Raw genomic sequence first — 57,671 nt, 5'->3', positions numbered from 1 at the left:
AGCCATAACAATCCACTGCTTAGCGCTAGAGCGGTGATGATATGGTGTGAGAATGGTGATGATGTCGCAAAAAATTCGTTGGTGGCGATGATGGTCAAACCACCCACGACTCCGCCTAAAGGGTTGATGATACCCTCCATGATTCCGCGAATGCGGCCGCGGTCTGGTGCTGGTATACCGTTAAACACCAATTGGTAACTTGTGCCTTGCACTGTCATGGCAATAATGTCCCACGAGAAGCGCATAAAAAACACCGCAATGAATACCGGGAACAACCACGTAATGGAAACACCGAGTATAATGGTGGCGGGAAGAAGGCTTAGTCCCAGTCCGACACCTAAGAAGCGCACCACTTTTCCGGTAAGTAAGAATTGCGTGAGTAAAACAACGCTGTTGAGGATAATCGTGTAGTAACCGTAGTAGGTACTCAGTTGTTCTTCGTTGGCAAATGTTGCGTTGAGAATTTTGCCGTATTGGAACTCTTTTAGCGAAGCGACGGTCCAAAACAGAATGCAAATACCTGCAATGGAAAACACCAATAGAGAATGGAGTTTTGAGGAAGCTACACGTCTTTTTTTGGCAAACGGAAACGTAAATTTTTTATCATTGCTACTTGGTAAAACGTCACCGTAAAGACGACCAAAAAGCAAAACCAGGGGTAAAAGAAGTAATAGGGAAAATCCCCAAAAAAACAAGAGCATTTCCGTATCAAATTGTGATAGCAAAACAGGTATGGTCAATCCACCGCATATGCCACCAATCAGTGGCGCTGTGGAAATGATTGGATATAGACGTACACCTTCTTTGGGGCTAAAGGTGTCATTTATAATGGTCCATATTTGTGTACCTGTTGTCGAATAGCCAAGTCCATATCCGCCCATGATAAGGATCACCGGCAACACAAAGCCACCTTTTGTCGAAAACAAAAGCGCACCAACGGTAAGCGCGATTCCGGAAAAAAGGCAATAACAATACAGTAAACGGTCACGGTCCACAACATCGACAAAGTACAAGTAAAAAAACGAACCAACGATTCCAATAATGGCAAAAATAACAAAAGAGTACGGCAGAGTTTCCAGTCCCAATCGCTTCAAAAGAATGGTTTGTACCGCTGCCCAACCAATGACTTTTCCGAAAGACCTGATCAACAACATGGCGGAGAGTATCGCAACTTTGCCGCGCTCGCTTTTCTTAATGGCTAGCATGAGTCGAATGGTAAAATGATCGCATAACTTTAGTTTCCCTGCCGAAAATAAAGTTCCGGCGACTATTTGTGAAAGAGTTTATTCGTTTTCAACCATTATACCAAATGAGCATGCGTTTTATAAATTTATATTTTTTAAGCTTTAGTAGTGATTGGCATCTTTTGCATCGTTATTCTTTGATAAATTTTACCAGCAAACCAATAAGATCTTCGCGATGTTTGGTTTTGAAGCAATATCCAACTTGAAATATTAATAAACCTCAAAGTATACTTAGTTAGCAACACTTTTACTTTAAATTTTTAAGGAGGTCTTATGAAAACACGTATGATATTATCTTTTATGGCATGTTTTTTACTGAACTTAGGGGCCACAACTTGGCGTCCTATTGAAGCTCAGTGTCCTGTTTGCGAAGAAAAAAATGAATTCGCTAGCATTGGTAGTTATGGCAACTACATTTATCAGTGGCCATCAAAATTTCAATACATCTATTGGCCACTCACAGACGCCCATGTTCTTTATAGTTGTCAAAAATGCTACCTGACTTGCTACATGTGGGACTTCCGCAGAATCCCTAAGGAGAAAATTGCAAAACTTAAAGAAGTTTTATCTTCGGAAAAAATCAATCGTGAAGACACTTCTTTCTATCGCGATATTCCGATGACAACACGTTTGGATGTTGCCGAAAAAGTATATAAGGCCTTGGAGAAAACACCGGATTTTTGGTGTACTTTTTATAGAACATATGCGTATCACCATGATAGTGCTGGAGAATATGAAAAGGCAAAACAAGCGAGAAAAAAAGCACTGGAACTTGCGCAAAAATTGATAGCGGAAAATAAAAATCCTGGTACAGACAAAGAGTTGCTTCTGATTAGTGGAGCGATGCACTACTTTTTAGAAAATGAAGATTTGGCGAAAAAGGAATTTGAAAAAGCATTGCGACTAACTTACAGCGAGCCTCAGAGAGAAGAGAGCTACAACAAAGGCTTTGATGCATATCTAACAGAACTCCTCACCGAATACATCAACAATGATGAAAAAGCCAGTCCTTTACGCGAAAAAGGAAAAAGGCTAGTTCGCGAACAATTAAAAAAATTAGAGTCGCAAACTGTGGAAGAACGCATTGCTACTTTGCAAAAAGAAACGACTTTTTTAACGGTAAAAATATATATACTGCGCGAATTGTCTTTTTTTGAAGCGCAAGACGAAAAATTACTTCCCGCATTTGTTTATGCACTCAAACATAAAAATGAAGAGATACAAATAGAGGGGCTCAAGGGGTTGGAAAAATTAGGAGAAAAATCTGCACCTGCGATTTCTTCGTTGATAGAAAGTTTCGCGGAAGCCTCTCCTGAGGTAAGTAAATATGTACAAGAAGCGTTGCTAAAAATTGGAAGCAAGGCAATTCCGCTATTGGAAGAAGCCCTAAAAAATGACAACGACAATATCAAAAAGAACGCTGCGCAAATTTTACAAAAGCTACAAAAATAGACATCCGTTTTTCATTTTACATTGACCGCTAGGAGTAACAACTGTGACGATCCAACTTGTGTGGTTGAAAAAAGATTTGCGTATTTTCGATCATGAACCATTATACGCAGCCCAAAAACACGGCAAGTGTTTATTACTTTATGTCTACGAACCTTCTATTATGAATGCGCGAGATTTTAGTGATTTTCATTTGCAATTTATCAATGACAGTCTGCGCGCGTTGCGCAAAAATTTGAAAGACCGAGGGGCGAACGTCTTCATTGCACACGGTGAAGTGGTGGACGTTCTCGGACAACTTCTCAAGGAATACGATATTTCCCATATTTGGTGCCACCAGGAGACGGGAAACGCGCTCACTTTTGAACGTGATAAACGCGTTCGTAAATGGGCAAAAAAACACAAAATCCCCGTGCATGAATTTCGCCAATTTGGGGTTTTTCGCGGTTTACAAAATCGCGATGGCTGGGCGGCCTTGTGGCATAGGGAAATGTCGCGACCTGTTTTTCCTGCTCCGACAAAAGTTGCCAGTGTTACGCGTCGGCAGTGGGGAAGAATTTGCAGTGCAAAAACACTCGGAATTATACCGAGCAATCACAAGATAGAGCAGCAAGGCGGCGAAAATGTTGCGCATCAAATATTGCGTAGTTTTTTAACACAACGCGGGGAGAACTATCAAAAAGCCATGTCTAGCCCGGTAACGGCGTGGGAAGAATGCAGTCGTTTGAGTCCGTATTTTACCTACGGGAATATTTCCATGCGTTATGTGTTCCGCAAATGTGAAGAAAAACGACAGGAATTGCGCTATGTTCGCGAAGCGAAAAAGTGGCGTATCTCTTTGTCGTCTTTTGCGAAAAGACTGCGCTGGCACTGTCATTTCATCCAAAAATTAGAGAGTGAACCGCGTATTGAGTTCCAAGCGATGAACACTTGTTTTGACAACTTGCGTCCGCGTGAAGTGAACGAGGATTTTTTTACGGCTTGGTGCTGTGGAAAAACCGGATACCCGATGATCGATGCGTGTATGCGTGCTCTCAATCAAACCGGTTGGCTGAATTTTCGCATGCGTGCTATGATCGTTTGTTTTGCTACGTATCATTTGTGGTTGGATTGGCGTCCCGTGGCGCATTATCTCGCCGGAAAATTTGTCGACTACGAACCAGGTATTCACTACAGCCAAATTCAGATGCAATCGGGGGTTACTGGAATCAATGCGATGCGTGTTTACAATCCGACAAAACAAGCGCAAGACCACGACCCACGTGGCACATTTATTCGCCAATGGGTTCCCGAGTTACGTCAGGTACCCGACGAATATATTTTCGAACCACACAACAGCCCTGCGGAGGCAATATTTAACATTGGTGACTACCCTTTGCCGATTGTGGAGCAAAAACTAGCCGCGAAAAAAGCAAAAGACCTCATTTGGGCGGTACGCAAGACCGAAGACGCACGAATACAATCGAGAATTGTCTATCAAAAACATGGGAGCCGCAAACGTAGAAAGCCGAAGAAGCTCGCTTCAAAGTAGTTTCATAGAAAAGTATCTAAATATTTTGCGACAGTTAGGGCCGTTATGAAAATAGACAATTGCCATGCACTATAAACAATTATGTTCAAGTCGTTTGTTACTGCGTAAATTTCGAGCAAACGATCTCGACTTTCTCTTTAAACATTTTTCCGATGCCAATGTCACAAAATTTCTTTATGACCAAGAACCACTAAGTAGTAAAAAAGAAGCGCAGGAACTCCTTTCGTGGGTCATGGACATAGACTCGGGCGATCACATAAGGTGGTGCATCACCCTGAAGGATCAACCTATCGGTACGTGTGGTTTTCATTTGTATGATGCCACGGCCCAAAGTGCGGAAATCGGTTACGATTTGGCTTATGAGCATTGGAACAAGGGATATATGAGCGAAGTTTTAGATGTGGTTCTTAACTATGCCAAACGTGACTTACATCTGCGAACGATCAAAGCTTGTGTGGCAATAGACAACATACCTTCGCAGAAACTTCTGCTCAAACAAGGTTTTGTTTTGGTAGAAACCGATCCTAAAAAACATCTTTTTCGTGGTAAATACTACGCGCACCATATATACTCATTGGCGCTATCAGGTAATTGTAAATTTGAATAGGTAACTCCCTAGAAAGAGCATATTATGTTTACAAGTATTGTTATCGTTGTCAGTAGTGTAGTTTTTTTGATCAGCACTCTCTTTACAGTTGTTGGTGTGTCAAATATACTCAGAAATGAAAATTCTCCCGAAGGGCATATCATGATAACGGTGTACGCAGGCATCGTTAGTTTGGTGTCTCTTCTTTTGATCATAGTTGCCGCCAGAAAACGTTCGCAACAACAGGAAGCCAACGCAACATTGTACGGTCATACAAATGCACAAACCGATCAAGACCAAGCACCTATTGACTTCAAAAAACTAAGTGATGTATTTACCATGAGTATACGCAAGACGTCTATAAAAGGCTTTGTCATTATCAACGTTATTTTTATTGCAATTCTCGTGTTTACATTTTCGGAGTGGAGTAAAGATACTGTCACAACTGTGATTATGGTAATTGGTTATCCGGTCTTTATGTATATGCTATTAAGAGAAAATAGATTTGTGGGCTCTTTTGAAGGGCAAGTGATCAACGTGAACTCTGCGGGAATTTGCGACACAAAAAAAGATATTCATATTGATTGGGATGATCTACAAGTTCAAAATCACGATGCGTTAAAATGCGTACGTCTATCCTCAAAAAGTAATCCTCACTCACGTTTTTCTATTTCGCAGTACATTGATAATTTTGAAAAATTAGAGAACATCATTCTGCAAAAAGCCACGGTTCTTACCGAAAATGATTCGTCCTCTTTGGATTACCAAACCTTTGAAGCAAAAAACAGTATGATGTATGGTGCTATGATCGTAGTCCTTGGAGCTATTTTTATGCTCTTTGTTTTTTACTCATCGTTTCCCTACGCGTTTTTAGTTACTTCCATTGTGTGGTTGCCAGTACTTTATAAAATAGTACAATGGGCGATCAGTGTTCCCATACGTTGTACGATGATGGACGATTACATTGTCTTGCATCATTTTCTAAAACCAAGAACAATAATCGACAAAGACAACATCGAAAAAGTAGAAATTTCTAGAGAAAACAACGAGGGCGAAATTTCACAGCATGTCATGATCAACCTCAAGGATAACAAAAATACGATGTTGTTTACTGATTTCAAAGACCCTTTAGGGCTATATGGCCAGATTGCACAAATGATAAAGCAACACGATTCGCAAGCATCACAACAGGAATGATCTTGACAATTAGCGCTGTTTTGCTTTAAATAAAATAGAGTTCTCTAGTATGGTCTAGAGTTTATTTTATGCTTTAGGAGAAATACATTGAAATATTTCATTATTTTGCTAGGACTGATTGTTGTAAATCTTTCCTTTGCAGCTGAATATGACTACGATTTCAAAGATTCAACCAATGCCGAAGGAATTTACGATTCCGAAGGTGATTTTGACGGATACAATGTAAAGATTCGCAAAATTACAGTTGATAAAGATGTAAAGCATCTTCTCATCACCAACGGTAAAGGTGTTAAGTTTTTTGATAGTGAAGTAAAAGCGGGCGTTACCAAAACCACAATCAACACCAACACCAAGACAAAATACATGACCTTTCGTCTTCAAGGCGAAAATAACATGGCATTTAATTGCAAAATCGTTGTGGAATGGAAGTGGGGCTGGATACAAAAGCCAATTACCATGAGCCTGAAAGTAAACACTTCTGGTTCTAAAAACAAAAAAACTGCCAAAACACTTCGCCCTGTTGCGAAAAGTTTGAATCCTTTGGCTGAAGCATTCGTTGGCAATGATGGCAACACTCACATTGTAAACTTTGAATGCGATACAGACAAAGATGGTTGTGTGAGTGCAAAAGCGCAAAACATTAGCCTGAAAGGTACACATTCGCAAATCGCTCTTCTACTAGCAGATCGCGAATTCAGAAATGTTACTTTATCGATAAACAACCAGGTATTTCGCCCTGAGTTGTCCGTTGCGTTCAATGGATACTACGTCTACAAAATTAACTTACCTGTACGCAACAAAGATGTAAAACTAAGTATCACAGCTATAGGCGGCAAATCAAATTGCGACGCTAGTTTTGTTCTACTTTACAAAGATGTCAACTAAATTTACATCTGTACAAGAGCCGGACAATATGTCCGGTTTTTTTTTGGCCACTTGCAAATACATTGTTAAGGAATGTCAGATATGAAAGAATTTGCGAACTATGATGCGCTTGGACTTGCGGATTTAGTAAAACGCAAAGAGGTAACGCCTTTAGAACTCGTCGAAGAATCTATTCGCCGTATTGAAGAGACGAATCCCAAATTAAATGCGGTGATCATTCGCATGTTCGACCATGCAAGAGAAATGGCGCAAAAACCTGTGTCTGATGGCGTATTTGCCGGTGTACCTTTTCTAATAAAAGACTTGGTATCGACATACAAAGGATTTCCTTTTACCCGAGGGTGCAAGGGCCTAAAGAATTATATCGCCCCCGAAGATAGTGAGTTGATGAAACGCTACAAAGCAACAGGAGTTATTGTTGTCGGAAAAACAAATACTCCGGAGTTTGGACTCATGGGAGTTACGGAGCCAGAGGCTTATGGGCCAACGGTGACTCCGTGGAATGTACAACATACATCCGGAGGATCGAGTGGTGGTTCGGCATCTTCAATTGCCGCGGGCTTCGTGCCTATGGCATCCGGAGGAGATGGGGGAGGTTCACTGCGCATTCCTGCGTCTTGTTGTGGCCTTTTTGGTTTAAAACCCTCACGAGGAAGAACGCCAACAGGCCCCAAGGGTGAACATTGGCAAGGCGCGGCCGTAGAGCATATAATTACGCGAAGTGTCCGCGACAGTGCCGCAATGTTGGATGCGACAAATGGAGGAGACATCGGTTCTCCCTATATCATACAACCGCCCACGCGCAAGTATATGGAGGAAATCACCACAGATCCCGGTAAATTGCGCATCGCTTTTTCGACACAGTCACCGGTAGGAGGTGATGTTCATCCAGAGTGCATACAAGCCGTAAACAATGCGGCAAAACTTTTGTCGGAACTCGGCCATGATGTTGAAGAGAAAACCCCGGATTATGATGGATTGGAATTGGCCACTTCTTATTTGACAATGGTATTTGGCGAGACCGCCGTAGAGATCGATCATCTAAAATCCATGTTGGGAAGAAAAGCCACGCGTAAAGATGTCGAAGCGGTGACATGGACACTTGCCTTGCTAGGGCGTTCTTTTAGTGCGTATGAGTTTGCCAAGGCCAAAAGAAACTGGAACACATTTTCGCGCGCTATGCAGTGTTTTCATCAAACATACGATGTATACCTAACTCCTACGATTGCCACACCACCGCCCAAAGTGGGAGAAACGGCTCCGCGTTTGTTGGAAATCCTTGGCATAAAAGTAGTCAACTTACTCGGATTGGGAAAAACACTCAAGGCATCGGGCATTGTCGACAAGATGGCCAAGCAAATGCTGGAGAAGTTTCCCTTTACACAGTTGGCGAATCTCACCGGTCAACCAGCAATGTCTGTTCCTCTACACTGGACAGCGGAAGGTTTGCCTTGCGGAGTGCAATTTGTCGCTCCTCTTGGTGATGAGGCAACTCTGTTTCGCCTCGCCGCGCAGTTAGAGAAAGCACAACCGTGGTTTGAGAAAACTCCGGTAATCTAAGAATTGTCCTCAATTCTCTTTTTTGCCCATTGTGCCATTCTTTTGACCGCAGTATTATTGTGTTCTAATAATCTATCGATTTCGCCAAGGGCCTTCGTTGCTTTACTTCCCATTTTACCGAGTACTTTTAAAAGAGACACTTTAAGGGGATCATCTACGCGACGAAGGTTTTGTGCTAAAGAACTTGTTGCGGCGTGACCAAAGCCCACGAGAAGTCGTTCGGCAACTTTGCTAACATGTTCATTTTTATGTGTTAGTAGCGAAACGAGTTCGCGTATCGGTGCCATTTTAAAAACAAGCCGTTTTAATTTCTTGCGCGTCGCTGCGGGAATATTTTTGTTGAGAATGGCGCGTATCAATTCCAATAAAATGTCGCGTCCCATTTTCAAAAGAATTTTTTCGGCGTGTGTTTCGGTGGCTTCATCTTGCAATTCCGCTATGAGATAAGGAACAGCTCTTTTTTCCCACTGCATAATGGTGTTGGTCCATTGTTTTGTTCCGGCGATATGCTTCATCTGAGGAATCACCGTGGGACCCATTTGTAAAATGGCTGCCGCAGCCGCTTTTCGCAAGTTAGTGTCTTGGCTATCGAGTAGATCCGCAAGTGGTTTGACTCCTTCGGTTCCCAAACGACTGAGAATATTTAGTACTAGCGCACAAATCATTGGATTACTGTTGGTCAACTGTTCCGAAAGCGCGGGAATCACATCGGGAAGCATCTCTTTGCAAACCGCAACCATACTGGGAATTGCCACATCAAAACGCACCGCAGTATCCAACATAACCGGCAAGGCATCTGGACCTATCTTCAGCAGCATATTTACCGCAACTTCTTTGTTTATGCTATCGTTTCCCGCCAATGTTTTGGTTAAATCAGCGACCCATGCGCTGTTGTCCTCGGCAGATTTGAAGTTTGCGAAATTTTTCTGAAGTGTCTTTTTGTCTGTGGGAGATGTCACCGGAGTGGTTTCGCCAGTGACTTCGTCATCTTCATCGCTATCGGGATAGTATATTTCGTTGTCATCGGTGTACGTTACGGTCATTTCACCTATTTTGTTTTTATAAATGTCATTGATATCGCTTTTGAGTACATACCTCTCACCGTTTATGCCCGAAATAGGCGTTAAATTATACTTTCCAAAGATATCTTCCTCTTTGAGAAAAATCATCGCATCTTTTTCCAGCATCAATTCCCCCTGTGAATCGTGATGGTCGTCATCGTGGTGTCGATGACCGGCAATATAGTAAAACGTATAGCTGGCGATTTGGATACGGTCGTTTTCTCCGAGAAAAGCACTTTCGTTGTACAATAAATCTTTTTTGCCAATTTTTACGGGTGTCATTTTGCTGAGATTGGTGATATGCACTTTGGGAACACCGTCGTCATTTTCCAAGGTGATCACCGCTTGTTTTCGCGAGATCGTGGGATCTTGGACGACAATCTCATTGCCATAAGCACGACCTATGTAATTGACGCGCTTTACCAAGGGAAACAAAATCTTGCCGCGATTTTGGATTAGACATAGGATAGGAGATTCACTGACGTCATCGCTATTTTCGCTATTGCTGTAGTCGAGTAAATCCATCAATAACTCGGAAGCGTTTTGGTAGCGATTCTTCGGATCAATGGCCACGCATTTTAGACAAATTTCCCGTAAACGCGCATCAATAGAGTTGTGCTTTTCATCAAAAGAGATTCCGCGCATAATTGCCTCGTAAATCAACTCCATATTGTCTTCGGAAATAGCGATTTCTCCGGTTAAAATTTCGTAAAACATCGCGCCAAAAGAATAGATGTCGCTCGTAGGTTGCGGGGTAAATCCATCACCGAACTTTTCCGGTGGTGAATAACGAATCGTTCCCGCAAAACGCTCTTGAATCTTGTTGCCCTTTTCGGCGATACCAAAATCCACAAGTTTAATACGCGGACTTTCCGTTTCGGTGGTCACCAAAACGTTTGCTGGCTTGATGTCCTGGTGAAAGATATCTCTTTTGTGAATATATGCCAAAGCTTCGACAAGCTGACACATATAATTCACAACCGCCACCGTTCCAGGCTTATGATCTTTCACGTAAAGACCAATATCTTCTCCTTGCACAAATTCCATGACGATAAAAGGTAAATTTTTGCTGTTTACTCCACAGTCATAAACTTGCACAATACTCGGGTGATTCAAACTCGCCAACGTTTGTGCCTCTTTTTCAAAGCTATGCAAATCATGACTATCCATTTGCCGATAAATGTGTTTGATGGCGACGTTTCGTTGTAGAAGAGTGTCAAAACCCTGGAAAACGATACCAAAAGCCCCACGATTGATGTCACGAAGAATGTTGTAGCGTTGCATGCGTAGAGTATGCAACTCTTTCGCGGGCCGGTCTTCTACGTAAGTCTCCGCAGGAGAATTATTGCCCAATACTTGGGTGACGTCTGCTTTTTCAAAAAACGTGTTGTTGGAAGACACTTGTGTCGACGGAGGAGAGTTTTTGTAAGTAGAATCTTCGACGACGAAAGGTTCTTTTGGTAGCGGATGGTTTTTCAAAGTAGACTCTTCGACAAAAGGCTCCTTTGCTTGCGGACTGCCTTTCAAGGTAGAATCTTCGACAACAAAAGGCTCCTTTGGTAGCGGACTGTCTGTCTCAATGAACTTCGCCACAGGCTCTTTTTTGTTTACTAAGGATTTAATTTCATCAGAAGAGACCGAGTCTTCCAGACTAAATGGTTGTTTTTGTTTTGCCGAAGGGTCGTCTATTAGATTGAATACTGGCTCGTGGGTGTGGAAAACTTTGTTCCAATCGGTTTTTTTATCGAAGTTGCGCATCACCGCAACCGTTTCTTGGCGAACAAGACTTAATAAATCATTTTTATCGAAAGTTGGAGTGGTATTGCGATGAGAACATTTTTGCAAAATATGCAGATAAATTTTCTCAATTTGCTGATTGGCAATACGACCTTCCAGTTTTTTCTTTAACCAGGACGCGATAGGACAATCATCAAATTTTCCGGTAATCCAACCTCTCACCATCGAAATTGTATAGACATCATGCATTTCTTTTCCTGACCACTTTTTAAAGCACCAGTTTATGTTACACAAGTAAAGCGTTATGCCGCGACGATAATTTATCATAGCATATTTTAAATAAAAAATGAACTTTAACGCGAAACTTTCGTCTACTTGAATAATCGCGAATATCTAGTAGATGGGCCCACTACTCCTAAAAATAAACTCGGACGAAAATTGAACTAGGAGTACCTCATGAAGAAAATAATTATATTTTTTGTGGTATATGGTTGTTTATACGCAGGGATCGTAAGACCGGAGCGCTATATTACGCAACAAAAACACGATGTTCATGTCGCAATACGCAACCAACTTGCCATCACAACCATCAGTCAAGTATTTCAAAATAGTAACAACAATAGTGTCGAAGTTATTTATCAATTTTCGATTCCCGCCACCGCGAAAATACATCACCTTGCGATGTGGATCAATGACCGAGAAATGTCAGGAGCCGTTGTCGAAAAAAATAAAGCGCGTCGTATTTACACAAAAATCATGCAAAAATCGGTAGATCCGGCTCTTTTAGAAGATCAGGGAAATGGAAAGTACCAGATTCGCATTTTTCCGGTGCTACCAAATACACCGCAAAAAATTAAAATAATCTATTGGGAAATGCTGCCCTATGAGGCAGGAAACGTGAGCTACAGATATCTTTCGCCCTCACAAAAGAATTTCAACTTAACGGCGAATATCTTTTCCGATATGCCCATCGTTGACTTTTCTTGTTCCCAATCTACATGTAAGATGAAGCAAACCCCTTCGCAAATACGCTTTAATATACAAGACAATGACAAAAGCGAAATTGAATTTTCTTATAAAACCAAATGTGATCAGTGGCGCATGGATTTTGCTTTTTTTCGTCCGCACGCCAAAGAAAGCGGCTACTTCACAGCAATGATCACTCCTCCGCAAAAAAAACAACAACCCATTGCTAAAGCAATTACTTTTGTCGTCGACATCTCTGGTAGTATGCAAGGGGAAAAAATAAAAAAAGCGCGTCGTGCTCTGTTGTACGCCATTGAAAATTTGCGTGAAAATGACGCGTTTAACGTCATTGCTTTTAGCTACCATACAAAATCTCTTGCAACAAAATTGCTCGCTGCCACTCAAAAAAACAAAGAACGCGGCTATGACTTCATTCACAAACTAAAAGTTTATGGTGGAACAAACATACATGGAGCCGTTAGCGAAGCCCTAAAAATGGAGTCATCACTACCACACACGGTGGTTTTGATCACCGATGGTAAGGACGGTAATATCTATACTCCAAGAGATACACTTCCGAAGAATACGCGTTTGTTTACCTTTGGCATCGGAGGCGATACCGACGTGCGATTTTTGCAGAATTTAGCGCGTGACAATGGTGGTACACATACTTCGATTGCACAGCGTGATATTCATGCACATCTTTCACATTTTTTCGACAAAATCTCACGCCCCATTTTAAGTAGCGTGAAGGTATATTTTTCCGGAGCACAAACTCATGATATTTTTCCAAAAATAGCCCGCGAATTATTCGAAGGTTCACAAATAGTATTTAGTGGTAGATATCGACAACACGGCAAAATACCCGTTACCGTTGTGGGAAAAACCGCAAATCAAAAAATCAAAATACGCAAACACGTAATTTTTCCAAAACAAACGCTGGAAAATTTAGCGGTAAAAGGTATGTGGATGAACCAACAAATCGAATTTCTACTTGGCGAAGAGTACAAAAAAAAGATACAACCGAAGTTTTCTTTTGGCACAGAAATGAAAGACAAAATTATCGCGTTGTCAAAACAAGCGGGTATTGTAACATCGTACACCTCCTATTTGGTTCTGGAAAAAGACGCCGACTACAAAGAATGGCGTATTGCGAAACACCGCTACCAAGACCCTACGTCGGGAAATGTTCAATTCTCAGGAAGATTTGGTGGCAAAAATATAGTGCAAGGCGGTGGCGCTCCGGTATGGTTAAAAACAGAAAGTCTGTTACGCAATTTACAATGGCTAGCGCGACAGCAAAAAGCAGATGGGAGTTGGGGAAATTTGCAAGTAACCATATTATCGTTGTTGTGTTTTTTGAAAGTAAAAGGCGAAGATTTTGCTCCGTCGTACCATCACATTATCAGAAAAGCGCAGCGTTTTATCGGAAAATCTCGCCAAAAGAACGGTTTGATTTCTCGTCGGGAAAATATATGTGATCACGCGATGGCAACTTTTGCTCTGGCAAAACTGTATTCCACGGGAACCTACTCGCCGCTTATTCGCCAGGCGTTACTCAAAAGCTTTGCTCTTTGCGCACAACGAATGCAAAACAATACTTTTCGCGATATAGAAGCCAATGTGTGGCTGTTGATGGCGATCAGAGAAGCGCAACGTCATCATGTCAAAATCGATGATGTTGGTTTGTTGGAAACATATATTCTCGAAAAGGTAGCGTTGTCGTACCACCTCGCAGATAGAAAAAATATTTTGAAAACGGCAATGGTAGGGGTTGCGTTGCAACAACTCGACTATGAACAAAACCATCCCAGCCTTGTGGAGAAAATCACGACTGTGTCAAACGCCACACCACGAAAAAATATAAGTAAAGCTTGGTATTTTGCGATACTTATGTTACGTAAATCTCCCCAAGGAAATTGGCAACGCGCTATGGAAAAAATCTTTGCACAAAACGGTAAAGACAAGACGATTCTGAGTAGAAAAAAAGGTGAAAAGGCTGTTTTTGAGATGGCAATCGCGACCCTAACTTTGGGGGAGATTCGCAGTGTGGAATGAGAACGCAGTAGTGTCTGTCACATGACAGACACTACTGTTGTTTTATAGAGGAGTTTCATTCAACGCGCGAAGTGCTTGTTGCAATTCCGCTGTTGTGGTATTTTTTTCGGTAACGGTAACCTGATCAAAGACATGCTCTACTACCTTGTCTTCGAATACAGTTGCGCGCAGTTGCTGTTGCATTTGTGGATTTTTTTGCACGTACTCCAAGAACTCTTGTTGCTTTCCCGGATACTGACGCGCTTGCTGCATGATCACTTGCTGCAATTCGGCGTCACTCACTTTTACCTTAATCTTGTCGCCAATATCGGCCAGAAACAAGCCTAGGCACACGCGGCGCTCTGCCAACAGTTTGTGTGCGTCCGTGGTGTCAATCTCTCCGTGATTGTGATCGGTAACCTCTGGATTTTCGGCGTGCCACAATTGATGCGCAATTTGCTGCGCTTCACTCTCAACGAGAGTTGGCGGCAATTCGAAAGAAACTAATTTTTCCAATTCGCTAAATAAGTCGCGCTTCATCACCGCACGCGCAACATCGGCATATTCCAACTCTAAACTTTTGCTAACTTGTGTACGCAAATCGTTCAAGTCCTTCGCCCCAAACTTTTTTGCCAACGCATCGTTGATTTCCAAAGGAATTGGTTGGCGGATCGTTTTGATGGTACACTCAAATATCGCCGGTTTACCTGCTAAATGGCTGGCATCGTAATTTTCAGGAAACGTCACTTTGACATTGCGAACTTCTTGGGCTTTTATACCCAAAAGTTGATCTTCAAAACCCGGAATAAAACTTCCCGATCCCAAAACAAGTGGGTAATCTTGCGCTGTTCCACCTTCAAATGCTTTCCCGTCAACTTTACCGACAAAATCCATCACCACTTGGTCACCATTTTGCGCCGCGGTGTCCTCTTCGTAGTCTTTGAAATCCGGTTGAGCTTTCGATAAATTTCCCAGAGCTTCATCGATAGAAGCTTCGTCAATGGTCGCGACCATTTTTTCCAAACGAATATGACTCAGGTCCACTTCGGGAATCGCCGGTAGCACTTCATACGACATTTCAATATGAATATCATCGGCCTTTTGCCAATTCTCATCCTTTATCACAACTTGTGGCTGCGTAGCCGCAGAATGATCAATTTCGTCGAAATGTTTTTTGATGGATTCATCGACAATTTCCTGCATCACTTTGCCAAGAACCTTACCACCAAATTTTTCCTTGAGTACTTGCTCAGGAACCTGTCCTTTTTCATAGCCTTCGACAACGGCATCGGGCTGTATTTTTGCAAAATCTTCATCTAATTTCTTGTTCAAATAATCAGCGCTCACCACAATAGAGTATTGGCGCTTCAGGCCAGAGTTAAGTGTCTCGGTGATCTTTATATTTGCCACGTTTTTGCCTTTCGCTGTAGAATAAAAGATGTGTTTGATAGCTTTTTGCGTCTATTGTAAAGAGTCGCCACTCATAATCAATAACAAAGTTATGATAAATGTAATTTGCTATCAATTAGAATTATCGTGACCTTCACCTTCAATGCCATTGACTTAAGAATAAGTGTTATTCAATAAAAAAATTACAAATCCATGTCATTCCCGCGTAAGCGGGAAACCAGCAACATAAAATTGACTTGTAAACGCTGGATCCTCATTTTCATGGGGATGACATGTACTTGTAAGCTTTACATTATAAGGTATTGCATTTGGCTAAACCTTCTAAACCCTTTTAATTCGCGGATTAAAACCTTAACTTAATGGCATTGATTCCTGCGTTCGCAGGAATGACAAGGGAGCAGTCTTTTTTGATATATTATTTACGCTTAAGTCAATGGGCTTGACAACCACGGTAACGACCACGATTACGATACAAAATTTTTTAGCTGCTGTATTTCTTGCATCCTGAGTTATTTTATCTCATTGACTTAATTGATGATACGCCCTAATATAAAAACGCGATTATTTTACATTACATTGTGTTTTAAAACTCACAATTCATCGCAGCAGGAACAATGCACAACGGTATTTTTCCGCAATAAAATTTGTCAAAGGAAAAAAATGAGAGTTGTTTGTAAATGTGGAGAAAAACTATCGGTTTCCAGTAGTAAAATCCAAAAAATTCAATGTCCCAATTGCCACAGGTCGATGACAATTGACCCACAAAAAATTAAAGAGAAAACCCGTCATTCGCGTAAAACCAAAGACGGGAAAATAACCCCGCGAAAAATAAAAAACTACAAGGTGGTGCGCCAAATAGGGCATGGGGGAATGGGAACTGTCTATGAAGTGATTGACATTTATTCACAAAAACACTATGCCTTAAAATTATTGCCACAGAGCAGTCCTACAAAAAATTTTGAGCGATTTCGTCGCGAAGCTCAGGCTCTTTCGTCCTTACACCACCCAGGTATTGTTCATTTTATTGATGATGACATTGAAGGACAACACCCGTTTATCGTGACAGCACTCGTCGACGGCCAGTCTCTCAAAGAAATCACAAAACCGATGCCTAGCGCACAGGCGCTGGAAATTGTGTATAAAATAGCCGATGCACTTCGCCATGCACATGAAAGCAATATTATTCACCGTGACATCAAACCTTCCAATATTATGCTGACAAAAAGCAATGAGCCTTGTGTTCTCGATTTCGGTATTGCGAAACTGATGGACAGTGAAACATCTTTGACAAAGAGCAACGCCAGACTGGGAACGCCGCGATATATGTCTCCGGAGCAAATTCGTGCACAAAAACGCGAAATTGACCATCGTACCGACATTTACTCTCTAGGATGCGTCCTTTACGAATTGCTAACGGGGAAACCTGTGGTTGCCCACAGAAACATGCAGACAATCATGCGCGCTATTGTGGAAGAAACGCCGATTTTACCCAGTAATATAATGCTAGATCTCCCAACGCATATGGATAAAATCTGTATGAAAGCACTCGAAAAAAATAGCGACAAACGCTACCAAACAATGACCGCATTTCAAGAGGCCCTGCGAATGGCGATGGAAACAAAGCAGCCACGATCGATAACACAACACGACACTGCCGCGACCGAAAATATAGCGCTGAAACAAAACACCAATGTCGATACGGAAACACGACAACCTGAAAACGCGATGCCGCATGAATTTGGTCCCTACCGACTCATAAAGGAACTCGGACGCGGAGGTATGGGAGTGGTTTATGAAGCCGTGGATATGCGTACGAACAAAAAGGTTGCTCTCAAACGACTACTGTTTGCGACAGAGCGAGATAGTAACTCCTTTGTGCGTTTCCGTCGCGAAGCGCAGAGCATTTCGCAGCTACAACACAAGCACATCGTCGCGTTCCACGAAGTGGGAAACGAACCACAACCGTATATTGCCATGGAGTTTATCCATGGCAAAACGCTCGCACAAGTTATTCGCGAACAGCAAATGAGTACCTCGCAGATGATGGACATTTTAATTCGCGTTGGTGAAGCCTTACATGATGTTCACAGCAATGGAATGATTCATCGCGATATCAAGCCAGAAAATATTATGATAGACAAAGATGGCCATCCAAAGTTAATGGATTTTGGGCTGGCCAGAGTAAATGACGAAACGCAAGGTGTCACCCGTACCGGAGACATTATTGGAACACCTGCTTATATGTCACCTCAGCAAATTAACGGCGAAAAAATAGACCATCGCGCGGATATCTATTCCCTAGGAGCCACTCTATACGAAGTGCTAACAAAGCGCCGGCCTTTTGCCGGAAATGAGTGGCAAATCATGAGTACTATTTTCACCGAAGACCCCATAGCGCCGTGCAAATTGAACAAAAATATTTCGGAACGTTTGAGCAGTATTTGTATGAGATGTCTACACAAGGAACCCGCAAAGCGTTACCAAAGTGTAAAAATGTTCGTCTACGATCTCCATGGTTTAAAAAATCTATTCCGCGAAGAACAACATTATCAAAAAAAATACTTTTTGCCCTTAAAGGCGGTGCTATATGTGTCCTTAATTGCATTTATCTCCGCCATCGCTTGTCACTTGGGTTTGCTTTCGCAACATAAAATGACCGCTTTTTTGTGGACAAATAGATTGTCTTATCTCAGCTTGTTGTGTTTTGTGATGGCCACCATGCTCTACCTACAACCACGTTTTGTACGCGACAAAATTATTGAAGAATGGAGTAGTGATCGATTACTGTGGTACTTTTCCCTATCATTATTTTTGTCTATCGTTGCCGCAACGCCTTTCGTTGTATCGAAAACACCTCCTGTAACCGTGAAAGTCTTTTTTTACGCCAGTGGTGTGACGACGATTATTCTTGCAATGTTTGCCGCCCATCGCTGTCAAAAACATCAAATAGACGCATACACTTTTTTGCGCGTACATAGCTTGAAGTTGTCCGCGGCATTACTGGCCATCATTTTTGTATACATTGGTCAATATACCTACTACAAGATATTTTATCCCCACACTCCGACGCCCTTCGCAAATTTAATCAAAATTTTCGGACTTATGACACTGTTTTCGCTGGTGTTGGCGACGCATAAACGTGCACAACTACTTCAGCTACGCAGTAGTTACAACGAACACGCCGCAAAGTTATTCTCTTCTGCAAAAAAGATCTTCGTCATTTTTGTCTGTTGTCTATCACTAATCGTTTACGTTTTACTGCTTTTTTCAAAGCAATATGATGCAACGATCGCATTGTTTTTGCTGTCTTCTTGGCTACCATGTTGGGCGCTATTCCAGGTACCGTATATGAAAGAAATGGTAAAGAGATGTAATAAGATGATCTTTTGGGGGCTTTGCGGCACGTTTTTCGTTCTTTGTTTTTTGGCGTTTCCGACAATTCTCTCGTTGCCCAAATTTGGAGAAGCAAGCAGAGTGGTTATTCTTTCCGATATTACTTTACTCTGTGTATCGGTGTTTCCCTTTGCTGTTCTGTGCATCATTGAGCGTAGATCAACACTACACCAGTTATTGATCAAAAGTCTATCAAGTTTATGGTGGATGACCACGGTGGTAATGGCGGTTGTGATGATCTACTATGTGCAAAGTTTCGCAAGTTTTTTGATTTGTCTCATGTGGATGAGCATTGCCGTTATTGTTCTCTTAGAACAAAGCTTTTTCAACAATGGTTTTTCGACAAAAACAAAGATGAACTATGCCTTTACGGTAGCGTTTATTATCTTTGTGATACTGTTCTCCCAATTGCAAAAAAGTGTTGATCAACAAATAGACAAAGCATTTGTGGAATTACAATCAACAAACGAAGTACCAAAAATTACACAGTTATACAATACCATCCCCACAGCGCAAAACGCGGCCTATGTTTTCGAAAACGCGTTCGAGAAAATCGACAAAAACGCTCTCGAAAATGTAGACTGGGATGCCATCTTCAGCGACAAACAACTAAACTCTGAAAACACCCAAGACATCCGCGCAGCGTTGTTGGCGAATAAAGAAGCGCTAACGATTTTACAAAAAGCCGTGGCAATTCCTAGGTGTTGTTATGCAAAAGAACTGGACTTCGCTAGTTGCCATTGGCATGAGATTTACTATTCTCTGAAAGAAGAGATCGGTCAAGCCAGTCGTTTATTTGTTCTCCGGGCAATCGTTGAAGCAAAAGACAACAAAAAGGCACTGCGAAGTTTGCAACAAGCAATGCAATGTGCCAACTCCGTAGAAAATGACCCGACGCTTTTAAGTGTATTGAGTCAAGTTCTCCAACAAAAAGTCGTATTGCAAAGCTGTGCGTGGTTACTGAACAATCGAAAATTTGACGATTACGACTTACAACAGTTGTTGTCACTATCATCTTACGACATCCAACAGCGACTAGAAAAAGCGATGGCAATGGAGTTTCACTTTGCGGTAAAGGCAGCGATAGCTCTGCGAAATAATTTAGAGGAAAGGGAAATGCTCGGGGAAGAAAAACCGAGTCCTGTGGTGAAGGTGTACATGCACTTTTATTTTAACTTTTACCTGATGCAAGGTTTTGATGACTACGTTGTATACCAAAAAGCGATATTGCAGCAAATGCAAAAACCGCTACAGCAACGCATGCTAACCATAAATGACAATTACATAAAAGAACAACAAATTTTTCCGTTTTCCATCATCGCCGTTAGATATGATGACTTAGAAAAGTTTGTGATACGTCATCGACTATACCGCGAAGTGCTGCAAACTGTTCTTTTGATAGAACGCTATCGTTTGAAATACAACAGACTTCCACGAACATTACAAGAGGTAGCAGAGGAATATTCCTATAGTGTATTCCGCGATATCGATGGTAAACCGTTGCGCTACAAGATTAGTACCACCAACTATAGAGTATTCAGTACAGCGAAAGATGAACTAGATACGAATTTCCGTAAACAACAACGAATCGCCATTGCCATTTCGCTGAGGGATTAAAGGAGAGATAGAAAGCTAACGAAAATCGTAATCGTGAGCGCAGTCGTGCGTAGTCGTAATCGTCGCCGTGACCGAAAAAATCGTTTACGACTACGGTCACGGTCCAATGCCATTGACTTAATAAGTAAGTGTTACTCAATAAAAGACTTACAAATCCATGTCATTCCCGCGAAAGCGGGAAACCAGCAATGCAAATTTGACTTAAAAGCGTCTGGTTCCCTGATCAAGTCAGGGATGACCGTTCCCTGAAGTAAACTTCAGTTTTATTGAGAAGGAACTACCACAAGGTGTCATCCCTGACTTGATCAGGAATCCACAATATGAAGTAAACTTCAAAACGCCTGGATCCCTGATCAAGTCAGGGATGACACTCCGATCGTAGTTTTGTATTTCCAGAGAACACATGGTGTAAGTCTTTATTATATGTCGTTTACGCTTAAGTCAGGGGCAGGGGCACGGTTACGAAAGTCGACACAATACTTTAACGTAAGCCCCTATCTAAAATAAATTACAAAAGCCTGCCCTAGTGCTCCAGGCCTATTCACCAGTAGAAATATCTGCAGATCCGGTCCCTTCGCGTATCCAAATACTCATCGATCCACGTCGGCTTCCTCGGTACCAGTCACCTTCGAAACGATTGTTGTGAATCTTATGCAACTCGAAATTTGCCATTCCGTCTTCTCCCCAGTCGGAGCAGAAACGCCAAATATTGCCGTCGAAACTTATGTTGAATAGCCGGCGTGGATGTAGAAGTTCCAATTCCGTCGATTTGGCAACGACCTTCATGCTGTATTCCCCGTTGTTTTTCGCCACTTCAAAAGTCGCATAGTATTCATGACGCCAAGAATATTGCTCCCAACGTCCTGCAATACCGTCAGGCGTGTCGTGTTTATCTTCGGCATCGGGTTTCATGTTTTTGACGGCTTCTTTTAGCGCGAGAAATGCTTGTTTTTTTTCTTCGCTATCGTCTTTTTTATTGTATATTTCTTGCACGATTGTTTTTAGATCGTCGTTGAGATGGAGTTTTCGGTTCATTTGTTGCTTTCCCCGCGTAAAAACTCCGCAATATATTTCGATATTTCGGGAGTGCGTAAATAACCGTAGGATTTATGGTAATTGTGCTTTCCATTGATATGGTAGTCGTTTAAGACCATTTCATCGATAATCCCTCCGCCATAATCGTCCGCCAAGTGTGGGTCGAGGGCTATGGCGTCTTTCTTATCGGCAAAATTTACCCAGTTACCAGTAACGGACATTGGTTTCGCTAGCGGTGAGCCACTTTCTGCGGCCTTGACTTTTACCTGAGGGATTCCCAGTGGTGAGCCCATGGTGATAAACTGTGATACCTTGGTACTTTTAGGTAGTTTGTGTAGTGTGTCAAAAGCAATGATCGTTCCCATAGAGTGGGCGATTAGCATAAGATCCTTGCCTTTGTGTTGGGTGATTTCGTTTTTTAGTTGTTGAGTTAAAATTTGTTGAATAGGCCTTTTTTTGCCGTTGCGGTCGCGTAGCTTTTTGCCACTGTAGTAGAAGTGTAGGTCTTTAAAAAATGCCGATAGCAAGTAGTTTGTTGCTGCCTCTATATCGAATTTGCTTTTTAGCGTTTGTAGTATTTCGCTGTCGGGGTTTGTCAACTCCGCACGCATGCGCGACAACCAACCCTCTTTGTAGCTCGTCAACGCTTTGTTGTCCGACTTCACATATGGTTCTTTGTTATACAAACTGTCAAATTCGTAGTCTTTGTCTTGGTGTAACGGATACTTGTAATATAGATCTGCCCAGTACACCAGTGAAAATTCAAAATCTTGTTTACAGCGAACGTTTTTTTGCAAGCCCTCTTGAATCGCTTGCTTCCACCATTTTTCGAGTGTATCTTTGGGCGATTTGTTGGATAACCCGTGAATTCCAATGATCATTTTCGACATGCAAATCTCTCTTATGTTATGGGGATTCTCCGACAGCGACTACGTAGTACTGTTGTGCCAAATCTGCTATGTAAAAATCGTGCTTTTCGCGTCTGATATTTTCGTCATCCACTTGGTATTCATATTCCACTGTTGTGACGAAAAGATCAAAATCAATTCTCTTTATCTGAATGCGCTCGACTTGATTTAACTGTGTCCCAGGAATGATTTTTTGTGTTTGCAAGAATTCTTTTATATTGTTTTGCAGTACTGTATCCACGCTGGATTCTTTGTCGTAGTCTAAAAAAGCGCGTTGTGGGCTCAATGACTTTATATTGCTATCATCTTTTTTGAAGAAAAGCGTACAATTGTGCATTTGCCCTTGATACTGATACTGCGCTTCGGCCATTTCCAGCAAGTAGTTTACTTTTACAAGAGGTGCTTTATTTATGATTAGACACGACGGGCGCAACATTTTTTCTTCGACAAACCTAACAATATTGTTGTTGAGGCTTTGTTGTTTTTTGCTATTTTTTGCACTGCGAATATTTTTAAACATTAAATCGTATTTATCTGCTACCTCGTACCATAGAACGCTGAATGGTTCTATCTTCGCTAGATAACTATACACCGCGTCTAAAGCCTTTGTTGTCTTGCACTGCACTAGGGCAATGAGTAGTTCATTTACCAGAAAAATGCTTTGCGACAACTCTAGTTTTTGGATGAGCAAATCGATATCGGCGTCTGATGTTGTGCTACCTGCCATAAAACGAATTGTTAGGGTTTGTTGTGTAACGTTTTTACTGTCCAAATAAGTGATGAGCGTATCGTGAATGTACTGTCGTGGCATGGAGAGCATTTCTTGGCAATACAAATCTATATAGGCATTGTCAATGGTTTGCGGGGTGTTTGCCATTATGTGTTTAATGCGTTTGATGAACTTCGTCTTTATGGCATTTTGTTCTTCGAAAATCTGTTGCTGGAAAGTAAAAAATTGTTTCTCTTCCATGAGAGCTTTACATGCTCTCAGATGTAGAGCACTAAGAAAATCATTGCCGTAGAGTTGCGATTGCAAGATAATCTCTCGTTTAATGGTAAGTAGTAAATCTTTACCGTGCTTTATTCCTTGTTCTAAGTGGACATTCTTTTGTAGTAAATCGTATAGTGCGATGTATTCTAACAAGTTTTTACGCAGGTCTTCGCGGTCTTCGATATGGAAAATAAAAGGCTTATCGGCACTACATACAAAAGACGTATGCGTTTTTAAATTTTTAAGCTGCTTTTGCGTGTAGGAGATTACCTTATTAGCGCGGTCGGTGTTATCATAGCCTGTTTGCATAAAACAGCTCATGATGACGACCACGGTAAAAATACACGCCGCAATAATTCGTTTTTTGTAAAATTTGACCTGTAAAAATTTATCTCGGACACTCAGTTGTGATTTCTGTGCGGCGATGCTTTTTCCTTCGACAAAATTCGATAGGTCGGTTAGGAAACTTTGCGCATCTTGGTAGCGATTCTCCGGTTTTTTTTCTAAGGTTTTTAAACAAATGTGCTCTAACTCACTTGGTACCATCTTCTTTATTTGTGTTAATGGTGTGGGAAGTTTATACAATATTTGATCGACCACTTGCGCAAAAGAATTGCCAATAAATGTGGCTCTACCCGTGATCATCTCATAAAGAATTGCCCCAAGTGAATAAACATCACTCGCTTTGCTTACTAAATGCACCTTCCCTTCAGCTTGTTCGGGTGACATGTACTGCACCGTACCAATGATCATACCACTTTTCGAAAGTTGGTCGTGTTCGTCGAGAATTTTTGCCAGACCAAAGTCCATTACTTTGGGAATTCCGTCTTTTCCAATCATGATGTTGGCTGGTTTCAAATCGCGGTGTACGATTCCATTTTCGTGTGCGTAAGCAATTCCTTCGCAAACTTTACTCATTAGATTGAGTGAATTTTTGATGGTGAGTTTGCGACGTTTCATTAATTGTTCGAGTGTTTCGCCTTCGATATAGTCCATCGCGTAAAAATATTTACGATCAAAGCAACCGATATCGTATACCTCGACGATGTTGGGGTGTTTCAGTTTCGCAGTGGCTTTGGCTTCACGCATAAATCGTTCGATGTCATCATGACCTTTGCCTTGTAAAATCTTAATCGCAATGACACGCTTTAGTTGTGGGTCAAATGCTTTGTAAACGATTCCCATCGAGCCACGACCAATCTCCAGGATAATTTGATAGCGACCAAAGTTTTTTAATATTTTGTGCTCTGGGCCTTTGGTGTCGATTTCTTTGTGTATAATATCTGCCTGCTGCTGAGTTAAATATCCAAAACGCAACAAACACTGCTCAAGGCTTAAATGCTCCCCTTCAAAAAACCACTGTTTTTGCAAATTAATGCAATCTTGCAGGTGTTTTGCCGATATTAATTGTAAAGACATCGCAATTTCTTTAAATTGCAGATCTTCTTGCTCATTCAGCACGTTGTTTTTCCTTTATTTGCCGATATAAATTTCGTAACTTATTCATAAATTTTTTGCTGCGTATACGCGACTTAGCAGATTGTATATCGTTGAGAGCTTCTTTGTATTTGTGTAGGTTTTTATATGCGGTGGCACGCAAAAAATACCCGTGGGCATTTTCACTATTTACCTCAAGAACCTTATTGAGGTGCTGAACTGCCAACTGTGCCATTTTGTGTATGGTTGCCGTATCGTTTTTTGCCAATGCCAAATAACTTTCCGCCATTAACAGGTGCGCCTTTTCACTGTGGCGGTTTTGTGAGATATATTGCGTGAGTAAGAAAATACACTTTGACCAATTGCGTTTTACCGCGTACACTTCCGCAAAGCCGAACAATATTTCATTATTTTGCGGCGCATAAAGCTGCGCTTTTTGTAAATACCACAGTGCACTGTCTGTGTCTTGTTTTTCAAGAATTGTTTTGGCGATTTCTATGTATACCGTCACGTTTTTTGAAGCTAAATCTCTTGCGCGAAATAACGCCTTCAAAGATTTGTCCACTTCATTTCTTTTGCGATAAAAAATACCCTCTGCAACCAAAAAATCGGATGTTTCATGCATACGTGAAAGAATCGGAAAGTCTGTTATCAAAGGATTCGCTTCTTGCAGCGCATAGGCGATCCCTGTATAGTACGACTGTTGCGCGCGATTTTTAAACAACGTTGGTTCGGGATTTATGATGCTCGTCGTTTTGTCTTCCGCCAGTAGAATTTCCGCTTTAAAGTTGTATAAATCTTCGTCCTGTTCGAACTCGTCGACAATGGTTTTCGCTTTTGCCAACTCCCCCATCGTTATATAAGCTTTGGCAAGTGATTTTTTCGCAGTAGAATTTTTTTCGAGTATGGGCACCGCGCGTTTCATTTCACCCAAAGCGACATACGCTTTTCCTAACGCGGCATCCTTTTCTGTCGAAGAATGCACACGTCCCCAATTTAGCATGCGCAAGATTTGCTGCTGCTCACTTTTATGAAAGATTTCTAACAGTTTGCTCTGCGGAATATTTATGTCTTGGTTTAAAAGAACAAGAGTACGCACCACCTCCTTTGCGCGCATTTTGTCACCTTTTTTTACAAAAGATCGTAAATCTCTTTGTAATTTGGAGACAACTTGTTTCTCCCGTGTATTTATCGTCGCGAGGCCGCGGATCGCTAACTTTGCGGTAAATAAATTGCGATTGCGAATGTTGGCAATTAAGGTGGGGATTACACTAGGGGCCGGTAAGTGGCGCATGTGGTTTGCATAGGTAGTGATTGCCTCTTGTGTGACTTTGTGTTGTTGAAAGTCATCGAAGATCTTACGTATAGCACTTCGCGTACTCTTTTCTTTTTGACGAATGGCTGGTAATATATTTTCTTTGTATAGTTTTGATTCTTCTTCACGGTAAAAGTATTTGATGAAGGCCTCGCTCATGAGTTGATTTTTGGTGAGAAGAGAGAGTTGCACTAACTGCTTTTGTAACATCTTTTTTGTTTTTTGCAACTCATCGTTGTAGTGGTCCACGGCCACGGCTTGCGATACAAGAGTATAATACTCTACGGTATTTAACAGTGCCAATTCCAATTCTCGTGTCGCTTGCGGCGCAAGTTTTTCTGCGAAGTCGTATTTTTTTTGTAGGGCTTCCACCGTAACAAAATTACCTTTGGCTTCGGTAATTTTTTGTAGGGTATTTTGCAAATAATCTTGCGAATTGTCACTAAAAAGTACAAACCACACCACCATTAATAAAACCAATCCTCCCGCAAAAGATATCGCCAGGTTGCGATGGCGGCGTAATTGATGGACAAGAAGTTTTTGTAGATGTATTGCACTTGCCTGGATCGAGTCACCTTGTTGAAAGCACTTCAAATCCCATATAAATTCCTTGACGTTTTGATAGCGACTTTCGCGGCGTTTATTGAGAGCCTTTAGACAAATGGCCTCTATTTGCTTGGGAACATCTGGACGAATTCCTCGTGGTAAAATCGGGTCCTCTTTGGTTATTTTCTTTACAAGTTGATTGAACGTCGGAGCAGAAAACGGTGGGAAACTCGTGATCATTTCATAAAGAATGGCTCCTAGAGAGTATATGTCACTACGTTCATCAATAAGCCTTAAATTTCCCTCCGCTTGTTCCGGTGGCATGTATTGCAAAGTACCGATAATCATACCTTTTTGCGAAAGTTTTTGATCTTCATGCGCTACTTTGGCCAAACCAAAATCGGTTACTTTTGGTTCATTGTCGTGGGTTAATAAAATATTTGCTGGTTTTAAATCGCGATGGATCACCCCATGTGAATGAGCATATTCGATTGCCGAAGCAATCTTAAGGGTAATCGCGAGCATTTCGTCGTATTCGAGAGTATTGTTTTGTAGCAACTGGTCCAGTGTTTGCCCTTCGATTAAGTCCATAGAAAAAAAGTATTGTTTATCTTCATTGGCAATATCGTATACCGCAACAATGTTAGGATGCGTGAGCTGTGCCATCGTACGCGCCTCTCTTTGGAAGCGCTCTACATTATTTTCATTTTCTAGTGACGTGAGGACTTTTAAGGCTATAATACGGTCAAGGTGTGGGTCGTAGGCTTTGAAGACCTCTCCCATCGCTCCTTTCCCTAAATTGGAGATGATAAAATAGCGTCCGATTTTTTTTTGATATTGTTGAGGGATGTTTTCACCTGTAGGTGCCGGACGTTGAATGTTTTGTGGAAGTTTTTTAGCATACTCGCGAATTTCTTCAATGAGATTTTCTGCGATATAATTTTTATTTACCAATATCTGGGCGAGTTCCATATCAAGTTGGACTTTGGCAAACTGTTCTTTATGTTGTAAAGCTTCGTTTAACTGTTGTGGAGTAATATAATCGAGTAATACCGCTGCCTTACCAAACAGAGCATCGGACATGGATACCTCCTATAGAAAATCCCAACGGTGGGACTTGGACAGCATTTTGGCAATTTCGTGATTTCTCACAGGTACGGAAAATAAATTTCCTTGTCCAAAGTCACAGCCTAACTGCATCAAAAGTTTGAGTTGTTCACTCGTTTCAATCCCTTCGGCAACGACTTTCATATCTAAATTATGTGCTAGAGTAATAATGGTACGCACTATTTCGAAATTTTCTTTTTTGGTGATTTCAAAAATAAAAGATCTGTCCACTTTCAAAATACTAATGGGAAAGCGATGTAGATAGCTCAAAGAGGAGTAGCCTGTACCAAAATCGTCGATGTACAAATCGATGTTCATCAACTTCAAATCATTCAAGGTTTTGATCATTGCCTTTGCATTTTCCATCAATACGGTTTCGGTGATTTCTAATTTTAGATTACCGGGACGGATGCATGCATTGTTTAAAACGTCTCCAATAAGACGCGCTAAGTCATGAATAGCAAATTGTTTGGCGGACATATTGACGCTGACGCTTAAGTCCGGACGCGAAAATTCTTTTTGAAAATACGCAAGTTGTTGACATGCCTCACGGATTGCCCACCATCCTAAATCAATAATGAGTTTTGTTCTTTCCGCAAGGGGAATAAACTCTCCTGGAGACACGAGTCCGCGCTCTTGATGGTGCCAGCGCATCAGAGACTCCATTCCAGTGATTTGAAAACTTTTCAAGTCAACGATGGGTTGATAGCAGAGAAAAAAATCTTTTTCCACTAGAGACTTACGTAAATCCGTTTCTAATCTTAACAGTGCCGTTACCGACTCGTGCATTTGTCGGTCGAACACCTCATAGGGTTTACCATTTGATTTTGCACGGTACATTGCTGTATCGGCATCGCGAAGCAAATCTTGCGGTTCTTCATAGTCAACGTTACCAATGGCAATGCCGATACTCGCTCCCATGAAAAAATCTTGGTCATTTAGTGTAAATGGTTCCGCAAGTTGTTCGTGTAACACATCGGCAATGTCAGAAGCTTGCTGTAAATTTTGTAAATTTTCTAACAATATGGTAAACTCGTCTCCGCCAAAACGAGCCACCGTATCTCCCGGACGAATCACCTGCTGCAAACGTTTGGCAATATCAATGAGAAGTTCATCTCCCGTGACATGTCCCATGCTATCGTTTACCACTTTAAAACTATCGAGATCCATAAATAGTACCGCAAACATATATTTTGCGTCGCGGTTGGCGCGATAAATCGCTCGTTGTAGGCGACTCATTAACAAGGCGCGATTGGGTAAACCGGTGAGTACATCGTAAAATGCATCGTGGAGTAATTGCGCTTCGGCTTGCTTTCTCTTGGTGATGTCTGTTTGTGAACCAACAACGCGTAGTGTTTTATTGTTATCGCGGACGGCAATCCCTTGGTTTAATACCCATATGTAGTTACCATCGCGGTGCAACATGCGATGTTCAATTTGAAAACGCGGCAGTTTTCCCGAGATATGCTGATCAAATTCTTCTTTGACTTTGCCAAAATCTTCTTCATGGATACGATGAAACCATTCGTCAAGGTTACTATCTATTTCACTGTCTTGATAGCCAAGCATTGATTTCCAGCGCGTGGAGTAGTAAACATTTCCCGATTGTATATCACAATCCCAAAGTCCGTCATTCGCAGCACTTGCCGCCAAAGCATAACGTTCCTCACTTTCGCGGAGGGCCTGTACCAATTTTTCTTTTTCAAATAGCGACTGACGCACCTTGCGAATTAACAGGGATTTTGCCAAACTACTACCGATTTGAATGCCGATCGCGACGAGTAATTCCAAATCTTCAATGAGAAATGGCTCGGGATAATTATCTGCTTCTTGTTCCACAAGTGTCGGCTGGTTGTGCAAAATCGTACGGTCGAGGTAGAGTGCCCCAAATATTTTCTCGTAAGAAATCAGTGGCGCACAAATGAAAGAACCCACCATTTGTAAACGTATACTTTCTGAAGAACTGAGCATATCATCTTCAGGTATGTGAGAAATAATCGAGACGCGGTTTTGCATCACATCTTTGAGGACCGTAGTGGAAACAGGAAACTGATCGCGTTCATTGGTACTTGTCAGAAAAGCCTTGCCTTCATAGTTATCTTTATCTATCTGTAAAAAAATTGCCCCGCGTTCCGCATCGATTGCTTTAAACAACGCGTCGAGTAAGCGATCAAAGAGCAATTCATCATTTGACTCGTTGTTACATTTACGTAGAACGGCATATATTGTTTTTAAAGCGCGATGGCTATACTTTAGCTTTTGCGTAGAAGGTTCGAGAATGGATGTTTTGTCGACATCAATGCGTTGACGTAAAACTCCCCCAGGCTCCATTTTTATTTGGTCATAACCCTTACTTGTTCTACGAGAAGTTTTTTTCTTAAAATGAACTTGCAGTATGAGATCTTCCGATACCGTGATGTAATCGAGATTTGTGAGCTCTACCTTTTCTTCAACAATCAAATTATTTACCCGAGTGATCGCTCCGTCCATGGAACGCAGAAGTATTTTATTATTTTTTTGATTGATGATAAAGTGTTGGGAAGCAACACCACGCTCGGAAAATGCAAAAGTATTTTCTCCCCCGGAACCAAACATCGCCGGAAAAGACTCTACTTTAATTTTTGTTCCTGGTTTATACCCCAATTTTACAGCTAAAATAATTTCCATGCTCGACTTTCTCTAGATTGATAAAACGTCTTCTCCAAGTATGCTACAAGTCACTTTCGAAAATTTTTCATAACATCCGCACCGTAGATTTTGCTGTTTACGATAATTCCAATCACAAGAGGAAGTAAGACAATAAAGGCAAAATACACATACTGTGTGCTATTGATGGTGGTACTCAATTCAAAATAATAATTATGTAAAGCCGTCAATCCTAGCGAAATAGAAAATGATAACACCGCGGTGACGAAACCAATACACAAAAACTCAATGGCGTCAATGTATATAATTTGTCGTTTATTACACCCCATGGTCTTCATAAGAGCCACTTGGGAAAAACGTTCGCGATGTCCTGTTCCCAAAGTTCCAATCAGAATAATCACTCCCACAAGAATACAAAACCACGCCACAACTTGCAAGGCTGATAAAAAATAGCCCAAGAGTTTCTCCACAGTTTCGAGTACACTTGTTACGTTGATGACAACAACATTGGTAAATTTTTGCGACAATTTTTTTTGTACCTGTGCTATTTTGTTTTTGCTATCCAGCTTGAAAGAGGCAATAAATGTCTGTGGCGCTTCATCCAATATTTTCGGCGGCATGACCACGAAAAAATTGGGCTTCATGCTTAACCAATCTATCTTGCGAATAGACGTTACTTTACCAGTAACAACGACCCCTTGAATATCAAAACTTAGCACATCTCCCATTTTCAAATTGGCTCGGGAGGCAAAATCGCGTTCTAAACTAATGTGAGGTTTGTCATCCTGTGGTTGCCAAAAACGTCCAGCAATAACCTTTTCACTATCGTTAAGTGTGTTTTTGTACGTGAGATTGTACTCTCGTGTACGCCAACGATACTGTTCCAATTCCTCATCAGGTACCTGTACTTGGCGTTTTATTTCCTCGCCATTGATTGATTTTAAGCGCGCGCGAATCAAAGATGAAAATTCGATTGCACTCCCTGAGGAGTCTTCAATGATCTTTCCCACAGCAGGCACCTGTTTTTTTAATACATCTGCAAGAAAAATATTTGGCACTTTCGTAGAGCTCAGAGAAAAAACTTCTGTAGTCAAACTAGTATATACTAAATTTAAAGTATTAATCAATGAGAATCCGATGGTAAGTGAAACTAAAAAAACAAAAGTGCGCGATCTTTCTCTGACGAGTTGTCGTACTCCGCAACGCAAAACAAAAAATTTGGGAGAAGTGAGATAGTGTAAACTGATTTCGAGTAATTTTAAGAAAATCACGATCATGACAAAGGTAACGGCGATAACAGCAATAAGTGCAAGACAAAAGTAGCCTGCTGTCGGCAAATTGCTTTTGTACCAAACGTACAAAAAAAACACCATTGTTGTCACAACGAACGTCGTACATTTTGCCAAAAAACTTATATTCTTATTCGCAACCTCGCCACGGAAAATTTCCATCGGCGACACAGAGGCCAAGCTTTTTATCTTGTGATAATTGACCACAAGCGTTAAGACAACCGAAAGTACGATTCCTTCAGCAAAATACCACCAATGTACGCTCGGTTGTATCTGTAAATTTAACTGCAGTAAGTGAATAATATAGTGAAAACCCGCTGTATTTAAAACATAGCCAAGAATTGCCCCTATGACTCCGGCCAATATTCCAATCAGCAAACACAACCCAAGGTACAACTGAAATATTTTATGCGACTCTATACCCAGTGCGCGAAATACCCCCACTTCTTCGAGTTGCTCGTTTAAAAAGCTGTATGTGCTCGCTCCCATTCCCACAGAGCCGACCACAAGGGTAACGATAGAAATCAGTAAAAAAAAGTAACTTTGTCTTTCCATGATACGACTGACATTGCGCTGGGTGTTCTTGTAAGATGTAATTCTAACATGCGTTTCTTTGATCGCTGTTTGTAGACGGTCAATTGTTTTCTCTACATCACTATCACTGTGTGTTGTGGAGCGACAAAACAAATAAGCATAACGTACGCGACTTTTTCCCGCTTCGACAAGAGCTGTTGTTTTCACAGTGCTGTTGGCGATGATAATGCGCGGTGCAAACCCCCCACCGCCAAATACACGTCCAGGTTCTTTTTTTATAATACCGGTGATTTGTAGTTGTGCTTTTCCCAGCTTTATGGTGTCTCCGGTGTGTAAATCGAACTGCAACTCTATGCTTTCGGCAATCCAGCACTCCCCTGCACCAATTTGTTTTTTGCCATCGATCAGCAATTCACCATAAAGGGGAAAAGACTCATCAATGGCCTTGACGCTCGCCAAAAACGACTGGTCTTTTGCAGCAATCATCGAAGCAAAATTGATCACATGAGTTGTTGTATAGCCCTCCGTTGTCATTTGTGCAATAATTTTTTGATGTGCGTCGTTAAATTTGCGATAAGAGGAAATTTCAATATCTGCGGACAGTATTTCGCGCGCTTGTGCCGACACTTGCTCGGTAACTGCGTGGGTTAGGTTGCCGATCGTAAATAGAAAGGCAATTCCCAATGCCATACACAGTGCAAAAAACAGTATGCGTTTCCAGTAAAAATAAAAAATTCGCGCGGTGAGTTGCGTAATACCTTTAGCTTTCGGAGTCATCTTGTAGTTTTCCTGCAATTAATTCTAACTGGCGAGACATACGCTGTGCAATAGCAATATCATGCGTAACGACAATAAGCGTTGTTTTGTGGGTTTCATTGATGGACAGCAAGCTTTGCAACACTTTTTCTGCGCTGTGCGTATCGAGATTTCCGGTTGGCTCATCGGCAAAGATGACTTTGGGGTTGTGAACATAAGCGCGTGCGATCGCAACGCGTTGCTTTTCACCCCCGGACAATTGATGCGGAAAGTGGTGTAAGCGGTGCTCTAAATGCAGTTCAGCGAGTAACTCACGCGCTTTCTTTTGGGCCTCTGCGGCGTTTTCTCCTTGAATTTCGAGAGGAAAAGCGACATTTTCTATCGCAGAAAGTGTTTTGACTAGGCGGAAGTTTTGAAAAATAAATCCCACTTCGCTACGCCGCCAAAAGCACAATTCGTCGTCAGAACTATTGTGAATCTCGCGATCCCCAAAGACAATTTCCCCACTTGTGGGTGGTTCTAGACCGGCCATAACTCCTAGAAGAGTTGATTTTCCACTACCGCTAGGTCCGGTAATTGCTACGGTTTCTCCAAATAGCAATTCACAACTGATATCATTGAGAATCTTCAGATTCTCATCGGCAAAAGAAAATTCTTTGCAAACATTTTTCAAAGCAAGAATGACACTCATGGTAATAAATTTTCTTTCATTATGAAGTTAAATACATTGTCGGCAATAATTTTATGCCCCTCGGCGTTAGGGTGAATAGCATCCTCTAAATTTAGTGAACCAATGCCAGCGACGTCTTTTAGTAGAAATGGCATAAAGGGGATGCTATATTTTTTCGAGATATCGATATACATTTGATAAAATTTTGTACGGTACTCTTCGCCGTAGTTCACGGGAAGCATAATACCAGCGAGGGCAATACGTATTTTTTTGTCGCGACATGCTGCAACAATCGTTTCGATATTTTTGCGCGTGGCGTCTAATTTTTTTCCACGCAAACCGTCATTTGCTCCTATGCACAAGAAAACAGCGTTTACATCGTCGCGCAAATACCACTTGAGATTGTTGGATACATCATCGGAAACGGCTCCGCTTTTTCCCGCATTACGCGTGATGTATTCTGCGTTTTGTTTGGCGAGTTTTTCTCCAACGAGATAAGGAAATGCGCACTCTTTGGGAAGTTGGTAGCCTGCCGTAAGTGAGTCGCCAATAAATGTGAGCACTTTTTTGTCTTGTACATCTTTTTTTACATCTTCCCAGGAAACATCTTGTTCATTATCTTTAGGTGAGCAGCCGAGTGCAACCATCACCATGATAAGTCCATAAAATATGTAACGCATAAATAAAATCCTACAAAAATAATTGCACTGTATTCGCATAAATACTATGATGTTTTTTTCGACTTGTACATACATGCAACACAGCTATTCAAACTGTGAAAGGATTACAAATGAGATTTGTATTTTGTATTATGATGTTATTTTTTAGTCACACTATTTTAGCAGAATCCTATCAAATATTTATTACAAAAATAAAAGTCTCTGCCAAAAATAATGGAAAATACTGGGACACCTTCAAAGGAGCACCGGACATTCAAGTTGTTATCTCCAAAAGGCACAACGATGAGTGGAAGAAGATATTTGTCAGTCAGGTATTTACCAATCATCATATTGTCGACGAGCATATCGTTGTACCAACCCCTGTAGAAGAAAACGACGAAATTATCATCTATGTTGTAGACCGCGATTTTCGACGAAATGATAACATCGGTAGCCAAATGTTAACGGTGAAAGAGTCCGAAAAAACCGTTACATTTTCGATGGTGGAAGAATTGCAATATGTTATTACAAAATATTCTTCCTTGGAAGAAAAGAGGAAAGCAAGCGAAAATAAGCGTTGGGAAGAATTACAACAACAAAAAAAAGCGGCGCAACAAAAGAAAATAGACGAACGTGAAAAATGGCGTACGCAAATGGAAAAAGAGCGCAAAGCATTCAGCGAAGAACTACAACAACAAAAGAAAATAATGCTGGAGGAGGCACAAGCGGAAATCACGGCTCAAAAAACACGTGCAAAAGAATTGATGGAAAAACAACAAAAAAGTTTTAATGCTGCGTGGGAAAAAAAACGTGCAGACCTTCGTCGCGAAATGGAGGCTAAATTTGCCGCAGAACAAAAACAAAAGAAAGAACAGTTGGCCGCATTAGCAGAGCAAATCAAAAAAATTTCCGAAGAATTCAATAACAGATCGCAACTCTATAAAAAGAAAATGGACGAGCTCAAGCAAAAAAACACCACCTGGAAAACGCAAAACGAACAATTGCAGAAAAAAATCGAAAAGCAACAACAGGATCTTCAACAATTACAAAAAACCATTGATGAACACAAAAAAATGCTGCAAGAGCTACAAGACAAAATCGAAAAAGTGCAAAAACAAGCGATGTTTCAGGGAGCAACCCCCAAGAAGATGTCTCCACGACAGATGGCGCGTGCGATGCGTGCCATGGAGTTTTTTATTCGCCGTATGAAAACGCCCGCACAAACAAAAGTGAAATATGACACGCGATTTATTGTCGATGTAGTCAAGAATTTCACGCACTCGTACAAAAAATGGGAAAAAACGGCCAAACTTTATGCACAAAAGTAAGCAAGGTCCTTAGCATAAAAGGAAAATGTATGGATTTGGTGAAAATAAACAAATGGCAGTTACAAGATGGAACAGTTTTGCATACGCAACAAGTTTTCAGTAAGCTGGTGATGAAAGAAATCACTCCGTTGACAATGTGTCGCAGTGAACAAAGCGACTGGCAACCTATACAGAATACATTCAAAGTAATAGAGCGTTATGGTATTTTAAAAGAATTAGGCGAAGGTGCCTTTGGTAAAGTATATTTAGGTCTTGAAGTACAAAAGAACGATGGACGATTTGTCGCGATTAAAATGCCCACAAAAAAAGTTTTGAGCGAGTATGCTAGGGATTCGCAAAGAAGTAGTAGCGAGGGCATGGCGTTTTCACGTAACGCAATAGGGCAATTATTTTCGCAAGAATCCCTATTAACGGCGCGTCTTTCGATGTGCCCTTATGTGGTAAAAGTATTGGACCACAACGTCACTGTTCCGTACATGGTTCTGGAATATTGCAATGGTGGTTCGCTTGCCGAGCGTATTGTTGAGCCGTACACAACACAAGAGCTTTTACAATGGGCTTTCCAAATATCAAGTGCACTTGCTGCGGCACATGGTTTAACTCCTGATTCCCTAATTCATCGCGACCTGAAACCACAAAATATCCTACTACACGATGGACAAATCAAAGTTTCCGATTTCGGCACCTCGCAAATGACCTATCAAAATGAATCGATACAATCGATACATGGTGGCGGATATACCCCCAAATACGCTTCTCCAGAGGCGCTAAACGGCAAAGCTCATCCCAATACGGACGTGTGGTCACTCGGGGTTATATTGTATTTTCTCATTAGTAAAACCTTTCCCTTTGAAGCCGATGGCATGTTGCCGTTGATGAAAAAAATTGCCAGTGATGATTTCGTTCCCGTTATACAGAAGCGCGCGATGGACGTAGACGACTCCATTTGTCAATTTGTAGATAGATGCTTAGACAAAGACCCCAAAAAACGCCCATCCTCCATGGAATGCGCAGAGTTTTTTTCCGCAGATAAGTCGCCAAGTACTGGGCGGAGCAACATCACGACTGCACGGCGTACAAGACAAACAAAACGCGACTCTATTGTCACAAGGCGTCGCATGGCAAAAGAACAACCCGCGGCGAAGAAAAATAATCTTTTGTACGTCATTGCGGCGGCGATGTTGTGCATATGTGGATTGTTATCTTTTCTCATACTTTCCGGTTCCTCCAAATATCCGTCGCCACAAATCGAAAAAATATTCCAAATTACGAGTAAAACGAATTTTGAAGAAACACCTTCTGGCGTGGGAGTTGTTTTTACAAGATCCTCTCCTAAAGCAGATTGGACGGCTTTAATAGAAGGTGGTAGTCTGTCTCAACAACACGACTATTATTTTGGATTCAAACTAAAAAGTAATGCATACGCGTATATTTTCCAAATCGACACCAAGGGACAATTGTTCTGGGTTTTTCCCAAGAATAGTACCTCCCGTGAGTTCTCAACAGGTAAAAATCCGGTGAGGAAAGATGAATGGTATCGCGTGCCTGACGGACATTTTTATAAACTGGACAATACTCTCGGGCTGGAACACGTGTACATGGTCTTTTGTCCCAAACGATGGGTAGAATTGGAGAATGCTCTAAAAGAGGCTGCCGCCAACAATGAACAAATGAGATCTGCGACAATAACCAAACACTTTGAGAATGATCGCAGCGATACAAGACGTGGTATTGGAACGATGCACAAACTTGTCGCTCCTCCAAGAGGTGTAAAAGTCACCAACCCCAAAAGTGATGTTTTTCGACTCATTGCAGGGGAACGTGGTGTTCTCATTTTTGAACGTTGGTTCTATCATGTCTCTGGTTCGTGAATCCTAATAAGGACATAAAAAATGCGTTTTATTCTATCTTTGTTGTTTCTTTCCGCTGCGTTTGTTCATGCGCAACAATTCGACACTCTCACCGCTCTTTCCAAAAATGAACAAGCGCTCAACTTACTTGACGCCGGAAAATTTCGACAAGCGTTGCCGGTTGCGAAGGAAGCATATCGTTTGATATGCAAAGCCGAAGGCGAGAAGTCTCCCAATAGTTTGACGATTATGGGAAATTTACTTTTGATACACGAACGCTTGGGGCAATTCAAAAAATTAGAACTGCTCTATCAACGCTGCTTGCGTTTAAAAACCCAAGTAAATGGCCCGGAGAATTACGACACGCTCATCACCATGAAAAACTTTGGTTCCTTTTTGCGTAAGATTGGAAAATTAAAGAAGAGTGGCCAAATTTTACAGAAAACTCTGAATTTGCAAATTAAGACCTTGGGTAGAGAAAATGACTATACTCTCATCACCATGCAAAGTCTTGCCACGACATATACGCAACTGGGAAAATTTCCACAGGCGGAAAAGCTTTACAAAAGCTGTATAAAGACGTTAGAAAAACAAAGAAAAAGTAGTGCCGCTATCATCAATAATGATTTTGCGGAGTTATATAAAAAAATGGGGAGATATTCTGCTGCGGCAAAATTGTTGCGCAACTGTATTGCCGCGCGCCAAAAGTTACTTGGCATTTCACACCCAGAAACGCTCATTTCGCTACACAATTTAGGCGCACTATACATAGAAACAGGTGAGTACGACAAGGCGGAGAATTTATACACTTCCCTAAAGAAACATCTCACGGAATCCCTGGAAAAACACCACCCACTGGTCTTGAATGTAAGTAGTAATTTGGCTTTGTTGTACCGCGAAAATCTCGAACTCACGCGTAGTTTAAAAATCAATCGCGAGGTACTCGATATAAGAAGTAAAACATTAGGACCCACTCATCCTGATACCATTGATTCCATGAATAACTTAGCTGCAAATTTATCTTTGCTAGGGCAGTATAACAAAGCAGAACTTTTGTATCGCGACGCTTTGCGTGCGACAGAAAAAATCTTCGGTAAAAACCACCTTGAATATTTGACAACGCAAGTAAATTTGGCATCGAATTACATAGTGCAAAGTCGATACAGAACAGCGTACGTCATCATGAGTACAGCCCTCAAAAAGGCAAGAGATCTTTTGGGTAAAGACCACCCGTTTGTCACACGTGTCCTCGCCAATATGTTAGTAATAGACATACGAGCTCGAAGTGTAAACTGGAATCCAGAAAAAATAAATCGCCTCATAATTCGCTTACGGCAACAATTTGGAGCCAACAGCGATTTAACTATGATCACTCACATCAATCTTTCGAGCTGGCTTCTTTCTCGTAATAAAACCACACAAGCGTATGAACTATTGGAATACCTATATCAAAATTTGTTTAAAAGGGTTCAGCAAGCACATCGTCTTTCTATTGTTTTGATTGCTAATTTCGGTTTCGTGTGTTTTCAACTAAAAAAATACGATCAAGCACAATCAGACTTTGAACTACTAAGGGGTGTCATTGAAAAAAAGTATGGCAAAGATCATTACTTAACGATTAGAATAAAGTTCTTACTCGCCAGAGTTTATGCAAAGAAAAAAGATCCCAGAGCACTTAAGACATATGAATCTGCCACAACTCAATTGTACGTCTTTATGAAGAACTTGCTGCTCACCACAAATAAAAAAACGAGACTTAATTTATTTTCAACATATAAGGATCTCCAAGAAAATGCCTTGCAATTCTATGTAGATACTTCTGCTTCAAAAAAACTATTTGACCATTCTCTACGTTTTAAAAGTCTTCTGTTTGAAATTTCGTCACGACAACAAATATCACGTAATGAGGAAAACTTACAAAACATCAACAAGTTACGCAAAAAACGTCGACAACTAACGACAATGTATTTTCAAAAAAATGCTGATAAAAACCAAGAGTTGACCGACATTTACCGTGAAATTGAGAAACTTGAATCGTTAATCGCCAGCAAGAATACTATTAAAAGTACCATTACCCGCGAACAGATTCAAAACCAAATTCGTGATACAGAGGCCGTCATCGATTTTTTGGTAGTAAAAAATAACTTAATTGCCACCGTTGTGACAAAAAAGAAACTGCACATGATCAAAATAAGAAATTGGAATACCATTTTGCAATCAATCACACAGTTACGTGGACAAATAACAAAGAAAGCAAAAGTAACTAGTGAAATATCACGATTACTGTATTCTCCATTACAAGCATATTTAAAAAATATAAAAAGGATCTACATCATACCCGATCGTGATTTGTTCTTGCTGCCTTTCTCTTGTTTAAATATCAACGGAGAATATCTTGCGCAAAAATACCAAGTTGTGACTCTGAACTCCGCAGCAGACTTATGGGCAGACAAATCTGATATTTCCAAGGAGCAAAATATCACTATTTTCGCCAACCCCGATTTTGATGCTCAAATTTCCGAAAAAAATGCGGTGGCCGAAGATTTATTCTTTCGCGCTCTGAGTGGAACAAAAAACGAAGCCGAATATTTACAAACAACTTTCAAGAGAAATGGATACAAAACTTATATATACGTTGAAAAAAAAGCGACGAAGCAACAATTTAGCAGTATGAATGGTCAAATTTTGCATATCGCCACCCATGGTTTCTCACTTTTTGGAAAAAACACAGAACAAGAGGATACACGTGGTATTTCGCAAAAAAAGACTATAGAGTTACCTATTATACAAAAAATTGCTGCAAGTCCCGATTCTTATGTACAAGCTTCGATAAAAAACTTAGGGAAATTCGACCCTTTTCTTCTTTGCGGACTAGCATTTGCAGGTGCAAATCACAACACGCAACAAATCGCAACGGCATACGAAATTCAGCAGTTAGATTTGCATAACACGCGCTTAGTGGTCCTTTCTGCATGCGAAACAGATGTAGGAGAAATTAGAAAAGGTTCTGGAGTCATTGGGATAAGACGTGCATTTCGCGATGCGGGAGCCAAAACAGTTGTGTCAACCTTGTGGCAGATTGATGACAAGGCAACAGCTCTATTCATTAAAACGTTTTACGACTATTTATTAGACGGCGTTTCTGTACGCAACGCGTTACATCTCACTCAGAAAAAGTTTATTCAGCATACCAAGTACAACCATCCTTTTTATTGGGGAGCTTTTATAGTCGATGGTGTTGATACTCGCATTGCCAAACCACGCCCGAAAAGTTCACTGTTGACCATAATAATCGTTGTGACTCTTTTAGTGGTGATATTGATTGTGGTGATCATAGGAATGACAAGAAAAAGAGCGGCGCAGCGACAACGTTTGCAAGAGAGAACGCAAAGGCGTCAACTACGCTCAAGATAAAAACCTTGCCCGTGAATTCGGGCAAGGTTCATAAAATTACATCTTCGGAGGAGCAACTTCGCGAATCATTGCTCCATGTTCTTCGCTTAAAATCAAAATAGAAAATCGCGACACTCTTTCGAGTTCGTCGGTGTTTAAAGATGTGTAGTCAAAACGTCCACGTAAATCGGTGTAACCATCCTTATAGAATTGTACACTACCATTGTTGTAACGTGCATATACTTTCACATACACTTTTGACAATGGCTTGTTGTCTTCTAAACGCGTTAGTTTTAACTGCCCATAGTTTTCGATCATTTGCAGGTTCAAGGAATGCGGGTAGTACGAGCGCGTTTTACTCTTACCTGCGGCAACCACTTCCACCATCACATTTCGCTCGCGATATTCATTAGGAATATCGATGGCTTTGTGGTTTGCGTCTTTATCAAACGAAATCTTTTGAATACTATTGGGATGGATAATCGCAAATTGTCCTGAAACCTCTTGGACAAAAGGCTTACGTGAGAACAGCAGTTCGATATCCATTGGATAATAGTGTACTTCGCAATTTTGTAAATTTTGATACTTTATGGACAACTTTTGTTTGTCGATAGAGAAGTCAAAACTTGGCTCGCTTGCTGCGAGTTGTGTTTGTTTTTGACCACGGTCTTCCTCATTGACAATTTGTGTCGCCTTTCCAGAAATCTCTTTTACCTGAGCAATCACGTCATTAAACAACATTTGCCAACGTGCCACGGGGTGGTCTTTGTATTTGTTGGCAATGGCTAAAGCTTGCTGTGGAGCTTCGAGGTAGAAGTGCATATATGCCTGAAGATAGTCAAACTGTAACTTCGTCGCGAGTGCATTGCGATCAATTTTCTTCATCACCGCAAGAGCTTCTTCTACGCGGTCTTGCAGCAACAAATACACCACCATAGTGATGCGATCATCGTTGTCAAAGCTCGGTCGGTAACGCATATATGTTTGAAAATCACTGTACTGCTGGAAAAACTGTTTATTGAGAATTTGACGCTTTTGTCCCAATTGGTATACACGTGGGTGAATAAGCGGCCAATACTCTTTGTGCTGGTATGTATGACGCACTATCGGTTCAACAGTCAGAAGTTTACTGGAGATGTACTTTCCACACATCGTCGTGTAACTCGAGTTAGGTAAAAACTCTTTGATGACCGCTTCATTTTTGTGATGTAGGCCATAAGACCACAGCACGCCATTGTAAACGCGACGGTGTTGCAATACGGCAATGGCACGATCAAAGAAAGATTTATCACGCATGCGGAAGGCCATCAGCTTTAAATCAACGCGATACAAATTTTGATTGCGCAAATAAGCAATCACTTCATCCGCAGAACCATATTGCGACACATAGTTCCAAGAAGTCGTGTCACGAGTGGATAGTTTATCGACAACGTTAAAAGTGAAAGGCGCTTCCCAAGCAATCAAAGCAGTGTTTTGCGCTACGTGTACAGGGTAGTGAGCAAACTTTCCCTTAACAGGAAAGTAAAAATAATACTCCATCTTGTGAGTAGTGTACGCACCCAGTTCGTAGTAAAAACTCTTGGTGTAAAAACCATTGAGAACCGGCATGGCTCCGCTTGGAATTTGTAGTAAGATGTCTAACTTACGTCGTGCAGATGTCGGATTTGTCAGTACGATCTGACAACCATATACACGACCAGCGACAAATTCCTTCGCGACAAACTTATCAAACCGTTCATTATTTTTGTACATGTAGCGATCGTCACGAGCAAAGAAGCGTTGACTAATCAATATGGTACTTTGTGCCTTCTTAGCCTCAACCTCTTTGATTTCTTGGTGAAAAATAAGCGCAGGCTTATCCGAGGAAAACGACATTTTTTCTTGTACGTATTCTATCTGGTGTTTACCCGCGGTAAACGGTATGTCGAGTACAGAAAGTGCAAACATCATTTCGCTAAAGTTTTTATTGGCGACAATGAATTCGGTAGACAAAAACGGTTCTTCGTTGTTGTGCTGTGCGTATTCTTGCCAAAACTTATTTGCGGTGACGAGACTCGCGACTTGTCTTTCGATAGGTAGATGGTAATAGTTGTTTTCTACCCACTCACGTGTTTTATCTTCTTTGCGATAAAACTGGCGTGTTTTCTCGCGAGCAGCACGATCACGTCTTGCACGTTTTTTGCGCAATTTTTCCATACGCGAACTTCGCAGCTTACTTTCTTCATTGCGACCGAAAAATCCGTCCATTTCGTCGGCGTCTTCTGCGAAAGCCTCTTCCATATCCGCTACAGGACTTGGTTCTCGTGGCACTTGTTTTTTTGCACTTTCCAAGCCGAGTTTGTCACTTGTACTCAAAGACGTGTTGGCAATTGCGGTAGTAAATACCCGATTGAAACGATCGAGATTTATTGGTTGCAAATCACAGAGGTCTTTTATTTGTCGTGCAATTTGCGGAGCCTCTTTTTTGAGTATTTGACCAAGTAAGATGCGTTCGACAACATTTAAACGCCCGTATTCCCAAGGTCGTAAATACTTGCGTAAATCGCTACCAATGAGCCAATCGTCGAGAAATGTTTTGTCTTTTTTATTTTGTAAATATGGTTTGACAACTTTCGTGAAAAAAGCGGGGTCTTTTTTGTACACAAAGAAATTTAATTCATGACATGCATACTTGGAATACGACTTGCTTTTTTGTTGCGCACTCAGTTGTGGCCAATTCAAAATAAATTGAAACTCTTTCAACGTCGCGTTATTGGTCATTGTGGTGAAAAAAGAATGTACATTTTGCAAAGAATCGTAAACTTCGATTTCCGAAGTGGTGATATTGGCAATATTGAACAAACGTCCACTGCGAACAGCACTGATATTTTTCTGTTGCGTAAAGTGCTTCTTGGCATTCAAAGCATATATGAGACGTAAATCCTTGTACTGCTTTCCACCGCGTGGTAGAGCTAACTGTCGATAAACCACACTGTCATTGTCCATCGCCACAACATGAATGTGTTGTCTTGGCATAACTGCCGAAACTTTAATCTCGATTTCGCCATTCTCATCAGGCTTCAGATTCGTTAAAATCAAGCTACCATTGGCGAGAAAGTTAAAGTTATAGTTGGCCAACTGCGCCGTGACGGAGCCAGGCTTTCGCGACAGTGAACGACGCGGAGCATATGCCCCTGATCCCATATCCGCAGACGCGTCCCAAGAATCACCGCTCTTCGCATGCTGTACACCTGTGTCTGTTTTGCGCAAACTCCATGGATTTAACAGTAAACTCGGTCTAGCGAGCATGTTACCCGGAAATTTTTTGGCATACTTGCGTTCGAGTATGTAACGATATTCCTCGCCAATATTTCTTCCCGACAAATACAACGAGTTTGGTGAGTTTTTCTTGATCACACTCGGTGACAAGCTGTCTAACTCCCCAAAAGAATGGTAAATATTTTCTTGAGGGAGAAAGTGTGTGGCGATTACGTGCACACGTGTTGCCTTGGTAAAGTTCATGAGTTTTACCGAAATTTTACCTTGGTCTTTTTTCAACGGTGCCACTTGCAAGACTTTTTGTTTGCTAACTTGTAGGTAACGTTCATTTCCCACCGCGTAATCATTGTGGAGTTTACCTTCCGTTACGCGAATCGCAATGGAAACGCCTTCTTTTTTCAGCAATAAACTGTAATCTCCGGCGCGTAGCCCTTTTATCTTGAGGTAGTTTTTTCCCACACTGACTTTATTACTTACATTGTGGACAAAGTCTTTGTTGCGAACTTCAAGTAAAGAGCATAGGTTTTTCACACTGCCGCTATGCATGATTGGTATACGCAGTACTTTGTCTGTTGTGCCGTGTATCACTTGTGGGTATGAGTGGCGATCTTTTTCCAAAGACCAACTATAGCCACCCGTTACGCTAACGCGATCGATATCTTTTAGTTCTCCAAGATATAAACGACCATGTTTATCCGTTTGTAAGGTAGTGGTCACATTGTTGGTAAAATAGTGATGCTTGCATGTCACCTGTAATACACGGTCAGGACGTGGTTCGCCTGTCTTGCCTAAGAATTCAAGTTGATATCCCGAATCTACTTTACGTAAAAACAAGCTTTCGGTGGTTGCTGTACGATCAATACCATTGATACTAAGCGATTGACGCGCACTTAGCGACTGCTTTTTGGCTTGACTGAGATTATCAATCTTGGCATTTAAAGTCACATTCACACTAGCAAGTTTTTCGGGTACTTTAAATTCGTATTTGCTTTCTTTGTCATCGTGTAATGCAAAGTCCGCTACTTTGATCGAACTAGAAATACCGTCGCGGTTCACTGTTTTTACACTCAGCTCCACATCCTTGAGTAAATCAACGCTAATTTTTTCGCCATTTACGTATAAATGTGGACGCACCACAATGCGGCATTTGTTTTTATGGATAATCGATTCGCGATTTACATAAATGCCCGCGACGAACTTATAATCTTCTCTTTGATGATAAAACGAGTGCAGTTGCGCAAATCCGTTGTGGTACAAAACAATGTTTCTACTTCCCGGACGATTGGAAAACGGCACCGTGATTTCTCCGTCTTCATTTGCCGTGTATTCACGATTTCCATACAGAATACGCGCATCTTTTACTAAAGAGTTGCTTTCATCATAGATACTAAAAACGTGTCCCGCAGAACTTATTCTTTGTGTTGCTAGTAGATTACCTTTGCGAATCAGAGCGCGGTTACTTTGGCCATTGCCGATAAACTCTATGATATAGACACCTTTGTCTTTGATGTGTGCGAAATCAAATTTTTCGACATGTCGTCGCAAAGGTACCTGCTTGTAACTAAACCGTTTTTCGTGATTGGCAACAAGTCCGTCGAGATCTATCGCCGTTGTAATTTCGCTACCATGTTTTTTGTAGTAGTTTTTGGTATTGATATAGTATGTCTTCACGATGAGGTTTTGCACGTTTTTGATGGCTATTTGCAGAGCAACAGCGTCTCCTTTGGCAAATACATCTTTATTTGTCGGTACAAAATCAAGATCAACGCGTTCTTGAAGATCTTTGTACTTTTGTGTGGGTAACATCGAATACCAATCAATGGCATTGCCAATACCGTATACAATTTTTGTTTCGGCAAACAATTCTTTTAGATAGTTAGAATCAATGTATTTTTCAAATGCACTGTAGTCTTTAGCGTCGCGTAGGAAATGCTGTAAGTATTCGCGTACCAATTTTGTGTCATCACCGACAGCGTCCAAATGAGTATGTTGTTTGTAATTTTGACGAAGGTTAACTTTGTGGCGTGCGTAGTATACGAAATCGCGATTGCTATAAACGGCATTGCGCGGAAGTTTTAGGTAATCCACAAAAAGTTTCTTGTTATATTTTCCTTGTTTCAACTGCAGTAGCAATTTATGATAAAGAACATGCGCTTTAAGGGAATTTTGCGCTGCAGATAGTTTTTTAACAAAATGCCATAGTTTATTTACATAGTTGGACTTTTGCTCTAGGCTATCCTGCCAATTTATGTCGTTACTTGGAGATAGTTTGCGCAAATACGCGTGTATGAAATTGCTATTTTGCATCAATTTCGGCATACGTCGCGCACAATCGTCTAGTTGCGAACGCAAGAGTTTATTGTGGATTGACAAGGAACCAAAGCCGCCGCTGTAACGATACTTTAGGTCTTCGACAACCAGCATTGGTAAGCGCGGATGGTCAGGGCGCGTAATTTTTTGCAGCAGAGAACGTCTTCTATCCGCAGAAAGATTTTCGTCCAGCAAGCGTTCTAGTATTGCCGCTTCGAAACGATACAAACCACTTGTGCGCAAAGCATCTGCGAATAACTTTTCATAACTGATGAGTTTGTTATCCAACTTACTGGAGTACTGCTTTGCTTTTTGTTGTTCACGTCGTTGGTGAGAAAAAGATAGTCCCAGCTTATCCACGATGTGAGCAATAGAGGTTTGTGGATTTTTTGTATATTCGAAAAGTGCCTGGCGATTTTCAATTTCCGCAGATCTTGAGGTTCTACCATGGCGTTTAATCCACTGTTTGAGAGTACTATGTACCTTATCATAATTTTTTTGATGTTGGTAATGTAAACAATGATAGTAGTAATATTCAGGCGTTCCTGGAATCAGTTTTTTTAGTACTTCTTCGCGATTCTCTACGAGATTGAATTGTTCGTCAAAACCAATCTCGTTCGCCAAAATAGCCATACTGCCAATGAGTACCAACAGTAAACATAAATGTTTCATAAAATTCCTTACTAATAAAAAACACTAGTCAAAACTTTACTTGGTTAGTAGCATAATTAACAAGAAAGTTCCGTGTATTCTAAAAAATAATTTAAAATTTTTAGGATTTTTTTATGAAAAAGTTTATTTTAGCTCTATTGTTCACCTGTCTTGTATTTGCCCAAGACCAGAAAACAACTCTCTCGGCTGATGAAGCACTGGATAAATTAGTCAAGGGAAATCAACACTGGGTGGAAAACAAACTACAGTTCATTCATCAAAATTCATCCATTCGCTATAAAACAGCAAAAGAAGGACAACATCCTTTTGCGACCATTCTCACATGTTCTGATTCGCGCGTTTCTCCCGAACTGATATTCGATCAAGGTGTTGGAGATTTGTTTGTCATTCGCGTGGCAGGGAATGTCGTGGACACCGACGAACTTGCTTCGATTGAATACGGTGTGGAACATCTCGAAACACCGGTACTACTGGTACTTGGTCACAGTGGTTGTGGTGCCGTTACTGCGGCGTACAAAAGCTGGAAACACAAAACAGAAGATACACACTCGAATATTCCTGAACTACTTCACAAGATAGAGCCCGCGATCAAAAAGTCTTATAAAGAACATCCCGATTTAGGTGAGAAGAGTTTAATTGACGCCTCTGTCTCAGCGAATGTACGTATGGTCATCGACAACATCTTAAAAATGAGTGAAGGCACCAAGAAAAAAGTGCTTGCCGGTAAGCTAAAGGTTGTAGGTGCTGTTTACAACACCTATCATGGTCATATCAATTGGTTGTTTACCCCTGACGACGTACTGAAAATTTTACGCAAAGGTAATCAACATTGGTCTAGCGACAAAATGCAACACCCACACCACTCCATCGATTTACGTCACATTCAAGCGGTCGAAGGACAATTACCTATTTTTACCATCATTACTTGTTCCGACTCACGCGTTATTCCTGAATTAATCTTTGACCAAGGGGTAGGAGATGCTTTTGTGATTCGCGTTGCTGGAAATATTTTAGGTGGCGATGAATTGGCGTCTATTGAGTACGGAGTCAAGCATTTGCAAACGCCTTTATTACTGGTTTTAGGGCATAGTAGTTGTGGTGCTGTCACCGCAGCGCTTGACCATGTTCAACATCCTGATCACGAACAACACGGAAACATTCCCAAGCTCATCTCCAAAATAGAACCTGCGGTTCGCGAAGCGCAAAAAGACCTCAAAAAAGGCGAGAACTTACTCGATAAATCCATTGTTGTGAACGTTCGCACTACTCACAAACAGATTATCGAAAAAAGTGAAGCAGCGAGAAAACAGATTGCCGAAGGAAGATTGAAAATCGTATCTGCGGTATACAACATCGAAACTGGCAAGGTTGAATGGCTCGATGATTAAGTAATTTTATTTATTAAAGCTCCGAAGTTCTGCTCACGGAGAACTTCGGAACTTTTGCTACCCCAAAAATTCAAGTTCATATTCCAACAGTAATTGTTGCTTGTTTTGCGTTTTTTCTTGGAACATTTTGACCTCTTCATGGCTTTGTTCGCCTCCACCAACGCGAATTAAACAGTCGATGTAATCAATGAAGGTTTGTGACTCATCACCAAAATTCTTCCCCTCGATGATTTGCTTATCTACGGCAAAAATCCCACAACTCACTTTTAGTGCTTCCTCTGCGGAGATACCAACAGTTGTTAGACTTTCCGCAACGGCAATTTCATACGCCAACTTGGGAATACCCACATTTGTCAAACCACTCACAATTTCAACATTTGGCTTCGCCGCGTTGAATTGTTCCATAAATTGCGCAATTCCTTTTTTTAACATTTCTGTGGCTTTTTCTTGGTCGAACTGTGGCCGGCTGTAACCAACCACCCCTATTTTCAGATTTGTCATGCTTTCTCCTAATATTTAATCTTACATCGCGGTGCAAATTCTTGTATTTTGTACATTGTTTCCAGTGTTATTTTTGTCCCCTTCAGGTGCAACTCTTCCAGACGAGGAAATTGCCGCAAGTAGACAAGCGCATCATTATCCACTTTGGTCTTTTTTAAACTGAGTGACTCCATATTATTGAGTTTCACAAGATGTTGTAAACCGCCATTGGTAATATCTGTATTCTCTAAAATCAATGTGCGCAATTTAGGAAGGTTGGCGAGATGTCGTAAATCCTTATCACCTATATTGGTATCTGCCAGCTCCAAACGTTGTAGGTTATGTAGACTTTTTGCATACAAGAGCTTACTCACTTTACATTTTTCAAAAAACTGGCTAAGCGTTTACGCCAAAAAAGACATCGTGCTCATACTTGACATACATCCGCATCCGAGTGGCGAGGGTACGCTAACTTTTATAAGTTTGAGTATTCTCGCCACAAATAAAAGGTCTTCCAAAATAAATTAAGGTATGATGGTGTAAAAGATATTTTTTTGTGCAATTTTAGCCTGTCCATTCAGGAAATCTTGTGGGGTAAAGCGATCGATATAACTAACTTCTGATAAAGTTTCTTGTTTCGCAAATCCTTGTAATGTAGCGACCACTTTAAAAGCTCCTACCCCTGAAGGCAGACGGCCCAAAATTTTTTGCGGAATTTCATGTTCAACGCCGCTGCGAATTTTTTGTTGGTTTTGCTGGTATACTAACCGAACCTCCCCTTTTGTAGATATGTGATAAATTTTCACATAACAGTCTTCGTCGCTTTTGAAAAAAAGGGAAATCTCTTCTCCTTCGCGATATAAATTTTTGCGCTTTGTCCACGAATGAATGCCGAAATCTTTTCGGTAACCGAGTTCTTTCACTTTTCCTGCCATTTTGTAGTTCGCCGGAATCACTTGCGTGTTAGAAGGTATAGGTAAGTCTAATTCTTTTTTGTAGTCTTCCTGATATGTTTTGCCTGTCTTGTCATAAATAGAAAGATTTAATCTAATTTTATCTTTCAACAAAAAGTAACTGCCTAAGAGTACCCCCTCTGCCTTAGTTCGTTCCTCTTCTAATTGAAAATACGAAGATTTTGTTAGCGCTTTTGTCAACTCTGCATGTAAAAATTCACTAAATTCAGATAGGAGATGCACTTCGCCTTCATAAGGAGCTTCATTTACCCCAAGGGTATGAACAAATGAAAAATTACCCAACGCCAAAACATAGTCTTGTGCATTTTGATGGTACTCAGATCTGAGGACTTGCATTTCTCGTACGCATTGTTGTAGCATCTGTGAAATTTCATTCTTGGCTTGCCATCTTTCAATATGCGATCCTGTGGCAGTTCTATCGTTACGGCAACCAAAAATCAATAGACACACGATGAGTAAAGGTAGTGTACGCATAATTCATCCTTGCTATGTGGAGGTGTATTTTAACTGTAAGCATCTACAGTGTAATACATTTTGGTCGCTGTTCGAATTGATTTTTATTTTTTTGGGGATGTTTATTGGAGTAAGAGAAAGTGGAATATATAAGAGTTTTTGAGTGGTTTGATATTGGGAAAGGATGTGCACCGTAGCTTTCGTAATTTTACTAAGTGCTAGTAAAATGACGAAAGCCAGGTACCAGGTTTATGTTATCTTACAGGTACTGTTGCCAATTTAACTTTACCGCTTTGGATCATAAGAGATGCTATTTTTGCTACCAACTCATGATCGCCTTCAGGAACCATTTCGCTAATTGCGTCAATTAAACGTTCGATTGAAGTTTTAATTTCCATAGATTTCTCCTTTATCTTTGAAGTATGTAAATATCTGCAATATATACATAGCAACTACTATGCCAAAAAAAAGAATGCAATAAAAATAAACGCGTAAGCCATTAATGTGAAACGCCTTAGGCTAAAGACGTGTGTTTTCACAGAAAGATACCACAAGTACACAATGTATCTTTTTTGACACAGTTGGAGAATTTTATGAACAATTTAGTGGACAGCACCACTCAAAAAGTACAAACCAAAGTCATGAGTAAAATGATGTTCCAACCATTATTGAAAATAAACAGCGGCTTTCCCTAAAGAACGGTAGCCTTTGTGTATTTTTACGCGGATATGGTCACGCGAAAAATTGTGAAGAGCATACAGAGCGAGTAGCATATTTTTCAGCGGGTCTTTTACCGGATGCTCACCGGTTCGAAATACCTTTGCGTTCCCTTGCAAATTAATCCACCAGCGTTGAAACTGATCTACAACATGCAGAATATTTTGCTTACGTTTTTTTAATTTGTTGAGTGGTTGTAGTTCTCTCTCGTAATTTTCGAGATTTTGCTGTTGCTCACGCTGTTGTTTTTTTTGATTTTGTAGGAGCTTTTCTGCATTTTCTAGACTACTTTTCCATTGAGGTAACATGTTTTTAGCTTTTTGGTATTGAGCTTCCTTTTGTTGCTTTTCCTCTCCTAAATCGGAAACTTCGCGCTTTATTTTTTGTCGTTCTTCTTTGGCGGAAGATTTTTCTTCGCGTAAACGTAGGACCTCATCTTCTCTTTCCTGGCGTTTATTCTCCAACTCTTGGATTGTAAATTCCTGGTCTCTTAGCCTTGTTTGGGCGTCTTGAAGTTCTTCTTGGATGATTTCTTTATCTCGGATTTGGTTTTTTAGACCTGCAACTTGTCTACGTAACCGTTGTTTTTCTTGTTCATCATTTGAATTGCGAATGCGTCTTTCTAATTGATCTACTTCACGTCGTAAAAGCTTCGCTTCTCCAACAACATTGTCAAAGCTTTCTTGTTTTTCACGTATGGATCTTCGCAAATCGGAAAGTTTATTACTTAGACTTTGTTTGCTACGTAACTGTGAAAGTCGTTTTTCTGCAACCGCAACATCAACATCGAGCTGTTTCTCTTTCTTTAAAATTTTTGTGAGGCCAGATGTATGTCTTTTTAGCCGATCTTTAATTTCTTTTATACGCGACCCCAGAGTTATCACAGACTTGATATCACTTTTTAGTCGACTTACTTCATTTCTAGTACTACTTATGTTCGTTTCTAGCGTTTGCAAATTGAAATTTGTTTTATCACGTAAAGTGATCGTTTGCGAAAATTTGGCTTGTAACTCTAATATATCTTTTTCTAGATGCGCTAACTTGCTAGGAGAAAACGCCAAATCGACATCGCGTTGCTGTTCAAACAAACGCAATGGGAAAATATAGCTTTTGTGCACAGGTATTTTACTGCGTATTTTTTCTACGACAGGGCTTTTTATATCAACGCCTAAAAATTCATCGAGTTTCTGCACATGGTTTTTGAGATGTAAATACGCTTCTCTAAATTCTTTGTTTTTTGCTGCTTTTTTACATTCTCTTTCGAGATAAACATGATAATCACGAAGTTTTTTCGGAAGCGTTTCATGTAAAAGTTGCTGTTTTTTTTGCCATTCTTTTTTGGTGATCCACTTGTTGTCAAATTTCACCAATCCCTTGGCTTTTTGTTCACGGGTAAATTTTTGCTCAGCTGTCATCCATTTACCTTTGTACTCCACCAAACCTTTTGCCTGTTGTTCGCTGGCCAGTTTCTGTTGCGCCGTCATCCATTTACCTTTGTATTCAACTAAACCTTTGGCTCGTTGCTCGCTAATAAATTTCTGTTGCGCTGTCACCCATTTGCCGTTGTATTCGACCAAACCTTTGGCTTGTTGCTCACTAGTAAACTTCTGTTGTGCCGTCACCCATTTTCCGTTGTATTCGATGAAGCCTTTCGCTTCCTGTTCCATGCGGAACTTTTGCTCAGTTGTCATCCACTTACCATCGTGCTCCACTAAACCTTTGGCCTGCTGCTCCATGGAAAACTTTTGTTGTGCCGTCACCCATTTTCCGTTGTATTCGATGAAGCCTTTGGCTTTCTGCTCTGCAGCATACTGCTCGCTGGTGGTTCCCTCGTCAATATTTTTCTCGATATTTTCATTGTTAGAAACCGATTCACCATTACTAAACATACTCTGAATCAAAGCGATGATCAAAACAAATGCAATCGCAGCAATGATGAACACGAGAAGGGTATTGGACTTATCTTCCACAAGTTGTACTGCAAGTAGAGGCTCTTCTTTTGTACCTTCGCGTACCTCATAGATCATCTTTTGAATTCTCTGAACACCTTGTTGCGCAGCTTCCGAATTGGAATCTATTTGCAACGCACCGTTGTAACTACTCAAAGCGAGCTTAAGTGAACCTTGTTTGGCAAGAATCGTGCCTTGATTACATAAACGTTCCACGGTAGGTTTTATCGCAATGAGACCGTCTAAAACGATGAGGGCTTGGTCCCAGTTTTTTTGTCGGGTAAAATTTTTAAATTGCTTGATTAAGCGTTGTTCTTCACTCGCTTCTTGTGTTTCTTTTTCAGAATCAACGGCGTAGTCTTCTTCGTCCTCATCTTTCAAACTGCGTAAAATTTCCTCTGCTTTTGCAAGACCGCGGTGGGCGATTTCGTGATTCGGGTCTAACTTTAATGCTTTTTTATACCCTTCAATTGCCAGGCCTATTTTACCAAGTTGCAATAAAACAAAACTGCGATTACACCATCTTTGGGGAGTCTCTCGTACCAAGATGAGCTCATCAAAAACAACTAGAGACTCTTCCCACTCTTCGTTTTTTAGTAGTTGCTGTAAACGCTTTTTGAACTTTTGAACTTTTTGTTTTTTATCTTCCATGGTGGTTCCTACAAAAAAAGATGGCTAGCGACATACCAGCCAAGTATCTTTACCTGGCATGCCTTTATTGTTCACTAGTTTTATGAGTAATAGTGATTATTTTAAAATCTGAACATAACTTAGACAACGACAATTCATTTTGTGGAGAAAGTGGTATGGAGACATTGTGTAACCACGCAACAATTCGCTCGTTATCTATGGGGGTTTCCTGGAAAAACACAATGATGTGTTCTTTTCCTGCATGATGATCAAATTCAAACCCTTGGTATTTGTCGGGAATGTAAATCATATTTTTGTTTTTGCTGTATGAAGCGAAGGGACGTGTCACAGAACCCTCCTCAGGAAAAAGGTAGCCCACTTCTCCTTTACTATCTTTAAAAAAAATACTCAGGTAGTCGTTTTTCTTGTGAGCAAAAATGCGCAGTTGTAGTTGATCTCCTTCTGTTACATATTCAATTTTGGAAAGAGGTTGGAAAAGAGGTTGTTGCTTACCACGTACGAAAAAATCCACGAGAAAAGGTTCGGGAGAAATGGAAAAGCTTCCAAGTAAAGTTTGCGTGAAGTCTTCGCCAATACCGTAGATACGCCAAGAGATTTTCTGTTGCGGCGTGTATGAGCCTATTTTTTTTGTTTTAATCCCTCGTGAAGCAAACGAACTGATGACGCGTTCAATTTTATCGATGGACAATTTGTTATGCGAAGGTAATAGTAACCAATCCTCGTGATAATTGACTTCCTTTGCTAAAATTTGCAGTTCTTGTGTTTGAGGAGAAACGAAGTACTGATCCAATGTAAAGATTTTACCATTTTTCCGTGCAAAAAAATATATATATGACTGACTATGATTGCGTATGGTAATCCGATCCTTCGCTGTCAAAAAATAAGGTTCTTCCTTTAGAATCGCCACATTCTTGTATGAGATGGTAGGAAACGTAATTTTTGACGTCGACATGGTAAAAATGAAAAAACTACACATTAGTAACACCAACACGAGCAATGCGACAAGCGCTTGTTTTTTTGCTGGTACGTGTGGTGAACGTTTCACACGACTAGAGCGTGGTGTGCTTTTAAGATTTGCGATACTCGCGGCAAATTCTTCGGCGCTGCCGTAGCGATTACCAATCTCTTTTGCCATCGCCTTCCTACATACTTTTTCCACTTGACTCTTGATATCATTCTTTACGTCACTGAGCAACGGGGTTGGAGAATTTACGATGAGATTCATCACTTCCACTTGCGAATTCCCCGAGAAAGGCAACATACCGCTCAAGGCATGATACATAACAACGCCCAATGAATAGATATCTGTTTGCGGCGATATCTCTCCTAAACCGGAATCTATTTGCTCTGGTGACATGTAATAAATGGACCCCACGATTTGATTTTGTCTAGTGAGTTCATCAACGTGTTGCATCTTCACCAACCCAAAATCAACAATGCGTGGTTCTCCATCGCGATCAACTAAGATATTTTTTGCCTTGATATCGCGATGTATAATTCCCATGCGATGTGCATACCCTAAAGCGCGCGCAATTTTTTCTATCAGACTTAACGTTTCTTCAATGGTAATTCCCGAAGCAATTTTTTCGTGTAGCGTTTGCCCTTCGATAAAGTCCATCACAAAATAGCAAATATTCTCCTGTTGCCCGCAATCAAAAATATTCACAATATGCGGATGGTTTAATTTTCCGCAAGCTTCAATTTCACGAAGAAATCTTTGCGAAGAGCGATTGCAATGCATTGTTTTTATGGCAACGTATCTTTTAATATATGGATCAAAGGCCTTGAAAACATCTCCCATACCACCACTACCAATTTTACTTACAATTTTATAGCGCCCGACTTGGGGAGGTGTCGTAATCTCCTTTGTGGGGGAATGATCAATCACCTGCTGTTTTGCTAGCCAGTCGTGTAAAGACATTTGTGGACGTAGTTGCAAATATTTTTCTACGTAATGAGCTAAGTACTTGGGTTCTAGAGATTTATTTTGTAAAATAGAGCGAACACTTAACATCAATTTATGTTGCTCGCGATCAATGATATTTTTGCTCAACAAAAAATCAATAAATGGCATTGTCATCTGCTGTTGTTGATAAAAGTTCCATGCTTTTTGCAACAGGGCCTTATCGGCGAAGCGACAGTGACTAAGTATATACAGCTCCATATTTGTTCCTAACAAAACAAGAGTAAAGTGAATATGCCTATTGTAATTGATAACTCGCTATTTTGTCAATGTTTAGGGAAGTCCGATGAAGAAATTTTATATTTTATGTTTCGCAGTGTGTTTGTGTGTTTGCAGTGCACAAGAAAATATTTTCACCTTGCGTCTTCTCAATGAAGAGGTTTTACAACACTTAGACAAAGCACAATATAGAAAGGCTATTGCCAAAGGAGACAAAGCATATACCTCGGCGAAAAAACTTCTGGGAGAAGAACACATTGAAACTTTGGCAATGGGTAACAATTTAGCATTGGCATACGACTACAGCGGTTTGGTTCGCAAGGCAGAGACTTTGTATTTACATTTACTAGAAATGAAACAACGAGTGTATGGCAAAGAACATCCAACAACACTTCTCGCCGTTAACAATCTCGGTTCTTTCTATCAAGACATGGGAGATCCACGCAAAGCATTGTCGATGCTACAATCAGCATACAAACTACAGTGTAAAACGATAGGTGCCAAACACCGTGACACTCTCACCACTATGCAAAATTTGGCCGCGTTGTACAATGACCTATCATTGTTCAAAAAGTCACAAGCGCTTCACCAAAAATGTTACACAATGATGCGTGATACACTGGGAGAAAATCACTCGGATACTCTCAACGAACAAGCGAACTTTGCCTTTATATACTTGAAAATGGGCCAGTATACAAAGGCAAAAAAAATGTTGATGGATGTATGGCAAAAACGCATCCGAACTCTGGGGAGAGATCATCCTACATCACTCAATATAGAATCGAATATTGCCAGTTTATATCGTGAATTAGGCGAATACCGACGCGCGGAAAAAATGTACCAACGCATTACACAACTTTTGGTCCAAAAATTAGGAGAGAATCATCCCTCTACATTGATATCGTATTCCAATATAGCGGTTTGTTACCAAGACCAAGGGCGCTACTCTGAAAGCGAAAAGCTAATACGTCGTGTTCTAGATACACAAAAAATATATGTTGGTAAAAGTCACATCACAACAATGAACTCAATGAACAATTTAGCGAGTATCTATGAAGAGCAAGGAAAATTTGCGAAAGCACGTGAGCTTTATAGTGAAAGTTTACATACAACACAACAAGTCTATGGAGAGGTGAATATTAAAACATTTGTTGGTCACAACAATCTCGCTTCGGTTTTCTTTAAACAGGGTCATGAAACACAAGCGCAACAAATGTACACGAATAATTTGGAAAAATGTCGCCAACATCTTGGAGAACTACATCCTGTTACCATTGGTACCGCAAATAATCTCTTGCATCTTTATTTGAGCCAAGGAGATTTACTTGCACATGCAGATTTTGTGGTGGATACGTATAACAAAGCAAAAAAAGTATGGGGGATACAACATCCCTCAACAATTAAAATCGGTACGGGTGTTGCGTGGTTATACACGCAAACAGGAAAAAATCAACAGGCCGAAAAACTGTATATATATTTATTGAAATCAATAAAAAACCT

Annotated in this window: 32 protein-coding genes (2 of these 32 cut by a window edge); 14 read left to right on the top strand and 18 right to left on the bottom strand. The window is 40.8% G+C overall.

The window, feature by feature from the left end; genetic code table 11:
• Positions 1–1,205 carry the 5' portion of an MFS transporter gene (locus UABAM_RS24310; protein ID WP_151970592.1) on the bottom strand. 586 nt of this gene lie to the left of the window's left edge, so the window shows 1,205 of its 1,791 coding nt (coding positions 1–1,205); the start codon lies at positions 1,203–1,205; its stop codon lies beyond the left edge, outside the window.
• Positions 1,206–1,517: 312 nt separating this feature from the next.
• Here UABAM_RS24310 and UABAM_RS24305 point away from each other — a divergent pair, with 312 nt between their 5' ends.
• The 6 genes from UABAM_RS24305 (at position 1,518) to UABAM_RS24280 (ending at position 8,452) form a co-directional block, all read left to right on the top strand.
• Positions 1,518–2,696, top strand: coding sequence for a HEAT repeat domain-containing protein (locus UABAM_RS24305; RefSeq protein WP_151970591.1), 1,179 nt, complete (start codon positions 1,518–1,520; stop codon positions 2,694–2,696).
• Between the two features lie 43 nt (positions 2,697–2,739).
• Complete coding sequence (locus tag UABAM_RS24300; protein WP_151970590.1) at positions 2,740–4,224, top strand: FAD-binding domain-containing protein; 1,485 nt, start codon at positions 2,740–2,742, stop codon at positions 4,222–4,224.
• Positions 4,225–4,288: 64 nt separating this feature from the next.
• On the top strand, positions 4,289–4,831 hold the full coding sequence (locus tag UABAM_RS24295; RefSeq protein ID WP_151970589.1) for a GNAT family N-acetyltransferase: 543 nt from the start codon (positions 4,289–4,291) through the stop codon (positions 4,829–4,831).
• 24 nt (positions 4,832–4,855) lie between these two features.
• Complete coding sequence (locus UABAM_RS24290) at positions 4,856–6,007, top strand: hypothetical protein (RefSeq protein ID WP_151970588.1); 1,152 nt, start codon at positions 4,856–4,858, stop codon at positions 6,005–6,007.
• A gap of 87 nt (positions 6,008–6,094) precedes the next feature.
• Positions 6,095–6,892, top strand: a complete 798-nt coding sequence (locus UABAM_RS24285) for a hypothetical protein (protein WP_151970587.1) — start codon at positions 6,095–6,097, stop codon at positions 6,890–6,892.
• Positions 6,893–6,964: 72 nt separating this feature from the next.
• On the top strand, positions 6,965–8,452 hold the full coding sequence (locus UABAM_RS24280; protein WP_151970586.1) for an amidase: 1,488 nt from the start codon (positions 6,965–6,967) through the stop codon (positions 8,450–8,452).
• Here UABAM_RS24280 and UABAM_RS24275 read toward each other — a convergent pair.
• Positions 8,449–11,499 (bottom strand): FHA domain-containing serine/threonine-protein kinase, encoded by a 3,051-nt coding sequence (locus UABAM_RS24275; protein WP_173013548.1) that lies wholly within the window; start codon positions 11,497–11,499, stop codon positions 8,449–8,451. The genes UABAM_RS24280 and UABAM_RS24275 overlap by 4 nt on opposite strands.
• Positions 11,500–11,706: 207 nt before the next feature.
• Between UABAM_RS24275 and UABAM_RS24270 the strand changes: the two genes are divergently transcribed.
• On the top strand, positions 11,707–14,274 hold the full coding sequence (locus UABAM_RS24270; RefSeq protein ID WP_151970584.1) for a VIT and vWA domain-containing protein: 2,568 nt from the start codon (positions 11,707–11,709) through the stop codon (positions 14,272–14,274).
• Positions 14,275–14,316: 42 nt separating this feature from the next.
• Here the strand turns inward: UABAM_RS24270 and tig are convergent, their stop codons facing one another.
• Entirely contained in the window at positions 14,317–15,654 is a 1,338-nt protein-coding gene (gene tig / locus UABAM_RS24265; RefSeq protein WP_152022054.1) for a trigger factor, read from the bottom strand.
• 669 nt (positions 15,655–16,323) lie between these two features.
• On the opposite strand from tig, the gene UABAM_RS24260 reads away from it, so the two are divergent.
• Positions 16,324–20,673: a serine/threonine protein kinase gene (locus UABAM_RS24260; protein ID WP_173013547.1), complete on the top strand. Its 4,350-nt coding sequence runs from the start codon at positions 16,324–16,326 to the stop codon at positions 20,671–20,673.
• Positions 20,674–20,706: 33 nt separating this feature from the next.
• Positions 20,707–20,922 (top strand): hypothetical protein, encoded by a 216-nt coding sequence (locus UABAM_RS24255; protein WP_151970582.1) that lies wholly within the window; start codon positions 20,707–20,709, stop codon positions 20,920–20,922.
• Positions 20,923–21,210: 288 nt separating this feature from the next.
• On the opposite strand, the gene UABAM_RS24250 is transcribed toward UABAM_RS24255, so the two are convergent.
• Genes UABAM_RS24250 through UABAM_RS24215 form a run of 8 tightly spaced genes read right to left on the bottom strand, consistent with a single transcriptional unit; the run spans position 21,211 to position 34,587 of the window.
• Complete coding sequence (locus UABAM_RS24250; protein WP_151970581.1) at positions 21,211–21,708, bottom strand: hypothetical protein; 498 nt, start codon at positions 21,706–21,708, stop codon at positions 21,211–21,213.
• Positions 21,705–22,598: a PGAP1-like alpha/beta domain-containing protein gene (locus UABAM_RS24245; RefSeq protein WP_151970580.1), complete on the bottom strand. Its 894-nt coding sequence runs from the start codon at positions 22,596–22,598 to the stop codon at positions 21,705–21,707. The genes UABAM_RS24250 and UABAM_RS24245 overlap by 4 nt, the downstream gene beginning before the upstream one ends.
• Positions 22,599–22,614: 16 nt before the next feature.
• Positions 22,615–25,068 (bottom strand): serine/threonine protein kinase, encoded by a 2,454-nt coding sequence (locus UABAM_RS24240; RefSeq protein WP_151970579.1) that lies wholly within the window; start codon positions 25,066–25,068, stop codon positions 22,615–22,617.
• Complete coding sequence (locus tag UABAM_RS24235) at positions 25,058–27,988, bottom strand: serine/threonine-protein kinase (RefSeq protein WP_151970578.1); 2,931 nt, start codon at positions 27,986–27,988, stop codon at positions 25,058–25,060. The genes UABAM_RS24240 and UABAM_RS24235 overlap by 11 nt, the downstream gene beginning before the upstream one ends.
• A 9-nt stretch (positions 27,989–27,997) precedes the next feature.
• On the bottom strand, positions 27,998–30,679 hold the full coding sequence (locus tag UABAM_RS24230) for an EAL domain-containing protein (RefSeq protein ID WP_151970577.1): 2,682 nt from the start codon (positions 30,677–30,679) through the stop codon (positions 27,998–28,000).
• Between the two features lie 50 nt (positions 30,680–30,729).
• Positions 30,730–33,258 carry an ABC transporter permease gene (locus UABAM_RS24225; protein ID WP_151970576.1) on the bottom strand — a complete coding sequence of 843 codons (2,529 nt, stop codon included), beginning with the start codon at positions 33,256–33,258 and terminating at the stop codon, positions 30,730–30,732.
• Positions 33,242–33,928, bottom strand: a complete 687-nt coding sequence (locus UABAM_RS24220; protein ID WP_151970575.1) for an ABC transporter ATP-binding protein — start codon at positions 33,926–33,928, stop codon at positions 33,242–33,244. Before UABAM_RS24220 ends, UABAM_RS24225 begins: the two co-directional genes overlap by 17 nt.
• Positions 33,925–34,587, bottom strand: a complete 663-nt coding sequence (locus tag UABAM_RS24215; RefSeq protein WP_173013546.1) for an arylesterase — start codon at positions 34,585–34,587, stop codon at positions 33,925–33,927. Before UABAM_RS24215 ends, UABAM_RS24220 begins: the two co-directional genes overlap by 4 nt.
• A 110-nt stretch (positions 34,588–34,697) precedes the next feature.
• On the opposite strand from UABAM_RS24215, the gene UABAM_RS24210 reads away from it, so the two are divergent.
• Genes UABAM_RS24210 through UABAM_RS24200 form a run of 3 tightly spaced genes read left to right on the top strand, consistent with a single transcriptional unit; the run spans position 34,698 to position 41,158 of the window.
• Positions 34,698–35,894, top strand: a complete 1,197-nt coding sequence (locus tag UABAM_RS24210; RefSeq protein WP_151970573.1) for a hypothetical protein — start codon at positions 34,698–34,700, stop codon at positions 35,892–35,894.
• 29 nt (positions 35,895–35,923) lie between these two features.
• Entirely contained in the window at positions 35,924–37,765 is a 1,842-nt protein-coding gene (locus UABAM_RS24205) for a serine/threonine-protein kinase (RefSeq protein WP_173013545.1), read from the top strand.
• Positions 37,766–37,786: 21 nt separating this feature from the next.
• Positions 37,787–41,158, top strand: coding sequence for a CHAT domain-containing tetratricopeptide repeat protein (locus UABAM_RS24200; protein ID WP_151970571.1), 3,372 nt, complete (start codon positions 37,787–37,789; stop codon positions 41,156–41,158).
• Positions 41,159–41,194: 36 nt separating this feature from the next.
• Here UABAM_RS24200 and UABAM_RS24195 read toward each other — a convergent pair whose 3' ends face one another.
• On the bottom strand, positions 41,195–47,377 hold the full coding sequence (locus UABAM_RS24195) for a hypothetical protein (RefSeq protein WP_151970570.1): 6,183 nt from the start codon (positions 47,375–47,377) through the stop codon (positions 41,195–41,197).
• 113 nt (positions 47,378–47,490) lie between these two features.
• Here UABAM_RS24195 and UABAM_RS24190 point away from each other — a divergent pair, with 113 nt between their 5' ends.
• Complete coding sequence (locus tag UABAM_RS24190; RefSeq protein ID WP_151970569.1) at positions 47,491–48,765, top strand: carbonic anhydrase; 1,275 nt, start codon at positions 47,491–47,493, stop codon at positions 48,763–48,765.
• A gap of 57 nt (positions 48,766–48,822) precedes the next feature.
• Here the strand turns inward: UABAM_RS24190 and UABAM_RS24185 are convergent, their stop codons facing one another.
• From UABAM_RS24185 to UABAM_RS24165, 6 genes are all read right to left on the bottom strand, one after another.
• Positions 48,823–49,266, bottom strand: a complete 444-nt coding sequence (locus UABAM_RS24185; protein WP_151970568.1) for a hypothetical protein — start codon at positions 49,264–49,266, stop codon at positions 48,823–48,825.
• Positions 49,267–49,274: 8 nt separating this feature from the next.
• A complete protein-coding gene (locus tag UABAM_RS24180) occupies positions 49,275–49,619 on the bottom strand; it encodes a leucine-rich repeat domain-containing protein (protein WP_152022053.1) in 345 nt (114 codons plus the stop codon).
• A 150-nt stretch (positions 49,620–49,769) separates the two neighbouring features.
• Positions 49,770–50,693: a DUF4384 domain-containing protein gene (locus tag UABAM_RS24175; RefSeq protein ID WP_151970567.1), complete on the bottom strand. Its 924-nt coding sequence runs from the start codon at positions 50,691–50,693 to the stop codon at positions 49,770–49,772.
• 233 nt (positions 50,694–50,926) lie between these two features.
• Positions 50,927–51,070, bottom strand: a complete 144-nt coding sequence (locus UABAM_RS33565) for a hypothetical protein (RefSeq protein WP_173013544.1) — start codon at positions 51,068–51,070, stop codon at positions 50,927–50,929.
• Between the two features lie 267 nt (positions 51,071–51,337).
• Positions 51,338–53,989, bottom strand: coding sequence for a hypothetical protein (locus UABAM_RS24170; protein WP_151970566.1), 2,652 nt, complete (start codon positions 53,987–53,989; stop codon positions 51,338–51,340).
• Between the two features lie 64 nt (positions 53,990–54,053).
• The gene (locus tag UABAM_RS24165) at positions 54,054–56,153 is read right to left on the bottom strand and encodes a serine/threonine protein kinase (RefSeq protein WP_151970565.1); all 2,100 of its coding nucleotides are present in this window, start codon (positions 56,151–56,153) and stop codon (positions 54,054–54,056) included.
• Between the two features lie 85 nt (positions 56,154–56,238).
• Between UABAM_RS24165 and UABAM_RS24160 the strand changes: the two genes are divergently transcribed.
• Positions 56,239–57,671, top strand: partial view of a CHAT domain-containing protein gene (locus UABAM_RS24160; protein ID WP_151970564.1) — the 5' end (the start) only. The gene runs 2,020 nt beyond the window's last position; the window shows 1,433 of its 3,453 coding nt (coding positions 1–1,433); the start codon lies at positions 56,239–56,241; its stop codon lies beyond the right edge, outside the window.

Origin of the sequence: Candidatus Uabimicrobium amorphum (genome assembly GCF_009002475.1) — a bacterium.
GTDB classification, from domain to species: domain Bacteria; phylum Planctomycetota; class Uabimicrobiia; order Uabimicrobiales; family Uabimicrobiaceae; genus Uabimicrobium; species Uabimicrobium amorphum.
This window is presented reverse-complemented; position numbering and strand designations above follow the sequence as displayed.

Coding starts and splice junctions, on each gene's coding strand:
- UABAM_RS24305 (WP_151970591.1), top strand. CDS start 1,518: ATGAAAACACGTATGATATTATCTTTTATGGCATGTTTTTTACTGAAC.
- UABAM_RS24295 (WP_151970589.1), top strand. CDS start 4,289: ATGCACTATAAACAATTATGTTCAAGTCGTTTGTTACTGCGTAAATTT.
- UABAM_RS24290 (WP_151970588.1), top strand. CDS start 4,856: ATGTTTACAAGTATTGTTATCGTTGTCAGTAGTGTAGTTTTTTTGATC.
- UABAM_RS24280 (WP_151970586.1), top strand. CDS start 6,965: ATGTCAGATATGAAAGAATTTGCGAACTATGATGCGCTTGGACTTGCG.
- UABAM_RS24275 (WP_173013548.1), bottom strand. CDS start 11,499: ATGCATGATGTCTATACAATTTCGATGGTGAGAGGTTGGATTACCGGA.
- UABAM_RS24270 (WP_151970584.1), top strand. CDS start 11,707: ATGAAGAAAATAATTATATTTTTTGTGGTATATGGTTGTTTATACGCA.
- UABAM_RS24260 (WP_173013547.1), top strand. CDS start 16,324: ATGAGAGTTGTTTGTAAATGTGGAGAAAAACTATCGGTTTCCAGTAGT.
- UABAM_RS24250 (WP_151970581.1), bottom strand. CDS start 21,708: ATGAACCGAAAACTCCATCTCAACGACGATCTAAAAACAATCGTGCAA.
- UABAM_RS24245 (WP_151970580.1), bottom strand. CDS start 22,598: ATGTCGAAAATGATCATTGGAATTCACGGGTTATCCAACAAATCGCCC.
- UABAM_RS24235 (WP_151970578.1), bottom strand. CDS start 27,988: ATGTCCGATGCTCTGTTTGGTAAGGCAGCGGTATTACTCGATTATATT.
- UABAM_RS24230 (WP_151970577.1), bottom strand. CDS start 30,679: ATGGAAATTATTTTAGCTGTAAAATTGGGGTATAAACCAGGAACAAAA.
- UABAM_RS24225 (WP_151970576.1), bottom strand. CDS start 33,258: ATGACTCCGAAAGCTAAAGGTATTACGCAACTCACCGCGCGAATTTTT.
- UABAM_RS24220 (WP_151970575.1), bottom strand. CDS start 33,928: ATGAGTGTCATTCTTGCTTTGAAAAATGTTTGCAAAGAATTTTCTTTT.
- UABAM_RS24215 (WP_173013546.1), bottom strand. CDS start 34,587: ATGCGTTACATATTTTATGGACTTATCATGGTGATGGTTGCACTCGGC.
- UABAM_RS24210 (WP_151970573.1), top strand. CDS start 34,698: ATGAGATTTGTATTTTGTATTATGATGTTATTTTTTAGTCACACTATT.
- UABAM_RS24205 (WP_173013545.1), top strand. CDS start 35,924: ATGGATTTGGTGAAAATAAACAAATGGCAGTTACAAGATGGAACAGTT.
- UABAM_RS24200 (WP_151970571.1), top strand. CDS start 37,787: ATGCGTTTTATTCTATCTTTGTTGTTTCTTTCCGCTGCGTTTGTTCAT.
- UABAM_RS24195 (WP_151970570.1), bottom strand. CDS start 47,377: ATGAAACATTTATGTTTACTGTTGGTACTCATTGGCAGTATGGCTATT.
- UABAM_RS24190 (WP_151970569.1), top strand. CDS start 47,491: ATGAAAAAGTTTATTTTAGCTCTATTGTTCACCTGTCTTGTATTTGCC.
- UABAM_RS24185 (WP_151970568.1), bottom strand. CDS start 49,266: ATGACAAATCTGAAAATAGGGGTGGTTGGTTACAGCCGGCCACAGTTC.
- UABAM_RS24175 (WP_151970567.1), bottom strand. CDS start 50,693: ATGCGTACACTACCTTTACTCATCGTGTGTCTATTGATTTTTGGTTGC.
- UABAM_RS33565 (WP_173013544.1), bottom strand. CDS start 51,070: ATGGAAATTAAAACTTCAATCGAACGTTTAATTGACGCAATTAGCGAA.
- UABAM_RS24170 (WP_151970566.1), bottom strand. CDS start 53,989: ATGGAAGATAAAAAACAAAAAGTTCAAAAGTTCAAAAAGCGTTTACAG.
- UABAM_RS24165 (WP_151970565.1), bottom strand. CDS start 56,153: ATGGAGCTGTATATACTTAGTCACTGTCGCTTCGCCGATAAGGCCCTG.